Source organism: Amycolatopsis echigonensis (assembly GCF_014174495.1).
GTDB lineage: Bacteria > Actinomycetota > Actinomycetes > Mycobacteriales > Pseudonocardiaceae > Amycolatopsis > Amycolatopsis echigonensis.
In genome coordinates this window covers 57672-113880 of sequence record NZ_JACJHR010000024.1, presented here as the reverse complement: position 1 = coordinate 113880, position 56209 = coordinate 57672, and the positions used below count along the sequence as shown (strand labels likewise).

Annotated in this window: 49 protein-coding genes (1 of these 49 running past the window's edge); 34 read left to right on the top strand and 15 right to left on the bottom strand. The window is 69.4% G+C overall.

Going from position 1 to position 56209, the window contains the following annotated elements; all coding sequences use genetic code 11:
* The first annotated feature begins 274 nt into the window (after positions 1–274).
* The 8 genes from H5411_RS18690 (at position 275) to H5411_RS18655 (ending at position 10593) form a co-directional block, all read left to right on the top strand.
* On the top strand, positions 275–1072 hold the full coding sequence (locus H5411_RS18690; protein ID WP_101435730.1) for a TIGR02569 family protein: 798 nt from the start codon (positions 275–277) through the stop codon (positions 1070–1072).
* A gap of 115 nt (positions 1073–1187) precedes the next feature.
* Positions 1188–3224: a molybdopterin oxidoreductase family protein gene (locus tag H5411_RS18685; RefSeq protein WP_183124453.1), complete on the top strand. Its 2037-nt coding sequence runs from the start codon at positions 1188–1190 to the stop codon at positions 3222–3224.
* Positions 3221–4645 (top strand): FAD-dependent oxidoreductase, encoded by a 1425-nt coding sequence (locus H5411_RS18680; RefSeq protein WP_183124452.1) that lies wholly within the window; start codon positions 3221–3223, stop codon positions 4643–4645. The genes H5411_RS18685 and H5411_RS18680 overlap by 4 nt, the downstream gene beginning before the upstream one ends.
* Positions 4646–4671: 26 nt before the next feature.
* The gene (locus H5411_RS18675) at positions 4672–6009 is read left to right on the top strand and encodes a nitrate/nitrite transporter (protein ID WP_246369055.1); all 1338 of its coding nucleotides are present in this window, start codon (positions 4672–4674) and stop codon (positions 6007–6009) included.
* Between the two features lies 1 nt (position 6010).
* The gene (gene nirB / locus H5411_RS18670) at positions 6011–8515 is read left to right on the top strand and encodes a nitrite reductase large subunit NirB (RefSeq protein WP_183124450.1); all 2505 of its coding nucleotides are present in this window, start codon (positions 6011–6013) and stop codon (positions 8513–8515) included.
* Positions 8512–8844, top strand: a complete 333-nt coding sequence (nirD, locus tag H5411_RS18665; RefSeq protein ID WP_376772177.1) for a nitrite reductase small subunit NirD — start codon at positions 8512–8514, stop codon at positions 8842–8844. Before nirB ends, nirD begins: the two co-directional genes overlap by 4 nt.
* The gene (locus tag H5411_RS18660) at positions 8841–9968 is read left to right on the top strand and encodes a uroporphyrinogen-III synthase (protein ID WP_183124449.1); all 1128 of its coding nucleotides are present in this window, start codon (positions 8841–8843) and stop codon (positions 9966–9968) included. The genes nirD and H5411_RS18660 overlap by 4 nt, the downstream gene beginning before the upstream one ends.
* A gap of 10 nt (positions 9969–9978) precedes the next feature.
* Complete coding sequence (locus H5411_RS18655; RefSeq protein WP_312878420.1) at positions 9979–10593, top strand: formylglycine-generating enzyme family protein; 615 nt, start codon at positions 9979–9981, stop codon at positions 10591–10593.
* Here H5411_RS18655 and H5411_RS18650 read toward each other — a convergent pair.
* Genes H5411_RS18650 through H5411_RS18640 form a run of 3 tightly spaced genes read right to left on the bottom strand, consistent with a single transcriptional unit; the run spans position 10590 to position 13087 of the window.
* Positions 10590–11540: a squalene cyclase gene (locus H5411_RS18650; RefSeq protein WP_101435722.1), complete on the bottom strand. Its 951-nt coding sequence runs from the start codon at positions 11538–11540 to the stop codon at positions 10590–10592. The genes H5411_RS18655 and H5411_RS18650 overlap by 4 nt on opposite strands.
* Positions 11541–11561: 21 nt before the next feature.
* Positions 11562–12680 carry a winged helix DNA-binding domain-containing protein gene (locus H5411_RS18645; protein WP_101435721.1) on the bottom strand — a complete coding sequence of 373 codons (1119 nt, stop codon included), beginning with the start codon at positions 12678–12680 and terminating at the stop codon, positions 11562–11564.
* A gap of 11 nt (positions 12681–12691) precedes the next feature.
* Positions 12692–13087, bottom strand: a complete 396-nt coding sequence (locus H5411_RS18640) for a DUF3224 domain-containing protein (protein WP_101435720.1) — start codon at positions 13085–13087, stop codon at positions 12692–12694.
* A gap of 62 nt (positions 13088–13149) precedes the next feature.
* Between H5411_RS18640 and H5411_RS18635 the strand changes: the two genes are divergently transcribed.
* Complete coding sequence (locus tag H5411_RS18635) at positions 13150–14127, top strand: helix-turn-helix transcriptional regulator (RefSeq protein WP_101435719.1); 978 nt, start codon at positions 13150–13152, stop codon at positions 14125–14127.
* Between the two features lie 89 nt (positions 14128–14216).
* Entirely contained in the window at positions 14217–15023 is an 807-nt protein-coding gene (locus H5411_RS18630) for a uroporphyrinogen-III synthase (RefSeq protein ID WP_101435718.1), read from the top strand.
* Here H5411_RS18630 and H5411_RS18625 read toward each other — a convergent pair.
* Complete coding sequence (locus H5411_RS18625; protein ID WP_101435717.1) at positions 15020–15841, bottom strand: siderophore-interacting protein; 822 nt, start codon at positions 15839–15841, stop codon at positions 15020–15022. The genes H5411_RS18630 and H5411_RS18625 overlap by 4 nt on opposite strands.
* Before the next feature lie 428 nt (positions 15842–16269).
* Positions 16270–16599 (bottom strand): MGMT family protein, encoded by a 330-nt coding sequence (locus H5411_RS18620; protein WP_101435716.1) that lies wholly within the window; start codon positions 16597–16599, stop codon positions 16270–16272.
* Between the two features lie 116 nt (positions 16600–16715).
* On the opposite strand from H5411_RS18620, the gene H5411_RS18615 reads away from it, so the two are divergent.
* Complete coding sequence (locus H5411_RS18615) at positions 16716–19889, top strand: ATP-dependent helicase (RefSeq protein WP_183124457.1); 3174 nt, start codon at positions 16716–16718, stop codon at positions 19887–19889.
* Complete coding sequence (locus H5411_RS18610) at positions 19886–23266, top strand: ATP-dependent helicase (RefSeq protein WP_101440777.1); 3381 nt, start codon at positions 19886–19888, stop codon at positions 23264–23266. The genes H5411_RS18615 and H5411_RS18610 overlap by 4 nt, the downstream gene beginning before the upstream one ends.
* A 3-nt stretch (positions 23267–23269) precedes the next feature.
* Here H5411_RS18610 and H5411_RS18605 read toward each other — a convergent pair whose 3' ends face one another.
* Entirely contained in the window at positions 23270–23653 is a 384-nt protein-coding gene (locus H5411_RS18605; protein WP_101435714.1) for a DoxX family protein, read from the bottom strand.
* Positions 23654–23759: 106 nt separating this feature from the next.
* Between H5411_RS18605 and H5411_RS18600 the strand changes: the two genes are divergently transcribed.
* Together H5411_RS18600 and H5411_RS18595 are read left to right on the top strand one after the other, a co-directional pair.
* Positions 23760–24842 carry a potassium channel family protein gene (locus H5411_RS18600; RefSeq protein WP_101435713.1) on the top strand — a complete coding sequence of 361 codons (1083 nt, stop codon included), beginning with the start codon at positions 23760–23762 and terminating at the stop codon, positions 24840–24842.
* Positions 24843–25367: 525 nt separating this feature from the next.
* Complete coding sequence (locus H5411_RS18595) at positions 25368–25787, top strand: hypothetical protein (RefSeq protein ID WP_101440776.1); 420 nt, start codon at positions 25368–25370, stop codon at positions 25785–25787.
* A 194-nt stretch (positions 25788–25981) separates the two neighbouring features.
* Here the strand turns inward: H5411_RS18595 and H5411_RS18590 are convergent, their stop codons facing one another.
* The gene (locus H5411_RS18590) at positions 25982–27157 is read right to left on the bottom strand and encodes a neutral zinc metallopeptidase (RefSeq protein ID WP_246369054.1); all 1176 of its coding nucleotides are present in this window, start codon (positions 27155–27157) and stop codon (positions 25982–25984) included.
* Between the two features lie 198 nt (positions 27158–27355).
* Between H5411_RS18590 and H5411_RS47640 the strand changes: the two genes are divergently transcribed.
* Genes H5411_RS47640 through H5411_RS18565 form a run of 5 tightly spaced genes read left to right on the top strand, consistent with a single transcriptional unit; the run spans position 27356 to position 32785 of the window.
* Positions 27356–28777 carry a hypothetical protein gene (locus H5411_RS47640; protein ID WP_246369053.1) on the top strand — a complete coding sequence of 474 codons (1422 nt, stop codon included), beginning with the start codon at positions 27356–27358 and terminating at the stop codon, positions 28775–28777.
* The gene (locus H5411_RS18580; RefSeq protein ID WP_167441892.1) at positions 28771–29406 is read left to right on the top strand and encodes a DUF4129 domain-containing protein; all 636 of its coding nucleotides are present in this window, start codon (positions 28771–28773) and stop codon (positions 29404–29406) included. Before H5411_RS47640 ends, H5411_RS18580 begins: the two co-directional genes overlap by 7 nt.
* The gene (locus tag H5411_RS18575) at positions 29403–30542 is read left to right on the top strand and encodes a DUF4350 domain-containing protein (protein WP_101435711.1); all 1140 of its coding nucleotides are present in this window, start codon (positions 29403–29405) and stop codon (positions 30540–30542) included. Before H5411_RS18580 ends, H5411_RS18575 begins: the two co-directional genes overlap by 4 nt.
* Before the next feature lie 11 nt (positions 30543–30553).
* Positions 30554–31504 carry an AAA family ATPase gene (locus H5411_RS18570; protein ID WP_101440773.1) on the top strand — a complete coding sequence of 317 codons (951 nt, stop codon included), beginning with the start codon at positions 30554–30556 and terminating at the stop codon, positions 31502–31504.
* Positions 31505–32785 (top strand): DUF58 domain-containing protein, encoded by a 1281-nt coding sequence (locus tag H5411_RS18565; protein ID WP_101435710.1) that lies wholly within the window; start codon positions 31505–31507, stop codon positions 32783–32785.
* Between the two features lie 58 nt (positions 32786–32843).
* On the opposite strand, the gene H5411_RS18560 is transcribed toward H5411_RS18565, so the two are convergent.
* Positions 32844–33848: a stage II sporulation protein M gene (locus H5411_RS18560; protein ID WP_101435709.1), complete on the bottom strand. Its 1005-nt coding sequence runs from the start codon at positions 33846–33848 to the stop codon at positions 32844–32846.
* A 52-nt stretch (positions 33849–33900) separates the two neighbouring features.
* Between H5411_RS18560 and H5411_RS18555 the strand changes: the two genes are divergently transcribed.
* From H5411_RS18555 to H5411_RS18500, 12 genes are all read left to right on the top strand, one after another.
* Positions 33901–34749, top strand: coding sequence for an RDD family protein (locus H5411_RS18555; RefSeq protein ID WP_183124447.1), 849 nt, complete (start codon positions 33901–33903; stop codon positions 34747–34749).
* Positions 34750–34753: 4 nt separating this feature from the next.
* Complete coding sequence (locus H5411_RS18550) at positions 34754–35908, top strand: DUF2207 domain-containing protein (RefSeq protein WP_183124446.1); 1155 nt, start codon at positions 34754–34756, stop codon at positions 35906–35908.
* Positions 35905–37425 carry a DUF2207 family protein gene (locus tag H5411_RS18545; protein WP_183124445.1) on the top strand — a complete coding sequence of 507 codons (1521 nt, stop codon included), beginning with the start codon at positions 35905–35907 and terminating at the stop codon, positions 37423–37425. The genes H5411_RS18550 and H5411_RS18545 overlap by 4 nt, the downstream gene beginning before the upstream one ends.
* 10 nt (positions 37426–37435) lie before the next feature.
* Complete coding sequence (locus H5411_RS18540; protein ID WP_101440772.1) at positions 37436–38728, top strand: M16 family metallopeptidase; 1293 nt, start codon at positions 37436–37438, stop codon at positions 38726–38728.
* Positions 38725–40116 (top strand): M16 family metallopeptidase, encoded by a 1392-nt coding sequence (locus H5411_RS18535; protein ID WP_101435705.1) that lies wholly within the window; start codon positions 38725–38727, stop codon positions 40114–40116. Before H5411_RS18540 ends, H5411_RS18535 begins: the two co-directional genes overlap by 4 nt.
* Positions 40116–41123 (top strand): NAD(+) diphosphatase, encoded by a 1008-nt coding sequence (nudC, locus tag H5411_RS18530; RefSeq protein WP_101435704.1) that lies wholly within the window; start codon positions 40116–40118, stop codon positions 41121–41123. The genes H5411_RS18535 and nudC overlap by 1 nt, the downstream gene beginning before the upstream one ends.
* Positions 41124–41478: 355 nt before the next feature.
* Positions 41479–42675, top strand: a complete 1197-nt coding sequence (locus H5411_RS18525; protein ID WP_101440771.1) for an ROK family transcriptional regulator — start codon at positions 41479–41481, stop codon at positions 42673–42675.
* A gap of 25 nt (positions 42676–42700) precedes the next feature.
* Positions 42701–44077: an extracellular solute-binding protein gene (locus H5411_RS18520; protein WP_183124444.1), complete on the top strand. Its 1377-nt coding sequence runs from the start codon at positions 42701–42703 to the stop codon at positions 44075–44077.
* Positions 44074–45063, top strand: a complete 990-nt coding sequence (locus H5411_RS18515) for a carbohydrate ABC transporter permease (protein ID WP_101435702.1) — start codon at positions 44074–44076, stop codon at positions 45061–45063. Before H5411_RS18520 ends, H5411_RS18515 begins: the two co-directional genes overlap by 4 nt.
* A 70-nt stretch (positions 45064–45133) precedes the next feature.
* A complete protein-coding gene (locus H5411_RS18510) occupies positions 45134–46024 on the top strand; it encodes a carbohydrate ABC transporter permease (RefSeq protein WP_101435701.1) in 891 nt (296 codons plus the stop codon).
* On the top strand, positions 46021–47286 hold the full coding sequence (locus H5411_RS18505) for a 6-phospho-beta-glucosidase (protein ID WP_183124443.1): 1266 nt from the start codon (positions 46021–46023) through the stop codon (positions 47284–47286). The genes H5411_RS18510 and H5411_RS18505 overlap by 4 nt, the downstream gene beginning before the upstream one ends.
* Positions 47283–48263, top strand: coding sequence for an N-acetylglucosamine kinase (locus H5411_RS18500; RefSeq protein WP_183124442.1), 981 nt, complete (start codon positions 47283–47285; stop codon positions 48261–48263). The genes H5411_RS18505 and H5411_RS18500 overlap by 4 nt, the downstream gene beginning before the upstream one ends.
* A 43-nt stretch (positions 48264–48306) precedes the next feature.
* On the opposite strand, the gene H5411_RS18495 is transcribed toward H5411_RS18500, so the two are convergent.
* The 4 genes from H5411_RS18495 to H5411_RS18480 form a co-directional block, all read right to left on the bottom strand.
* Positions 48307–48816 (bottom strand): SRPBCC domain-containing protein, encoded by a 510-nt coding sequence (locus H5411_RS18495; protein WP_101435698.1) that lies wholly within the window; start codon positions 48814–48816, stop codon positions 48307–48309.
* Positions 48813–49154: an ArsR/SmtB family transcription factor gene (locus H5411_RS18490; RefSeq protein WP_101435697.1), complete on the bottom strand. Its 342-nt coding sequence runs from the start codon at positions 49152–49154 to the stop codon at positions 48813–48815. Before H5411_RS18490 ends, H5411_RS18495 begins: the two co-directional genes overlap by 4 nt.
* A 691-nt stretch (positions 49155–49845) precedes the next feature.
* On the bottom strand, positions 49846–51213 hold the full coding sequence (locus tag H5411_RS18485) for a GntT/GntP/DsdX family permease (RefSeq protein WP_101435696.1): 1368 nt from the start codon (positions 51211–51213) through the stop codon (positions 49846–49848).
* Positions 51210–51704, bottom strand: a complete 495-nt coding sequence (locus H5411_RS18480; protein WP_167441890.1) for a gluconokinase — start codon at positions 51702–51704, stop codon at positions 51210–51212. The genes H5411_RS18485 and H5411_RS18480 overlap by 4 nt, the downstream gene beginning before the upstream one ends.
* 126 nt (positions 51705–51830) lie before the next feature.
* On the opposite strand from H5411_RS18480, the gene H5411_RS18475 reads away from it, so the two are divergent.
* Positions 51831–52514, top strand: coding sequence for a FadR/GntR family transcriptional regulator (locus H5411_RS18475; protein ID WP_101435694.1), 684 nt, complete (start codon positions 51831–51833; stop codon positions 52512–52514).
* A 25-nt stretch (positions 52515–52539) separates the two neighbouring features.
* Positions 52540–53439, top strand: a complete 900-nt coding sequence (locus H5411_RS18470) for a cobalamin biosynthesis protein CobD/CbiB (protein ID WP_101435693.1) — start codon at positions 52540–52542, stop codon at positions 53437–53439.
* A gap of 4 nt (positions 53440–53443) precedes the next feature.
* On the opposite strand, the gene H5411_RS18465 is transcribed toward H5411_RS18470, so the two are convergent.
* From H5411_RS18465 to H5411_RS18455, 3 genes are all read right to left on the bottom strand, one after another.
* Positions 53444–54052, bottom strand: a complete 609-nt coding sequence (locus H5411_RS18465; protein WP_101435692.1) for an FMN-binding negative transcriptional regulator — start codon at positions 54050–54052, stop codon at positions 53444–53446.
* A gap of 67 nt (positions 54053–54119) precedes the next feature.
* The gene (locus H5411_RS18460) at positions 54120–54950 is read right to left on the bottom strand and encodes an SURF1 family cytochrome oxidase biogenesis protein (protein WP_101435691.1); all 831 of its coding nucleotides are present in this window, start codon (positions 54948–54950) and stop codon (positions 54120–54122) included.
* A 48-nt stretch (positions 54951–54998) separates the two neighbouring features.
* A complete protein-coding gene (locus H5411_RS18455) occupies positions 54999–55460 on the bottom strand; it encodes a low molecular weight protein-tyrosine-phosphatase (RefSeq protein ID WP_101435690.1) in 462 nt (153 codons plus the stop codon).
* 40 nt (positions 55461–55500) lie between these two features.
* Here H5411_RS18455 and H5411_RS18450 point away from each other — a divergent pair, with 40 nt between their 5' ends.
* Positions 55501–56209, top strand: the 5' portion of a protein-coding gene (locus H5411_RS18450) for a Nif3-like dinuclear metal center hexameric protein (protein WP_183124441.1). The gene runs 110 nt beyond the window's last position; only the first 709 of its 819 coding nucleotides appear in the window; it begins with the start codon at positions 55501–55503; its stop codon lies beyond the right edge, outside the window.

Below are 56209 nucleotides of genomic sequence, written 5' to 3'. Positions count from 1 at the left end.
CCCCGCTCTCCCGACCCCCCCCCCCCCGCCCCCCGATACGAAGCCTCCCTGCGGTTCGGGGGTGCTTGTCAAGCCATCTTCCCCGCCTTGACAAGCACCCCCGAACCGTCAGCACAATCCAGCTTCGGGGTGCCCCACGCCCCGCCCCTGCGCAATGTCGCCGCCAGGCGACGAGCCGCCCGACCGACCCCACCAACCCCCGCACCCGAGAAACCACCCATGACCAGCGAGTCTCCGCAATAACCCACCCCTCACCGGGGTAACCTCCCCCTTTGTGCGGTCAACCCTCGAACGTCCCTCCGAACGCGTCTGCTCCGCGTTCGGCAGCGACGCCGGCGCCATCACCCTGCTCCCGGACTCCGAAACCTGGCACGCCGGGGACGTGGTCTTCAAACGCGTCACCGACCGCTCCCAAGCCCTCTGGACCGCCCGAGCCCTCGATTTCGCCGACGACCCCGGCCTCCGCATCGCCAAGCCGGTGCGGTCGAGGGACGGCCGCTGGATCGTCGGCGACTGGTCAGCGTGGCGGTACCTCCCCGGCACCACCGAACACCGCTGCGAGGAATCGGTCCTGGCCGCGGTCCGCCTGCACCGAGCCACCGCGGATCTGCCCCGTCCGGACTTCCTCTCGTCCCGCGACGACCGGGACGCCATCGCCGACCGCATCGCCTGGGAAGAACTGGACCGCCCCCTTCCCGAGGAAAAAGGCGGCCGCTGGTTCGAAATCCTCGCCCCGTCCCGCCGCCCGATCAAACTTCCGCACCAGGTGGCCCACGGCGAACTCCTCGCCGGTCTGCTCTTCGACGGCGACGCGGCCCCTGGCGTAGTCGATTTCGTCGCCTACTACCGCCCCGGCGAATGGGGCGCGGCGATCGCCGCGGTCGACTCGCTGATCTGGGGCGGGGCGACCGGAGCGCTCCTGGAACGCTGGGCACACCTTCCCGAGTGGCCCCAGCTCCTCCTGCGTGCCATTCTCTTCCGTCTAGCCTCGCACGCGCTCGACCCTCGTTCCACCAACGCCGCACTGGACGGCCTGCGCGCGGCCGCCCGCGAGGTCAGCGCGATCCTCTGACTCACTGCGCGACCCCGCCCTGACGGCGGGCAATGTCAACTCCCTGAAACATTCCGGCACGTCGAGGTAACACAGCGTCCTTACCGTCGGGTCATCGCCGATCCGAGGAGCGCCTGTGCCGCACGTCGACACACATTGCCCGTACTGCGCTCTGCAGTGCGGGATGCGCCTTGACGAGACCCGGGTCACTCCAAGAAATTTCCCGGTCAACGCGGGCGGCCTGTGCCAGAAAGGCTGGACCGCCGGCGCCCTGCTGAAGTCCGGCGCACGACTGACCTCGCCGCTGCTCCGCCGAGACGGAGAACTGCAGCCGGTTTCCTGGGGCGAGGCACTGGATTTCGTCGCGGACCAACTGCTCGCCTCGCGTCGTGAGCACGGCGCGGACTCGGTCGCCGTGTTCGGCGGCGGAGGACTCACCAACGAAAAGGCTTACCTGCTCGGGAAATTCGCCCGGGTAGCGCTCGGGACGTCGCAAATCGACTACAACGGCCGCTTCTGCATGTCCTCCGCCGCCGCGGCCGGGATGCGCGCGTTCGGCGTCGACCGCGGACTTCCGTTCCCGGTCACTGATCTCGCGGGAGCGGACGTCGTCCTGCTCGCTGGCGCGAACCCGGCCGAGACGATGCCGCCGTTCATGCAGCACCTGGACAGCGCGGAACTGATCGTGATCGACCCGCGCCGCACACCGACGGCCGAGCGGGCCGCGCTGCACCTCGCACCCGCGCCGGGTACGGATCTCGCGCTGGCGTTGGGGATCCTGCACGCGGTCGTCGCCGAAGGCCACCTGGACAAGTCCTATGTGGATCTTCGGACGGCCGGCTTCGACGAGATGTGGCGCATCGCCGCGACCTGGTGGCCGGAACGGGTCGAGCGGGTCACCGGGGTCTCGGCCGCGGACCAGCGTCAGGCCGCGGAAATGCTGGCCCGGGCTGGCAACGCGTATGTACTGACTGGGCGCGGGACGGAACAGCACGCGTCCGGCACCGCGACCGTCGGCGGGTGGATCAACCTCGCTCTCGCGCTGGGATTGCCCGGTCGCGCCGGGTCTGGCTTCGGCTGTCTGACCGGACAGGGCAACGGCCAGGGCGGACGCGAGCACGGGCAGAAAGCGGATCAGCTGCCGGGGTATCGCAAGATCGACGATCCGGCGGCGCGTGCGCATGTCGCCGAGGTCTGGGGTGTGCCAGCGGAAAGCTTGCCGGGTCCGGGCCGGTCCGCGGTCGAGCTGCTCGACGAGCTGGGAGAGTCGATCAAGGCGTTGCTGGTGTTCGGGAGCAACCCGGTGGTATCGGCTCCGCGCTCGTCCCGAGTGCAGGAACGCTTGGCCGGACTGGATCTTCTCGTGGTGGCGGACTTCGTCTTGTCGGAGACCGCGGAACTGGCTGACGTGGTTTTCCCGGTGCCGCAATGGGCCGAAGAAGAAGGCACGTTGACCAACCTCGAAGGTCGAGTGCTCTTGCGACAGCGGTCGATTGAGCCGCCGGACGGAGTGCGCAGCGATCTTTCGCTGTTGCGTGATCTCGCGGTCCGTATTGGCCAGCCCGTCGAGCGGTTTCCGGATGACGCGGCGGAGGTCTTCGAGGAGCTGCGCGCCGCGTCGAAGGGCGGAGCTGCGGACTACTCCGGCGTGACTTACCAACGGTTGCGCTCCGGGGAAGCGTTGCACTGGCCGGTTCCGGACGAAGCACACCCGGGCACGCCGCGGATGTTTCTCGACGGCTTCGCGCATCCGGACGGACGGGCGCGATTCGCGGACGTTGACCACAGTGGACCAGCGGAGTTGCCGGATGAGGCGTTCCCGTTGCAGGCCACGACCGGTCGCGTCCTGCAGCACTACCAATCCGGTGTGCAGACTCGCCGGATCGCGGAACTGACGGCAGTCGTTCCGGAGGTGTTCGTCGAGGTGCATCCGGATACCGCGGCGCGCTCCGGGCTGGCCGACGGCGACCGCGCGGTGGTGCGGTCGCGACGCGGGGAAACAGTCGCGCAGGTGCGCTGTGTGTCGTCCATGCGCGCGGACCTCGTCTTCATGCCGTTCCACTTTCCCGGTGCGGCGCGGGCGAATTTGGTGACCAACGCGGTGCTCGACCCGGTGAGCCGGATGCCGGAGTTCAAGGTGTGCGCGGTGTCGTTGGCGAGGGCGGAAGCATGAGCGCGCGGAACGTCGTCATCATCGGATACGGGATGGCCGGGGCCCGGCTGGCGGACGAGATCCGCAGGCGTGATCCGGAAGGCGACCGAGTACGGCTGACTGTGCTCGGCGAGGAGCCGCATCCGGCGTACAACCGGGTGCTGCTGTCCACTGTGGTCGCTGGCGGGATGAACCCGGACACGGTGCGGCTGCACGATTCCGAGTGGGCGGCGCAGACGCGGGTCGACCTGCGGCTCGGAACGCGGGTGACGCAGATCGACCCGGCACGGCGGCTGGTCCGCACTGAAACCGAGGATTTCCCTTACGACGCGGTCGTCCTCGCGACCGGGGCCGCACCCTGGATGCCGCCGGTCGAAGGCCTCGAACTCGGGCCGGAGGTCGTGGCGTTCCGAACGCTGGACGACTGTGCGCGCATCGTGGACGCCGCACGTCCGGGCGCGCCGGTCGCCGTACTCGGTGGCGGGCTGCTCGGCTTGGAGGCCGCGCGAGGGCTGGCGGGTCGCGGCGCGAACGTGACGGTGGTGCATCCGCAGCCGCATGTTTTGGAACGGCAACTGGATTCCGGCGCCGGGCGGGTGCTGGCGCGCCGGCTGGCCGAGCTGGGTGTGACATTCCGGTTCGAGGTGACGGCCGCTCGGCACCTTCCCGGAGACGGCCTCAAACTCGACGACGGCAGCTTTGTTCCCGCGGACCTGGTGGTCGTCGCGGCCGGGGTGCGACCGGAGACGTCGCTCGCCGAAGCCGCTGGACTCGCGGTGGACCGCGGGATTCTGGTGGACGATCTGCTGAGGACTTCCGACGGCCGGATCCACGCGCTGGGCGACTGCGCCCGGCACCCGGGTGCGCCGGCCGGATTGGTGCAGCCCGCGTGGGAACAGGCGGTGGTGCTCGCGGATCTGCTCACCGGCGCGGACGCCACGGCTCGCTATCGCGGCACCCGCACGGTCACCCGGCTCAAGGCGCGCGACATCGACCTCGCCGCGCTCGGCGAAACGCAGGTGACCAGCGAGGACGCCGCGGCCGAGGTCGTGACCTTCGACGATCCGTCCGGCGGACGGTACGGCAAGCTCGTCGTCCGCGGCGACCGCGTGACCGGTGCGATCCTGCTCGGCCTCCCGGACGCGGCCGCGACCGTGACGCAGCTGCACGACCGAGGCACGCCAGTACCCGAAGACCGGCTCGCCGTGCTGCTCGGCCGCGCGATGCCCGCGGGCGCGCCGACGGCGGCCAGCCCAGCGGATCTTCCTGCGTCCACGGTGATCTGCCGCTGCAACGCGGTGACCAAAGGCCGCCTGATCGAAGCCTGGCGGGGTGGCGCCACCGACGCTGCCGCACTCGCCCGTACCACCCGCGCCACCACGGGATGCGGCAGCTGCCGCGACACGGTCGGCGCGGTCGCGGACTGGCTGGCCGCGCAATGACCGCCCCCGGTAACGAGGAGGACGCCATGACCCGCCGTTGGATCGAGCACTGGGATCCCGAGGACGACGAGTTCTGGGAAACGACCGGCAAGCGAGTCGCCCGGCGCAATCTGTGGTTTTCCGTGTTTTCCGAGCACATCGGCTTCTCGGTCTGGACCCTGTGGTCGGTCGTAGTGCTGTTCATGGGCCCGGCCTACGGATTCAGCGCGGCGGACAAGTTCCTGCTCGTCTCCACGCCGACGGTGGTCGGCGCGATCATGCGGATCCCGTACACCTTCGCGGTCGCGCGCTTCGGCGGTCGCAATTGGACAGTCATCAGCGCACTGCTGCTGCTCATTCCGACGGTGCTGACGGCGATCGTGCTGCACCCGGGCACCTCGCTCGGAACCTTCGTGCTGATGGCCGCGCTCGGCGGTGTCGGGGGTGGCAACTTCGCGTCGTCGATGGCGAACATCAACACCTTTTATCCCGAACGGCACAAGGGCTGGGCGCTCGGGTTGAACGCCGGAGGCGGAAACCTCGGCGTCGCGGTGATTCAGCTCGTCGGGCTTCTCGTCATCGGGACGGCGGGTGCGACCGCGCCGCGATTGGTGCTGTACATCTACCTTCCGCTGATCGTCATCGCCGCGACGTGCGCAGCGTTGTTCATGGACAACTTGGTCAGCGTCCGCGGTGACACGAAGGCAATGCGCGAGGTAGTCCGTTATGGACACACCTGGGTGATGTCGCTGCTGTACGTCGGCACGTTCGGTTCCTTCATCGGTTACAGCTTCGCCTTCGGTTTGGTGCTGCAGAACCAGTTCGGCCGGACGCCGTTGCAGGCGGCCGCGGTGACGTTCCTCGGTCCGCTGCTGGGTTCGCTCTCGCGGCCGATCGGCGGGTGGCTCTCGGACCGTATCGGTGGTGGCCGGGTCACCTTCGCGACGTTCGGCGCGATGGCGCTGGCGACCGTGGTGCTGGTGCTGGCTTCTTCGACTGATTCGCTGGCGACATTCACCGCGGCGTTCATTGTCCTGTTCGTGCTCACCGGAATCGGCAACGGATCGACGTACAAGATGATCCCGGCGATCTTCCAGGTGAAGGCGCGTGCCGCGATTCAGGCCGGTGCCAACGAGGCGGCGGAACTGCGCAACGCTCGGCGGCTGTCCGGAGCCTTGATCGGGCTGGCCGGCGCGATCGGCGCGCTGGGCGGGTTGTTCATCAACCTCGCGTTCCGGCAGTCGTTCGCCACCGCGCACAGCGGTGTTCCGGCGTTCGTCGGATTCCTGGTCTTCTACGCGGTGTGCGTGGGTGTGACGTGGTTCGGCTATCTGCGCAAGCCGGCGGTGCGCGCGCAGGTGGCGTTGGCAGGAGCGGAGGTCTGAAATGCCTACAGTGGTGGTTGCCGGGCACGGCATGGTCGCGCACCGGTTCGTGGAGGCACTTCGTGCGGCAGACGCGGCGGGCCAGTGGCGGGTCGTCGTCATCGGCGAGGAGAACCGTCCCGCTTACGACCGGGTCGCGCTGACTTCCTATGTGGACAGTTGGGATCCGGCCGCGTTGGCGTTGCCCGGTTCCGATTACGCGGACGACGACGCGGTCGAGCTCCGGCTTGGCGAAGTGGTCGTGTCGGTGGACCGCGACGCCAAGACGGTGACGACGGATTCCGGGCACGTGCAGCCGTACGACTCGCTGGTGCTGGCGACCGGTTCCCGCCCGTTCGTCCCGCCGGTGCCGGGTCGGGATCTGCCCGGCGTGTTCGTGTACCGGACGATCGAGGACCTCGACGCGATCCGCGCGGCAGCCGAACGGCAGGGCCGCGGCCGTCGGGCAGCGATGGTGATCGGCGGCGGTCTCCTCGGTCTGGAGGCAGCGAAGGCATTGCGGGACATGGGCTTGTCGCCGCACGTGGTGGAGATGGCACCGCGGTTGATGCCCTTGCAGGTCGACGATGGTGGCGGCGGTCTTCTCCGGCGGCTCATCACGAACCTGGACGTGACTGTCCACACCGGAACTTCGACGAACGCGATCGAGGCCGACGGATCGCGGCTGCTGGCGCGGCTGGGCAACGGCACGGAGCTGGACGTCGACCTGGTGGTCTTCTCCGCCGGTGTGCGCCCCCGGGACGACTTGGCTCGTGAGTCCGGTTTGGACGTCGGCGAGCGCGGCGGCGTCCTGGTCGACTCGACGTGTCGGACCAGCGACCCGGCGGTCTACGCGATCGGCGAGTGCGCGGCGGTCGAGGGCCGGGTGTACGGCATCGTCGCGCCGGGATACGCGATGGCGGAGGTGGTCGCGGCGCAGCTCACCGGTGCCACGGCGAGCTTCCCCGAGCCGGACACCGCGACCAAGCTGAAGCTGATGGGCGTGGACGTCGCCAGTTTCGGCGACGCGCACGCGGCCACCGAAGGTGCGTTGGAAGTCGCGGTGAACGACGCCGTGGCCGGTACGTACAAGAAACTCGTGGTCACCGACGACGGCCGGACGCTGCTCGGCGGGGTCCTGGTCGGCGACGCGGCGGAGTACAACACGCTGCGGGCGTTGGTCGGCCGTCCGCTTCCCGCCGACCCGGGTGCGTTGCTCGCGCCCGCCGGTGGCGGTGCGGCGGTCGGCGTGGACGCGTTGCCGGACGAGGCGCAGGTCTGTTCGTGCAACGGGGTCTCCAAGGGCACGCTGACCCGGGCGATCACCGAGGACGGCTGCGACTCCGTCGGGAAGCTGAAGGCGTGCACGCGCGCGGGAACGTCGTGCGGTTCGTGTGTGCCGATGCTGGCGAAGCTGCTGAACGCGTGCGGGGTCGAGCAGTCGAAGGCGTTGTGCGAACACTTCACGCAGTCTCGCGCGGAGCTGTTCGAGATCATCCAGGCGACGCGGATGACGACGTTCAGCGAGATTGTCAGCCGGTACGGCTCCGGGACCGGGTGCGCGGTGTGCAAGCCCGCGGTGGCCTCGATCCTGGCGACGCTGGGCAACGGGCACATCCTCGAGGGCGAGCAGGCGGCGCTGCAGGACACGAATGACCGCTTCCTCGCGAACATGCAGCGCAACGGCAGCTATTCGGTGGTGCCGCGAATTCCCGGCGGGGAGATCACGCCGGAGAAACTGATGGTGATCGCGCAGGTCGCGCAGGACTTCGGGCTGTACACCAAGATCACCGGCGGACAGCGGATCGACCTGTTCGGGGCCACTGTGGACCAGCTGCCGGACATCTGGCGGCGACTGGTCGACGCGGGCTTCGAGTCCGGGCACGCGTACGGCAAGTCGTTGCGGACGGTCAAATCCTGTGTCGGCTCGACCTGGTGCCGGTATGGCGTGCAGGACAGCGTGGGGCTGGCGATCGATCTGGAGCTGCGGTACCGCGGTCTGCGCTCGCCGCACAAGATCAAGGCCGGAGTGTCCGGGTGTGCGCGTGAATGCGCCGAAGCGCGCGGCAAGGACTTCGGCGTGATCGCCACCGAACACGGATGGAACCTCTACGTCGGCGGAAACGGCGGAGCCACGCCGCGGCACGCGGAGCTGCTCGTGTCCGATGTGGACACCGAAACGCTGGTGCGCACGATCGACCGGTTCCTGATGTTCTACGTGCGCACGGCGGATCGGCTGCAGCGCACGGCACCGTGGATCGAGGAGCTGGACGGCGGACTCGACCACCTGCGCGCGGTGATCGTGGACGACAGCCTCGGCATCTGCGAGGACCTGGACGCGGCGATGGCCAAGCACATCGAGGGTTACACCGACGAATGGCGAGGGGTGCTGGAGGACCCGGACAAGCTGGCGCGGTTCAGTTCGTTCGTGAACGCGCCGGGCACGCCGGACCCGTCGATCTCGTTCCGCGAGGAGCGCGAACAGAAGATCCCGGTGCTGCTGGGAGTTCCGGAGGTGCGGCGATGACCATGACTTCATCCTGGACCGCGGTGTGCGCGGCCGCGGACATCCCGGAGTTCTCCGGAGCCGCGGCGCTGATCGACGGCCAGCAGGTGGCGGTGTTCCACGCGGGCGACGGCTGGTACGCACTGTCCAATTGGGACCCGTGCAGCGGGGCGGCGGTGCTGTCGCGCGGGATCGTCGGCGACGCCGGGGGAGAGCCGGTGGTCGCGTCGCCGGTCTACAAAGAACGGTTCTCGCTCCGCACCGGCGCGTGTCTCGACGCGGAAGGCGTTTCGGTGCCGGTGTACCCGGTTCGGGTACGGGACGGGGTGATCGAGGTGGGCTCGCCGTGACTGACGTCCGGCCTCTGGCCGGGTTCACGGTAGGCATTACGGCAGCGCGCCGAGCTGAAGAGCTGGGCGCGCTGCTCGTACGCCAGGGTGCTGCCGTCCGTTACGGGCCGGCGATCCGGATCGTGCCGCTGGCGGACGACACCGAGCTGCACGCGGCGACGATGCGGTTGCTGGAGTCGCCAGTGGACATTGTGGTGGCGACGACCGGGATCGGCTTCCGCGGCTGGATCGAGGCCGCGGAGGGCTGGGGCCTCGGTGAAAAGGTCCTCGACCATCTGTCGAATGCGTCGTTGCTGACCCGGGGCCCCAAAGCGGCCGGAGCAGTGCGGACCGCGGGGCTGGCGGAGGACTATTCGCCCGCCTCGGAGAGCAGCGCGGAGCTGCTGCAGCACCTGACGAAGTCCGGAGTGGACGGAAAGCGGATCGCGGTGCAGTTGCACGGTGAACCGCTGCCGTACTTCGCGGAGACTCTTCGGCAGGCGGGCGCCGAGGTCATCGAGATCCCGGTGTACCGCTGGGTCGCTCCAGCCGATCCGGGACCGCTCGACCGGCTGTTGGACGCGGTCTTGGAAGGGACGATCGACGCGTTGCCGTTCACGAGCGCGCCGGCTGCCGCGTCCACCGTCGCGATGGCCCGGCGGACCGGTCGTCTCGCGGCGTTGATCGAGGTGTTGAGCAACCGGGTGGTCGTGGCGTGCGTGGGTCCGATCGCGGCCGCGCCGCTCGCTTCGCTGGGCATTCCGACTGTCCAACCGAGACGGTCGCGGATCGGCGCGCTGGCGAGAACGGTGGCGGACGCACTGGTCACCGCCTCGCCGACGCTGTATGTCGCTGGACATGTGCTGCAGATCCGCGGTACCGGCGCGCTGGTGGACGGCGAATGGCGCGAGATCGCTCCGGCCCCGATGGCGCTCCTGCGGGCTCTCGCGCGGCAGCCCGGCCGGGTGGTCGCGCGCCGGGAGCTGTCGGCCGAGCTTCCGTCCGGCGGCGAGGCGCACGCGGTGGAGACGGCGATCGGCCGGTTGCGGACGTCCCTCGGCGGCAACGGAGTGGTGCAGACGGTGGTCAAACGCGGTTATCGGCTCGCCGTGAATCCCGGCGACACCCCAGCGCCGATCGGCTAACCTCGGCACGGTGCGGATGGTCCCCATTCCGCCGGGAACGGTGACGCTCACCGACCGGCGGACAGAACGTAGCTGGACAGTCGACGTGCCCGCGTTCGAGCTCGGCGCGTTCCCGGTCACCCAGGAGCAGTACGACGGCGGCGGAGAGCTGCCTGCCGTCGAGGTGTCCTGGTTGGACGCGGTGCGGTTCTGCAACACGCTGTCCGAACGGGACGGACTGCCACCCGCATACCTGGTGGGAGGCAACGAGGTGGACTGGGATCGGTCAGCGCCCGGCTACCGGCTGCCTACTGAAGCCGAATGGGAGCACGCCTGCCGTGCGGGCACTGCGGGCCCGAGGTATGGCGACCTGGACGAGATCGCTTGGTACGAAGGGAATTCCGGCGGCCGGCTGCATCCTCCCGGCGAGAAGCAGCCGAACGCTTGGGGTGCTTACGATTTGCTCGGCAACGCTTGGGACTGGTGCTGGGATCTCTACGACCCGGCGGTGTACGGCGAGTACCGAGTGCTCAAGGGCGGCGGATGGGCCGACGAACACTGGAGCGTCCGGGTGTCGGTGCGCCGTCGGAGTCACCCGACGTTCCGCGTTGACGACGTCGGCTTTCGCGTAGCACGGTCTGTTTAGGACTGTGCGGAGTCCCACCAGGACAGAATCCGGGTGCCGTACAGCGTCAGCCACTTCGAGGGCTCCCCGGCCGGGACGTCGACCTCGAACCACATGTCCCCGGGCAACCGGCCAGCCTGCAACCAGGTTCCGTCCGGCTGCCGGGCGGCCCGAACCCGCTCCACGGCGTCGGCGAGACGCGGGTCCGGCGGAATGTCGTCCACGATCGCGGCCTCGCGGAAGTACTCGAGCGCGTTGATCGCGCTGTAGTGCCACCGCACCGGATAAGCGAAATGGTCGACCCAGGACGCCACTTGCTCGCCGGTCGAAAGCCGGTACAGGAGACGGCGTTCCAGCAGGTATTCCTCGCCGGCGCGGCGGGCGGCGTGCGTCTCGTCGGTGCCGCCGGTCGCGACGTCGTAGGCGAGCAAGCCCTTCACCGCGTTGATCGTCGAGTGGAAGGACGAGCGCTTCGACCCGTCGACCCATTCGCAGTTCCAGCCGCCGTCGGCCATCTGGTGTTCGGGGAACCAATGGGCGAGCTGGGAGACGTCCACGCCGAGCCAGCCGCCGTTCGCGAGTGTCCAGGCGTTGATGCAGACGTCGACCTCGCCGTCCCAGTACGGCAGATCATGGTATTCCCACCGGGAATTCTCGGCGATCAATTCGGCGGTGCGATTGGCGCGCAATACCGCCGGATCCATCCCCCATTCACGCAGCATATTGAGTGACCAGGTGGTGGCTGTCCACGGCTGTCCGGTGTCCGGGCCGGGTTCGAATCGAGCTGGGAAGAAAGCACCGCCGGCCCACTGTCCGTCCGGGTCCTGCCGCGCGAGGAGTTGCGCGCCGAAGCCCTCGGTCGCGATCTTGTGCCGGGTGGCCGTCCAGACCTCGGGCGGCGCGCCCGCCAAGTCCCGTTCGACCTGCCAGCGCAGCGCCGGGTCTGAGTCGAGCAGCCATTTCAGCACGTCAGAACTTTAGCCCGCCGGTCAAGCCCACGTCACGGAAAAGTCCGGGTAACCCCGGGCGGACGCGGCCCGGGCCGCCTCGTCCTCGGCGGCGGCGCGGTCCGCGCGGCGAAGCGGGTCAAATTCGGTGAGCGCGAAGGTCAGCCGTTTTCCGGACGCTTTCATGCGCCAAGTGCCCAGAATCTCGCCGTCGACCAGAATCGCGCCCGGGCTGCCGAGAATCTTCCACACCTCTTTCGCCCGCGCTTTGTCCGGAACGAGTACGGCTTTGTCGCGGCCCTGCGTGTACGGATCGAGCGGCGGCAGCAGACGCACTCCAGCGGGCGACGGCGGGTTCTCCAACGCGGCCAGCCGGTCGTTCGGCACGAACGTCCGCCGACCGTCCACCTTGACCTCGGTGACCGCATCGGGCCAAGTCTCGCGGATGCAAGTCTTCGCGGTGCCGACGAAACCGGCCGCGTCACCGGGCGTCGCGGGTCCGTTGAAGCGCAAATACTGCTCAAGCACCCGCGAAACCGCCGCCGGAACCGGACGCGTGGACAGCCGTCCGCGCTCCTCCAACGGCGCGAGCGTCGCCGGACTCTGCCCGGCTTCGAGCCGCGCACCGCCGTGGAGGGCCGCGATCCGCATGAGCTGTTCGTGCACATGGGTGGCGTTGCACGGACGGCACCATCGGCTGTACGCGGGCGGCAGCAGTTTCGTGATCTCCGTGCTCACCGCGCCCTTGGTCATCGGCTTGGTGACCACTTTGCGGATCGCCCGGGCGGTCGTGAAAATAATGTCCACCGGCGACTCGTCGACGGCCTGGATGTCCTTTTTCTGCCACAACATCCGGGCCAGTGCGTCCGGCTCGTCAATCGGCACCAACGCGGCTGCCAGCTCCGGCAGATCCGTGCGCCGGTGGAAATGCGGCGCGCCCCGGTGCGACCACACGAGGGCGAGCCGCTGATCGTCCACAAGGGACTCCGGAGTGACCGGATCCGGCATCCGGGCCGCCAGCGAGAGCAGGGCGGTGTCGCGCATGCTGTCCTGCAGTCCGAGGTCCAGCAGCGGCAGGTCGTACGGATCGGCGACGGAGCGGTGCAGCCCCTGCTCGGCGATCCGGTACGCCAGCGCCTGTTTGCGCGACACCTCCAGCATCCCGGCCTCCTTCAGAGCGTGTAGTCGAAGGTGTACGACACGGTCTGTTCGCCCAGCACGCCGTGCACCGTGCCGGTGCCGCGGATGCCGGTCAGCTCGCCGGTCCCGGAGCCGGGCACGACCTCGAATTCCGAGCGGATGCTCTTCGGGTCGAAACCCCACTCCTGGCGGACGATGAACGTGCCGCGACGGCCGTCGACGGCGCCCTCGAACCGGTCGTAGCCCGGTGACGTGGTCGCGCCGCCGTCGTAGCCCTCGCCCGGGTAGTACAGCAGGTAGTCGCCGGTGGCCGCACCCTGGATCACGCCCGAGTACTCCATCGCGGCGTGCACGTAGGCGACGCGGGGGCCGCCCTCCTCGCCGCTCGCCACGTGCTCTTCCCACTTCGTCATGCCAAACGTGTTCATGCCGCTCACTTAATCAGCCATACCTGCCATCTTGTGTCAGGTATTTCCGCCATACTCTTCGCATGCGTGCCGGCCGTCTGCTCACCGTGCTTCTCCTGCTGCAGAACCGCGGCCGGATGACCGCCGAGGAACTGGCCGCTGAGCTGGAGGTTTCGGTCCGGACGGTGTACCGGGACATCGAGGCGCTGTCGGCCTCGGGCGTGCCGGTGTACGCCGACCGCGGCCGCAGCGGCGGTTACCAGCTGGTCGACGGCTACCGGACCCGGCTGACCGGGCTCAACGAGGACGAAGCCCAGTCGCTGGCGCTGGCCGGGCTCCCGGTGGCGGCCGCCGAGCTGGGGCTCGGCACGGTGCTGGCGGCGGCGCAGCTGAAGCTGTACGCCGCGCTGCCGCAAGAGCTGCGCAGCCGCGCCGGCCGCGTCGCCGAACGCTTCTATCTCGACGTACCCGGTTGGCATCGCGGCATCGAAAGCCTGCCCACCCTGTCCGCGGTAGCCGACGCGGTGTGGGCTGGGCGGCGGATCCGGATCCGGTACGAACGGTGGGGGCAGCGCGAGGTCGAACGGGTGCTGGAGCCGCTCGGGCTGATCCTCAAAGCGGGCAACTGGTACCTCGCGGCCCGGTGCGAGGGGACCGATCGCACCTACCGGATTTCGCGCATCCACGAGCTGACCGACCTCGGCGAGGAGTTCGAGCGACCGGCGGAATTCGACCTCGCTCGTTACTGGCAGGAGTGGTCCGAGCAGTTCGAACGCCGGATGTACCCCCGAAAGGCGACAGTCCGCCTGTCGCCGCGTGCACAGGCTCTCGTACCGTTCTATGCGGGCAGCGTCGGCGCCCGGGCGCTTCGCGAGGCGGTCGCCGCCGGAGCGGAACCGGACGGCGACGGATGGTTGACGATCGAGCTGCCGGTCGAACCGGGAGAACCGGCGATTGGCGAACTGTTGCGGTTCGGGCCTCATCTGGAGGTGCTCGCGCCGCAGGACCTGCGGACGGAGCTGGCGGCGGCGATCCGGGAGATGGGGCAGGCGTATGAGTGAGCGGGACGGCGTGCGGACGAGTTGACCGATGCCGGGGCAGGGTTTCTGCTCGCCGGCGGGCGAATTTTCGCAGGAGATGAGGCAGGCGAATGGGTGAGCTGGACGGCGTGCGGATCGGCGTCACGGCCGAGCGGCGCGCGGACGACCTGATCGGCGCACTGCTCCGGCACGGCGCGGAAGTGCGGCACGCGCCGACGATCACGATCGTCCCGCTGGCCGACGATCCGGAACTGCGCCGCGGCACGGAAGCCGTGCTCGCCGCGCCGATCGACCTCACCGCGGTCACCACCGGAGCCGGGTTCCGCGGCTGGCTCGACGCCGCCGAAGGCTGGGGCCTTCGCGACGCACTGCTGGACGCCCTGGCCGGGTCGCGCATTTTCGCGCGCGGTCCGAAAGCGGTCGGCGCGGTGCGGGGCGTCGGCCTGCGCGAGGAGTACTCCGCGCCCGGCGAAACCAACGACGAGCTGTTCGGCGCGCTCACCGAAGCCGGTGTCGAGAGCGCGCGCGTGGCGGTGCAACTGCACGGCTCACCGCTGCCGGAGTTCACCGATCCGCTCGCTGTGTCCGGGGCGTCGGTGCTCGCCGTGCAGCCCTACCGCTGGCATACGCCGCCGGATCCGGAACCGGTGTTCTCGTTGATCCGTGAAGTTTTGGCCGGCGAACTGGTCGCGTTGGTGTTCACCAGCGCCCCGGCCGCGACGAACTTCCTGGCGCTCGCCGACGAATCCGGTCGTGGCGCAGAGCTGCGCGAGACCTTGCGCAGCGGCACGGTCGTCTGCGCGTGCGTTGGTCCGGTGACCGCGGCACCGTTGGAGACAGCGGGAATCAGCACGCTGCAGCCGGAGCGTCAGCGGCTAGGCGCGCTAGTGAAGCTGGTGGTCGCGAAGCTCAGTTAGGACGCTTCGGCCTGCTGTCGTCCCGCGGCTTCTTCGCTGAGTCCTTGCCGCCAGTACCCGGTGAAGCAGATGGCTGTCTTGTCGAAGCCGCGCTCGCGGACAAGGTGGCGCCGAACGAGCTTCACGACGCCTGCTTCGCCGGAAACCCATGCGTACGGCGTGCCGCTGGGCAGCTCAGCCGCGCGTACGGCGTCCACGAGCGCTTCGCCGTGCGTACGCGCACCGCGGACCACCCAGTGCACCTCGACCGCACCGTTGGTCTCGAAGGTCTGTCGCTCCGCGTGGTCCGGAATCTCGACGTACACCGACGCGCGCGCCGACTGCGGCAGCCTCTCGAGGATGCCGCCGATCGCCGGCAACGCCGTTTCGTCGCCGACCAGCAGCTGCCATGTCGTCCCGTCCGGCACGTCGTACAGGCCGTGGGGCCCGAGGAACGCCACCCGGTCGCCGACCTCCGCCTGCCCGGCCCACGTCGACGCCGGGCCGCCGCTCTCCTCGTGCAACACGAAGTCGACGTCCACCTCGCCGCTCTCCGGACGCGCGGCGCGCACCGTGTACGTCCGCATCGGCGGCCGGACGTCGTCGGGCATCGCGAGGTACCGGCGATACCAGGACAGGACGTCGTCATCCCCCGTCTCGGTAGGCGGAAGCTGCGGCTCCTCGTCGCCGGGGAGCGGGAAGAACACCTTCACGTACGCGTCCGGCGCCACCGGGCCCGCCGCCGCGAGCCCCGGGCAGGCGAAGGTGACCCGGGCCATGTGCGGGGTGATCCGCCGGACCGCGGTGACCCTGCCGTGGTGGTAAGTCAGGACGCTCATGAGGTGAGGCTAACCTAAAATGGTCGCGCCGGGCTACGCCTGGAGAGGATGGCGGACGCCACGCTTTTCCCAGCAGGACCGGCTTTCGGCGGCGGCGAGCTGGCCTTGCCCGGAGCGGTGCCGCTCGAATTCCGAGCCTGATCGTCGCGGCGTCTCGCGTGAATGGGGCGAGGGCTCGGCTGCCAGCCTGCGGCCTGAGCGGCTCTTTTTGCGGCGAGTCGAAGCCGATTCGCGCCGAGTGCCACCTGGGGTGCGCTGGGACACCGGATGCCACGAGGTGCGCTAGACGCACCGAGTGCTCTGTTGGGTGGATTGGGCGCACCGAATGTGGCATTGGGGCGGATGCCTCGCAGGGGCTCTCGTAAGCGTCAGCGCGCCCGTAAGCCGCCGGGTGAGGGCGGTTGTCCGGGAACGGCCGTCCGGGAGCGCTAGAACAAGCCGGGCGGCTCGTCCTCGCTCGGCTCGTCCCCGTCCGGACGCCAGCGGTACTTCCGCAGGTCCACCTTCTGGCCGTCCGCCAGCACGCCCTCGGCGCGCAACCGCTCGAGCTGTTCGTGCAGCAAATGCGGCGCGGGAGTCCCGTTCGCGCGGAGGATGCGGTGCCAGGGCAGGTCGTGGCCGTCCTCGGCGAGGGCGCGGCCGACCATGCGCGGAGAGGGAGCACCGGAGAGCGCTGCGACGTCGCCGTACGTCGCGACTGTCCCCGCGGGTACGTCGGCGATGACTGCGCGTATCCGCTCGTGCAGTTCGTCGTTCATGACCCAGCCGAGGATAGTCCCGCCGAGGGGTGTGCCGGTGCGCCACCCGGGTGAGCGGGCATGGTTCCATCGCTGATGTGCACGTGCGGAGAGCGGGAAACGGGCAGGCGCGGCTGGTGCGCCCGCCGGTCCCCGCCGCACCCTCGTTCACCTGGGACGAGGACGCTCGCCGGCTGCTGTCGGCTCCCTCCGGATTCCGCCGGGTGCTCGGCGGGCCGGGCACCGGCAAGACGGCGCTGCTCGCCACCGCCGCCGCGCGCCGGATCGCGGAGGGGGCGGATCCGGAGAGCGTGCTGCTGCTCACGACGTCCCGTCGGGCGGCGGACGCGCTGCGGGCCGACCTCACGCGGCGGCTCATGTCGGACCCGGATCAGGGGTCTCCGCTGCCGCGCACGGTGAGTGAACCGCTGGTGCGCACAGTGCATTCGTACGCGTTTTCCTTGCTGCGCCTCGAAGCTCGCGCCGAGGAGCTGCCGCCGCCGCGGTTGCTGGCCGGAGCCGAGCAGGACGTCGTCGTGCGCGAGCTGCTGGAGGGCGACCTGGAGGAGGGCGCGACCGGGTGGCCGGAGCAGTTGCGTCCGGCGCTGACCGTGCCCGGGTTCGCCGAGGAGCTGCGCGACCTGCTGATGCGGGCCGCCGAGCGCGGGCTCGGGCCGGAGGACCTGACCGAACTCGGACGTCGCCAGGACCGCGAGGAATGGGTCGCCGCGGGGCAGTTCTGGGCGCAGTACGAGGAGGTCACCCAGCTGCAGGGGGCGGGCGGCAACGCGCTCGGCCTGCCCGCCGCGCCCGCGCTCGACGCCGCGGAGCTGGTGACGTCGGCGTTGCTCGCGCTGGAGGACGACGAGGAACTGCGCGAACGCGAGCGAGGCCGGGTCCGGCATTTGTTCGTGGACGACGCGCACCACCTGGATCCGTTGCAGGTCCAGTTGATCCGCACGATCGGGCACACCGCGGAGGAATTCGTGGTGGCCGGCGATCCGGATCAGTCGGTGTTTTCCTTCCGCGGTGCGGACCCGAAGCTGTTCGCCGATTCCGACAACGACGGCGACCGGACGGTCATGCTGACCACGTCGCACCGGCTCGCTCCGACGGTCCGGGCGGCGGTCGCGAAGCTCGGCGCGACCTTGCCTGGTGCGTCCCCGCATCGGAAGTTGGTTACGCCGCAGGGAAAACGCGGCGGCAAAGTGCGGGTGCGGCTGATGCCGACTCCAGCGGCGGAGGCCAGCTGGATCGCCGACCAGCTTCGCCGGGCGCATCTCGTGGACGGGGTGCCCTGGTCGGAGATGGCGGTGCTGGTGCGGTCTCCGGCGCGGACTTTCCTTGTGCTGCAACGCGCCTTGCGTGCGGCCGGGGTGCCGATCGGCTCGGCTACCGAGGAATTGCCGTTGGCGAAACACTCCGCGGTACGGCCGTTGCTGGCGGTGTTGCGGATCGCGGCGGAGCCGGAACTGCTGGACGTCGATATCGCGGAAATGTTGCTGTCGTCGTCGCTCGGCGGGGCTGATCCGTTGGCGTTGCGTCGGTTGCGGCGCGGTCTCCGTCGGCTGGAGCTGGCTGGCGGCGGGCAGCGGTCGAGCGACGAACTGCTGGTGGAAGCGTTGCGCGGCGGGGACATTCTCGTCGGTCTGGCTGACAACGAGGCGCTGCCGGTTCGTCGGGTCGGGAAGCTGCTGAGTGTTACGCACCAAGCGGTGAGCCGCGGTGAAGGCGTCGAGCAGGTGCTATGGGAGCTGTGGCAGGCGAGTGGGCTGCAGGAACGGTTGCTGCGGTTGGTGGATCGCGGCGGCTCGCTCGGCGCGCAGGCTGACCGTGACCTGGACGCTGTGGTGGCGTTGTTCGATGCGGCAGGACGGTACGTCGACCGGTTGCCCAAGGCGAGTGTCGCGGCGTTCGCGGATTACCTGTCGTCGCAGAACATCGCGGGCGATACGCTCGCTCCGTCGGCTATCCCGGGCGAAGGGGTTTCGCTGCTCACCGCGCACGCGTCGGCGGGTCGCGAGTGGACAGTGGTCGCGGTCGCGGGGGTGCAGGAGGGTGCGTGGCCGGACCTGCGGCTGCGTGGCTCGTTGCTGGGCGTCGAGCGACTGGTCGATCTGCTGTCCGGAGTGGACGAACACGACAAGGTGTCCGCCATCGCACCGATTCTCGCCGAGGAGCGGCGGCTGTTCTATCTAGCGGCGAGCCGGGCGCGCCGGACGCTGCTGGTGACCGCGGTGGCCGGAGAAGACGAGCAGCCGTCCCGTTTCCTCGACGACCTGGAGGAGAACGGCGCCGACGACGGCATGCTCGATTCCCGGATGAAACCGCCGGGCCGGTCGCTCGTGCTGGCCGAACTGGTCGGCGAGTTGCGCGAGGTCGTGTGCGACGACAAGGCGGATCCAGAACGCCGGAAGCGGGCGGCGAAACAACTCGCCCGGCTGGCTGCCGCTGGGGTTCCAGGGGCGCATCCGGGCACCTGGTACGGATTGATGGATGCGTCCACCGAGGACCCCGTGCACGGGCCTGGCGACCTGATGCGGATCTCTCCGTCCACTGTGGAAATTCTGGTGAAGTGCCCGCTGCGCTGGCTGATCGAACGACACGGCGGCAGCGATCCGGCACAGCTGGCGGCGGTTACCGGAACTCTCGTGCACGGTTTGGCGCAGGCGATCGCGGGCGGCAGCACTGAGGAGCAGATTCAGGCCGCGCTGGACGAGGCGTGGGTGCGCGTGGACGCTGGCGCGCCGTGGTTTTCCCGGCGCGAGCGGTCGCGGGTGGAGCAAATGCTGCGCAACTTCGTGTCGTGGCTGGAAATGTCGCGGCGCGAGCTGATTGAGGCCGGGGTCGAGCAGGACATCGAGGTCGAGTTGCCGATGGGCGACGAAGAGGTGCGCGTGCTGCTGCGCGGACGCGTCGACCGGGTCGAGATGGACAAGGACGGCCGCCCGGTGATCGTGGACATCAAGACCGGCAAGGTCCCGGTGTCCGGTGCGGACGCGGAGAAGCATCCGCAGCTCGCGGCGTACCAGCTGGCGGTGCTGCTGGGCGCGGTCGAGGGCAAGAACACGCCCGGCGGCGCGAAGCTCGTGTATGTCGCGAAGGGGAACAACAAAACCGGTGCCACGCAACGGGACCAGCCGCCGATGGACGAGGACAGCGGGCGCGAGTGGCTGGAACTCGTGCGGTCGGCCGCTGCCGCCGCGGTCGGTCCGGACTACCAGGCGCACGAGAACGCCGACTGCGACCGGTGCCCGGCGCGCGGTTGCTGCCCGTTGCGCCCGGAGGGCCGTCAGGTGACCGGACCGTGAGCCCGGTGGTGCTCGCCAACCCCGTCGGGCCCGCGGAAATCGCCGACGCACTGGGGTTGCACCGTCCGACGCCCGAGCAGGCAACCGTGATCGCGTCGCCGGTCGAGCCGTCGCTGGTCGTCGCGGGCGCGGGCGCGGGGAAGACCGAAACCATGGCCGCGCGCGTGGTCTGGTTGGTGGCCAACGGAATCGTGAGCCCGGAGCGAGTGCTCGGCTTGACCTTCACCCGGAAGGCCGCGCGTCAGCTCGGAGAGCGAGTGCGGGCGCGGTTGCGGCGCCTCGCCGGTTCGGGGCTGCTGGAGCGGATCGATCCGTCGGGCGCGTTGCGGGCCACTGTGGTCGCGGGCGAGCCGACGGTCCTGACTTATCACGCGTATGCCGGACGGTTGCTGTCGGAACACGGTTTGCGGCTTCCGGTGCAGCCTGGCGTCCGGTTGCTGTCGGAGACTTCGTCGTGGCAGCTCGCGCATCGCGTGGTGTCCACCTGGGACAATGACCTGGACACCGACCGGGTGCCGCCGACGGTCACCGCGCAGCTGCTCGCACTGGCCGGTGAACTTGGCGAGCATCTGATTTCGACGGAGAAGCTCGCGCAGTACTCCGAGTGGCTGTGCGAGATCATCGAGAACGCTCCCCGCGCCAAAGGCCAGCGTGCGACGCTTCCGGTGAAATTGCAGGAAGTGCTGGCGGCGCAACGGTTCCGGCTCGCTTTGCTGCCGTTGGTCGAGGATTACCATCGGCGCAAACGGGCGGAAGGCGCGCTCGACTTCGCGGACCAGATGTCGCTGGCCGCGCAGCTCGCCGACGGATATCCGGCGGTGGTCGCGGGCGAGCGTGAGCGGTACGGGGCCGTGCTGCTGGACGAATACCAGGACACCGGGCACGCGCAGCGAGTGTTGCTGCGGTCGTTGTTCGGCGGTGTTGAGCATCCGCCGATACCGGTGACCGCGGTCGGCGACCCGGCGCAGGCGATTTACGGCTGGCGCGGCGCGAGTGCGGCGAACCTGCCCCGGTTCACCACGGACTTTCCGCGCCGCGGTGAGGAAAGGCTCGAAACCGCGCACGAATTCGGGCTGCTCACCAGTTTCCGCAATCCGCCGGAAATCCTGGAGCTGGCCAACGCGATCTCCGAACCGTTGCGGCAGCGCGGACTTGGCGTCGAACGGCTTCGGGCGCGCGATGGTGCCGGTCCGGCGGACATCGCGGTCGCGCTGCTGCCGGACGTGCGCGCGGAACGCGAGTGGGTCGCCGACGCGATGGCGCGGCGTTGGCATGCGGTGAAAGAGGAATCCGGCAAGCCGCCGACCGCGGCGGTGCTGGTGCGTCGACGCGCTGACATGGCGCCGATCGCGGCGGAAATGCGCATGCGCGGACTGCCGGTGGAGGTCGTGGGCCTGGGCGGATTGCTGGACGAGCCGGAGGTCGCCGACCTCGTGTCCACGCTGCGGGTGCTCGCCGATCCGCTGGCCGGCAGCGCGGCAGCGCGGCTGCTGACCGGCGCGCGCTGGCGGATCGCGGCGGCGGACGTCGCGGCGTTGTGGCGGCGGGCCAACGAACTCACCTCGCCCGAGCCGCGTGCGAAGGAGGGCGACGAACCGGAACTGGTTGTCGAACGCGCGGAACAGGCCGGGCTGATGGACGCCGTCGACGACCCCGGTGCCCCCGAGCGTTATTCCGCCGAGGGGTACCGGCGAATTCGCCGGCTGGGCGCGGAATTGACCGCGTTGCGTCGTCGGCTGGACCAGTCGCTGCCGGAATTGGTGGCGGACGTCGAACGCACGATGCTGCTCGACGTCGAATCGCTCGCCCGTCCCGGGTCAGCGGGTCGCGCGCATTTGGATGCGTTCGCCGAAGTCGTCACCGATTACGCGGAGACCGCGCCGACTGCGACCCTGCTGTCCTTTGTGGACTACCTCAACACCGCGGCACATGCGGAAGACGGCCTCACGCCTGGCGAGGTCCAAGTGGTTCCGGACCGCGTGCAGGTGCTCACTGTGCACTCCGCCAAGGGGCTGGAGTGGGAAGTGGTCGCTGTCCCGCACCTGGTCGCCGAGGTGTTTCCCGGCAAGCGTCGTTCGTCGTCGTGGTTGCGTACCTCTACTGCGCTGCCCGCGCATTTGCGCGGTGATGCGGCGGATCTGCCGAAGCTGCAGATCGCGGAAGGCTACGACCGCAAGGAGGTGCAGGAAGCGCTGGAACTGCACGAGGAAGGGTTCGTCGCGCGCGAAGCCGACGAGGAACGTCGGCTGTGTTACGTCGCGCTGACCCGTTCCGAGCGTGCGTTGCTTGTTTCCGGGCATTGGTGGAACGAAAGCAGTACGCGGGCTAAAGGGCCGTCGATCTTCCTGTCGGAAATCGCCGAGGTGATGAACGAGGCCGATCCGCCGCTCGGCGTGGTGGACGCCTGGGCGGACGAACCGGCCGAGGACGACGAGAACCCGCTGGTCGCGGACTCCCGGACGGCGCAGTGGCCGGTGGACCCGCTGGGCGACCGGCGTTCCGGCGTGGCTGCCGGCGTAGAGCTGGTGCTGGCGGAAATGGCCGCCCTGGAAGAAGAACCCGAGCCGGAGCCGGAAGCTGAGCCGCTGCCCGCGGCCGACGACGACGAAATCCCGCTGCCGCCGGAGCCGGAGGACGAAGAAGGCTACCTGCCCGACGACGACTATTTCGAAGACGACGAGGACGTCATCGATCCGGAAGACCCGGACGGCTGGGCCGCCGACACCGACGTCCTCCTCGCCGAACGCGCCCGTGCACAATCCACTGTGGACCGGGTTGTACTGCCCGCACAGCTGAGCGTGAGCCAGTTGGTGGACCTGGCGTCCGACGCGGACGCTCTCGCTCAACGGCTGCGCCGCCCGCTTCCGTTGCCGCCCAACACGTTCGCCCGCCGTGGCACCGCGTTCCACACCTGGCTGGAACAACGGTTCTCCGGCGACCGGCTGCTGGAGATCGACGACCTTCCCGGTGCGGCCGACGTCGGCGAGGCCCCGGACACGGATTTCGAAGCCCTGCAAGAAGCTTTCGAGAGCAGCGAATGGTCCGACCGGGTCCCGGTGGCCGTAGAGGTGCCGTTCTCCGCGGACGTCGAAGGCATCACTCTGCGCGGGCGGATGGATGCGGTGTACGCGGATCCCGACGGCGGCTGGACCGTCGTGGACTGGAAGACGGGCTCCGTTCCGTCCGAAGAACGCTTGCCGGCCTTGGCCATTCAGCTCGGCGCGTACCGGCTCGCGTGGGCGGCGTTGAAGAAGGTGCCGGTGGACCGGGTGCGCGCGGCCTTCCACTATGTCCGACATGGACACACGTTGCGTCCGGCCGATCTGCTGGACGCGGAAGGCCTGCGGGCGTTGCTGCGCAACGTTCCGCAGGAGTAAGAGCTAGGCCCGATCGCGCACGGTCAACGCCCAGCTCACCAATGGCCACTGCAGTGGCAGCCGCAGCCACGCCACCGCGCGATCCCGAGCAGGACGGCCGCGTCGCTGGTAGTCCAGTGCCATTTTCACGTTGCCCGGAAACACTCCAACGAACAGCAGCGCCGCCGCCAACCCGCCCAGCCGGCGCGTGCGCGGCAGCGCGATCCCGGCAGCGACGGTGAGCTCGGCGGCGCCCGACGCGTACGTCCAGGTGCGCCGGTCACCGGGCAATTCCTTCGGGACCAGCGCGTCGAACGGCTTCGGCCGGGCGAAGTGCAGGACGCCCGCCCCGGCCAGCAGAGCAGCGAGAAGATGCGCCGGACGTTGCGACGCGCGAGGCTCGGACATGCGGCAAGCCTGCCACAGCATGATCCTTGCGACGGGTGTGCGGGTGCTCCGTTTGGGTTATCCTCCCGGCTGTGAGTGACGCCGAACGCCCGCGGGGAGCCGGTGCATGAAGGCCCTGAAACGGCTGCCCCTGAACGTCCGGTTGAACGACCGGCCCGACCACGAGCTCGTCGGCGTGATCCGGATGCCGGAGCTGACGGTCAGCCCGATGCGGTCGATCGTCAAGCGGATCATCGGCGCGCTGCTGGCGCTGCTGGCCACCGTGCTGATCGTCTACCTCGACCGCGACGGCTACCGCGACGCGAACGGCGACGGCCTCTCGCTCCTCGACTCGCTCTACTACGCGACGGTTTCCCTCTCGACCACCGGCTACGGCGACATCGCCCCGGCGACCGCGTCCGCGCGGCTGGTGAACGTCATCGTGATCACGCCGCTGCGGGTGCTCTTCCTCATCGTCCTCGTCGGGACCACCCTGGAAGTGCTCACCGAGCGCTCCCGGCAGGCGTTCAAAATCCAGAAGTGGAGGACGAAGGTGCGTGACCACACCGTCGTCGTCGGTTTCGGCACGAAGGGCCGCTCGGCGGTCAACGCGCTGCTCGGCGACGAGGAGGTGCAGGCCAACCGCGTTGTGGTCGTCGACACCGACCAGCAGGCGCTGGACGCGGCGAGCGCGCTCGGGCTCGTCACCGTGCACGGATCGGCGACCAGGTCGGACGTCCTGCGCGTCGCGGGCGTGCAGCACGCGCGAGCCATAGTGGTCGCGCCGAACCGCGACGACACCGCCGTGCTGGTCACCCTCACCGCGCGCGAGCTGGCCCCGAAAGCGCACATCGTGGCGTCGGTGCGCGAGGCGGAAAACGTGCACCTGCTGAAGCAATCCGGGGCCAACCAGGTCGTGGTGTCGAGTGAGACCGCCGGGCGGCTGCTCGGAATGGCGACGTCCAGCCCGCTCGTGGTGGACATGGTCGAGGACCTGCTGACGCCGGAATCCGGGCTGGCGATCGCCGAGCGCAGCATCGAGCCGAGCGAGGAAGGCGGATCGCCGAGGCACCTGCCGGACACGGTGCTCGGCGTGGTGCGCGACGGGGTGCTTTACCGGGTGGACGCCCCGCAAGCGGACGCGCTGGAACCGGGGGACCGGTTGCTGTACGTCAAGAAGGTCACGCAGGTCGACCAGATCGAACGCTGAGGTCGGGCTGGTTCGCTGGGGTCTTCCTGTAGCGGGAGCAGAGTCCGCGGCGCGTGGGTGTCGCGTCTGCTGTTGGCCTGGCGAGCGGTGCTGTTGCGGGAGCGGATAGACCTGCGGCTCGTCTCGGCCGGTGTTCCGTGCCGGTGCTGGTGAGCAATGCGGCTGCAAGTCCGCTGCACACCGCGCTGCTGCCTCCCCCAATGCCACATTGGGTGTGCTGAGCGCACCGAATGTGGCGTTGGTGCGGTTGTTCGTGAGGCGCTGGGCGGAGGAGCCGAGGGTTGGCTGTTAGCGGCGGGTGCGTGGGATGCGCCCAATGCGGCGTTGGGGCGGAACCCAGCGTGATGTTCGGTGCGAGTGGAGCCGGGGACGGCGAGCGGTTGCGGTGGGTGTCCGGGGTGTCGCCTCGGTCGGGGTCCCCCGTGCGCGGGCACCTCACTGGGTTTTGCCCCCGGCATCTGGAAGCATGGCGTCGTGCAGGTCTCCGAACCCCCGCATAAGAGTCCCGTCAAGCGGTGGCTGCAGGTGGGCATCCCCGTCGCGGTCGGGGTGCTCGTCGTGCTCTTGGCGTGGCTCGCCGGACCGGGGCTGCTCGGCATCCAGGCGAAGGCACCCGGCTCGCCGGTGGACGCCCAGATCACCAAGGCCGTCGACTGCTCCGTTCCCGGGGCGGCCGAATCGGTCTCGTTCCAGCTCGGCGGCAAGCCGCGCCAGGGCTCGCTCGACAGTTGCGGCCACGGCAAGGACGAGCGCCTCCAGGTGCTGGTCCCGGACGACGCTCCGGCGGACGGCGTCGTCTCGGTCACCATGCCGGACACCTCGGCGGGTTCGCAGGACCTGCGCGCGCCGATCGCGCTGGCGCTGCTGGTGTTCGCCTGCTTCTGCGGCGGGATGTACGCCTACCTGGTGATCCGCGGCTCGGGCAAGCTCGCGCTGCTCAGCTGAGCCGGAGCCCGACAGCCGAGCAGACCACTACAGCCGCAGCGCTGTTGCCGCGCCGAACGCGATTGCCGCAGCCGTACCACTACAGCCGCAGTGTCACAGCCGCGCCGAACGTGGCTTCCTCAAAGAGTCACTACAGGTGTAGTGATCCACACCGCGCCGGACGAGCCGTGGATCACTACGAACGCAGTGGCGGATCAGCTGACGTCGGACGCGGGTGCGGCGAAGGTGTTGCAGTCCGCGATCCGGTTGTCCTTCGCCCCGGCGCGCCACCACTGCGCGTAGTGCGCGTTGGTGCCGTGGTCGTGGCTGTGGGAAGTGTTGTCGCCGCGCGTTTCCTGGTCGTTCCAGGCCTTGTTGTACATGTCGCGGGTGATCGTGCCGCCGCGGTCGACGTGCGCACCCAGGAACATTCCGGAGAAGCACTGCGCCTGGAGTTCTTTGCGGCGCGACATGTCGAGACCCTCGGGGCTGTTCTGCCCGGCCGCGTAGATCTTCTGCCACGCGGCGTCCATGATGCCCGCGACTTCCTGCACGTGGTGGCCGTACTCGTGGGCGAACAACGCCAGGTAGACGCCGGGATTGTTGCCATACTGATCCGTCTGCAGGCCCTTGAACGGGACGTACAGGTTGTTCTCGCAGTAGTACGCCGCGGTCGCGATGCCGACCTGGATGGTGCCGCATTCGGTGTCGAAGCTCGGGCCGGTCGGGAAGTGCAGCGCGGGCGGCGTGAACGGCAGGTTGTAGGACTCGAGGAACGGGCCCCACGCCGCGTCGAGGCATTTGCTCGCGGCGGTGAAGAACGCTTCCGCGCCGTCCTGCGTGCTCGTCCACGGCGGCAGATTGCAGACGAGGTTCTGGAGGCCGGCGTTGGGGTCCTGCAGGATCGGGTGGTCGGCCAGCTTGAGGATCTTGTGCGGGCCGGCGCTGGCGGAGGTGCTCGGGCTTTCCGACGGGCTGGCCGGCGTGCTCGAGGGGGTGGACGAACCGCTGGTGGGCGGCAGTTCATAGGCGGACGACGGCGACGGCGGCGCGGCTTGGTAGCCCGCGTTGCTGGGCCCCGACCCGCGGTTCAGCGAAACGATCGCGACGACGCCCAGCGCCAGCACCGCGACCGCGCCGAGGCACAGCCCGACGATCAGCCCGGTCGGCTTGCGCGGCGGCACCGGATAGGACGGCGGCGGCTGCTGCCACGGCGGTCCCTCCGGCGGCGGGCCCTGATACGGCGGCTGCTGTCCCTGGTACTGCCCTTGACCCTGCTGTGCCTGGTAGGAACCTTGCGCCTGGCCCGGCGGCACCGGTCCTTGGCCCGGCACCGGCGGCGGTTGAACGGTCCCGCGAGGCGGCACCTGGCCGTAGGGCGGTTGCGTCATCAGGGCAGTCCCGGTGGGTCTCGGCGCGGGCCGGGCGTTCCCCGGCTTGCCATTCAGCATATCGGGGGACGCGCGGCCCGCCGCACCACTTCTCCGGACGGCCTCCTCGTCCGGACGTCCCCCCAGGTCTGGCCGGGTGCGGACGGCTCTGGAAGAGTGACGGCAGCAACCGCAGGGCCGTGCAAACGAGGGGCTCCGATGACACATTCACCCGGTGCGCCCGGGCCGGGGGACGACACGCCCACGCCGAGCCGGGGCTTCGCCAGTCCTGATCCCGGCGCGTCCTCCGCCACTCCGCCGAAGACCGGCGAAACGGACACCCCGTCCTCGCCGTCCGGCACGGGCGCCGGAATTTCGTCGCCCGCCAGCGAAAACGCCGGTTCGACCGGGACGAATCCGCCTGCCGGGGCGAACCAGGCAGGCGCGAATCCGTCGCCTGCCAGCGAAAACCCCGGCGCGCCGCAGCAGCCAGGCGGGGGAAGCCCGGCTGGCGCGCCGCAGCAGCCAAGCGGCGGAACCACTCCGCCGCAGCCGGGCGCGACCCCTCCCTTCGGGGAAACCCTGCACCCCGGCGCGTTCCCGCCGCCCGGAGCGACACCCCCGCCGCCAGGTCAGTGGCAATCCCCTGGACAACCCCCAGGCCAGCAACCGCTTCCGCAGTACCCCGGCGGCGGCTACGGCAACGCGGGCCCGGGCTGGAACCCGAACGGACTGGGCAAACCGGGCGTGATCGCGTTGCGCCCGTTGAACGTCGGCGACATCCTCGACGGCGCGATCACCGCGATCCGCCGGTATCCGCTGCTGATTCTCGGGGTGTCCGCGATCGTCGCGGTGGTCTCGGCGGGGCTGAACCTCGTCGCGACGCTGTGGCTGGTGCCCGATTTCAACCGGGTCGCCCAGCTCGGCCCGGCCGCGACGCAGCAACAGCAGCTCGACGCGCTGTACAGCCTGCTCGGCTCCACGCTCACCGCACTGCTGCCGACGCTCGTGATCTCCATGCTGGCGCAGACTTTCCTCACCGGCTTTCTCACCGTGGTGATGGGCAAGGCGGTGCTCGGCCGTCCGGTCGACTTCGGTTCGGCGATGCGCGAAGCCGCGCCGCGCCTGCTGCCGCTGCTGGCGGTCACCGTGCTTTACACGCTGGCCACGATCGTCGCCGCGGCGTTCTGCCTGCTGCCCGCCGTGCTGCCGTACGTCTTCTGGTCGCTCGCCGGTCCCGCGCTGGTGCTGGAACGCGGCACCATCGGACAGGCGTTCTCGCGGTCGCGCCAGCTCGTGTCCGGGATGTTCTGGCGGGTGTTCGGGGTTCTGCTGCTGGCGGGCGTGATCAGCTGGGTGATCTCGGCGATCATCAACGTTCCGTTCAGCCTCGGCTCGGGCGCGTTCAGCGGTCTCTTCAACCCGCAGGCGACCGTGCCGAAGGTGACGACCGGCGGACTGGTGCTGGAGTCGGTGGGCAAGGTGATCGCGGAGACGATCGTCATGCCGTTCACCGCCCTGGTCACCGTGGTGCTCTACATCGACCAGCGGATGCGCCGCGAGGGCATGGACATCGAACTGGCCAGGGCGGCGGGGCTGAACCCGCCTCAGCCGCCGCGACCGCCGCAGCAGGCGTGGTGATCGGTTTTCTCGCCGACGTCCCGGTCGACATCGACCGGGACCCCGCCCGGCTGCGGGCGATCCAGGAACTGACCGACCCGGGTTACGCCGCCGCGCAGCCGGGCTTGCTCGAGCGCGTCTGGCAGTGGCTCGGGCAGCGGATTTCCGATCTGTTCAACGCGTTGTCCGGAGTGCCCGGCGGTCCGCTCGGCCTGCTCCTGGTGCTGGCGCTGGTGATCGTGCTGATCGTGGTCGTGCGGCTGCGAGTGGGCAAGGTCGGCCGGTCCGCGAAAACGTCCGGCGAGGTGTTCAGCGGACGGCGGCAGACCGCGGACGAATACCGGAAGGCCGCCGAGGAAGCCGCTGCTCGCGGGGATTTCGCCGACGCGGTGCGCAATCGGTTCCGTGCGCTCGTGCGGGGGATGGAAGAGCGGGCGCTGCTCGACGCCCGCTCGGGCCGGACCGCGGACGAAGCGGTCGCCGAGGCCGGGAGGTTCCTGCCGGATCTGGCGGTTGAGCTCACGGCGGCCGCGCGGCAGTTCGACGACGTGCACTACGGCGGACGGCCGGGTACCGAAGCCGGTTACCGCACACTGTCCGAATTGGACGAACGCGTCCGCCGCGCGCGACCGGTCCTGGCGGACGCATGAGCACAGCTGTTTCGCCGGATCTGCGCCGAATCTGGCGTAGCGCCCGGGTTCCGTTGGCGCTCCTCCTGCTGATTGTGATCGTCGCGCTGGCCATCGTGCTCAGCCGCGGCAAGCAGACCAGCGGCGAGTTCGACCCCGGTTCCTACGAACCGCGAGGCAGCCACGCTCTCGCGCATTTGCTGGAGCAGCAAGGCGTTCAGGTCCGCGCCGCGCACTCGCTTGCCGAGGCTCGCGATGCCGCTGACAGCGGAACGCTGCTGATCACCAACCCGCAGTTGGTGCCAGCGAACGGGTTGGCCGATCTGCGCCGACGCGTCGCGCACCTCGTGCTCGTCGCGCCCGGGTCGTCGGCGCTGGGCATGACCGCGCCGACAGTTTCCTCGGCGGGTGCGGGAGAAGTCCGTACGCTGCAACCGGATTGCACGGTCGGTGCGGCGGTCAGCGCGGGCTCGGTCACGCTTGGCGGACGTCATTACCAGACGGACGACAAGACGGCGCGCACCTGCTACCGCGACAACGGCGACCCGACTTTCGTGCAGCTGGCCGACCGGACCGGCACGGTGACCGTGCTCGGCTCGGCGGAGGCCTTCACCAACGACCAGATCGCCAAGGAAGGCAACGCGGCGTTCGGCATGCGGCTGCTCGGCGATCATCGGCAGCTGGTCTGGTATGTACCGTCCACAGAGGACCCCGCGCTGGACGGCGAGAAGAAACCGTTCGTGGACCTGATCCCGCCCGGCTGGCGATACGGTGCGCTGATCGCGGGAATCGCGATCGTCCTTTTCGCACTGTGGCGTGCGCGGCGGCTCGGGCCGGTGGTGCGCGAACCGCTGCCGGTGGTCGTGCGGTCGGCGGAGACGGCAGAGGGCCGGGCCCGGCTGTACCGGCGGGGCGGCGCGACCGGGCACGCGGCGGAAACCTTGCGCGAGGCGGCCAGGACGCGGCTGCGGAAGAGACTGGGATTGCCGCGCGACGCCGGTCCGCCCGCGGTGGTGGAGACGGTGAGCGCGCGGACCGGCCGGGCGCCGAACGAGGTCGGGGCGGTGCTGTACGGCCCGTCGCCGTCCGACGAGGCGGCGCTGGTGCGGCTGGCGAACGAACTGGACGCGGTGGAACGAGAGGTGGAGCGTTCGTGAGTACCGAACAGATGCAGGACGCGCGGGCGGCCCTGATCGCGTTGCGCACCGAGGTCGGGAAGGCTGTGGTCGGCAACGACGCGGCCGTCACCGGGCTCATCCTCGCGCTGCTCTGCCGAGGGCATGTGCTGCTGGAAGGCGTGCCCGGCGTCGCGAAGACGTTGCTGGTGCGCGCGTTGGCCGCGTCGCTGGACCTGAAGACGACGCGCGTGCAGTTCACGCCGGACCTCATGCCGGGCGACGTCACCGGGTCCATTGTGTACGACGCGCACAGCGGCGAGTTCTCCTTCCGCGAGGGCCCGGTGTTCACGAATCTGCTGCTGGCCGACGAGATCAACCGGACGCCGCCGAAGACGCAGTCGTCGCTGCTGGAGGCGATGGAGGAGCGCCAGGTGTCGATCGACGGCGTCTCGCGTCCGCTGCCGGATCCGTTCGTGGTCATCGCGACGCAGAACCCGGTCGAGTACGAGGGCACCTACCCGTTGCCCGAGGCGCAGCTGGACCGGTTCCTGTTGAAGCTGACCATGCCGGCTCCGTCGCGCGAGGACGAGATCGGCATTCTGTGGCGGCACGTACAGGGTTTCGACCCGCGGAACCTCGCCGCGGCGGGCGTGCGTCCGGTAGCCGGGGCGGCGGAACTCGCTGCCGCGCGGGAGGCGGTCGCGAAGGTGACTGTCGGTCCTGAAGTGATCGGCTACGTCGTCGACCTTTGTCGCGCGACGCGGGAGCTTCCGGCGGTGCGCATCGGCGTTTCCCCGCGCGGTGCAACGGCTTTGCTCGCCGTGACGCGCGCGTGGGCTTGGCTGTCCGGCCGGGATTACGCGACGCCGGACGACGTCAAGGCGCTCGCCCGTCCCGCTCTCCGGCACCGTCTCGATGTGCGGCCCGAAGCCGAACTCGAAGGCGTGACCTCGGACGGCGTCCTCGACCGGGTGCTGGCCTCCGTGCCGGTGCCGCGCTAAATGGCCGTCACCGGGCGGCTCGGGCTGCTGGCGCTCCTGGGGGCGCTGGTGGTCGGGCTGCTGTTCCCGTCCGGCACCGGCGTCGCGGTGGTGATCGCGGTGCTGCTGGTGCTGGTCGTCGTGGATCTCGCGCTGGCCGGGAGCGTGCGCGCGCTGCGGTTTTCGCGCAGCGGCACCACTTCCGTCCGGCTGGGCGAGCCTGCCGAGGTCACGCTGACCGTGACGAACCCCGGTCGGCGCACCGTTCGCGGCTCCTTGCGGGACGCCTGGCCGCCGAGCGCTGGTGCCGACGACCGGCACTCGCTGGTGGTTCCGTCCGGCGAACGACGTGCGTTGACGACCGCGCTGCTGCCGACCCGTCGCGGCGACCGTATTGCGGCGAGGGTGACCGTGCGCGCGGCCGGCCCGCTGGGGTTGGCCGCGCGGCAGGGTTCGCACGAGGTGCCATGGACGGTTCGGGTGCTGCCGCCGTTCCACAGCCGCAAGCATCTGCCTTCGCGGCTGGCTCGGCTGCAGCAGCTGGACGGCCGCAACGCGGTGCTGATCCGGGGCCAGGGAACGGAATTCGACTCCCTGCGCGAATATGTGATCGGCGACGACGTCCGGTCGATCGACTGGCGCGCGACGGCCCGCGCGTCCGACGTGATGGTGCGGACGTGGCGTCCGGAACGCGACCGGCAGGTGGTTTTGGTGCTGGACACCGGCCGCGTCTCAGCCGGTCGAGTCGGCGACGCGCCGCGGCTGGACGCGGCGATGGACGCGGCGCTTTTGCTGGCCGCGCTGGCTGCCCGGGCGGGGGACCGGGTCGATCTGGTCGCGTACGACCGGCGCGTGCGGGCTTCCGTCCCGAACGCTTCGACCCCGTCTCTGGTGAACGCCTTGGCCACGATCGAACCGTCGCTGGTCGAGACGGACGCGCGGGGAATGGTCGCGGAAGTGCTGCGACGGACGCGTCGGCGGGCTTTGGTGGTGCTGTTGACCGGCTTGGAACCGGCACCGTTGCAGGAAGGGCTGTTCCCGGTGCTGGGCTCGTTGACGGCTCGGCACGAGGTCCTGGTGGCCTCGGTGGCGGACCCGAGGGTCGCGGAGATGGCGGCTTCGCGAGGCTCCGCGGAGGCGGTTTACGACGCTGCCGCGGCGGAGCGGGCGTTGGCGGATCGGGAATCGTCAGTGGCGTGGTTGACGCGGCACGGGGTCGGTGTCGTGGACGCGGTTCCGGAGGAGCTGCCGCCCGCGCTGGCAGACCGGTACCTGGCGTTGAAGGCGGCGGGCCGGTTGTAGGTCCGTGAAGGGCTCCTTGAGGGAATGAGATTCCTTCAAGGAGCCCTTCACGGACTTCTCAGCCAGCTTCGGGAAGGAAGTCGCCAGCGGCACGGCGGTCCACGTCGCCCGTTTCGCCGTCTCGGGCAGCACGTCGTCCGAGCGTGAAGACGTACGTCAGGAACAGCAGCTCCACCACCGCTCCGATGCCGATCCGCAGCCACGTCGGCCAGCCGGACGGTGTCACGAACGCCTCGATCACTCCCGACACCAGCAGCACGCACGCCAGCCCCAGCGCTATGACCACCACTGAACGGCCCTGCTCGGCCAGTGCCGCGCTTCGCGACCGGCGGCCCGGGTCCACGACTGTCCAGCCGAGCTTCAGTCCGGTCCCGGCCGCGATGAACACTGCCGTCAGTTCCAGCAGGCCGTGTGGCAGGAGCAGGCCCAGCAGCACGTCGCCGCGGCCTGCGGAGGACATCAGGCCGATCGCGACCCCGGCGTTCAGCGAGTTCATCCACAGCGCGGCGATCACCGGCAAGCCGAGCGCGACGCCCAGGAACAGGCACGTCGCCGCGACCCAGGCGTTGTTCGTCCACACTTTCGCCGCGAACGACGCCGCCGGGCCGTTCGAGTAGTACGTCTCGTATTGGCCGCCGGGCGCGGTCATCGCCTTCACCTCGTCCGGCGAGACCAGCGACGCGCGCACCTGCGGGTCGCCGGCGATCCACGCGCCCAGCACCGCCATCACCGCCACCGACAGCAGCGCCGCCGGGATCCACCAGCGGCGGCTCAGGTACACCGCGGCCGGGAAGCGCCGGGTGAAGAACAGCCCGACCTCGCGCCACGCCGGGCTGTGCGAGCCAGCCACCGCCGAACGGCCGCGCGCGACCAGCGCCGACAGCCTCGCCAGCAGGGCCGGGTCGGGCGCGGTCGAGCGGATCATCGACAGATGCGTCGCCGTGCGCTGATACAGCGTGACCAGCTCGTCCGCCTCCTGGCCGGTCAGCCTGCGGCGTCCGGCGAGCTCGCCGAGCCGGTTCCATTCCGCGCTGTGCGCCGCGACGAACACGTCGACGTCCACCGGCCACCTCCTCCGCCGCCAAGGATAGTGCCAGGCGCTCTACGCTGGCCTCGTGCAGGAAGAGTCCGATCTCGTCACCGGTGAGGCCGTCGTCCTCGACCTGCGGGTGGCGAAGCTCGCCAGCCGCGCGGTCGCGATGCTGCTCGACGGCCTCGTCCAGGCCGCGTTGCTGCTGCTCGTGCTGGTCGCGCTGATGCTGACCGCGGGGTCGTTCGACTCGGCGCTCACCGTCGCGCTGATGCTGACCGCGTTCGTGCTGGTGGTGATCGGCTACCCGGTGCTGTTCGAAACGCTCAGCCGCGGCCGTTCGCTCGGCAAACTCGCGCTCGGCCTGCGCGTGGTGCGCCTCGACGGCGGCCCGATCAGCTTCCGGCACGCGCTGACCCGTGCGCTCGCCGGGTTCTTCGTCGACTTCTGGGCGCTCGGCTTCCTCGGCGCGGTGGCCGTCATCGTGTCGCTGACGTCGTCGAACGGCCGCCGCGTCGGCGACTATCTCGCGGGCACCCTGGTGATTCGCGAACGCGTGCCGCAGTCCGCGCAGGCGATCCTCGTGGTGCCGCCTGGCCTGGAAGCGTGGGCCGCGCATTTCGACCTCAGCGGCCTCACCGACGACCTCGCCATGGCTGCCCGGCAGTACCTCGGCCGCTACCATGATCTGCGTCCGGAAGCCGCCGCATCGCTCGGCTTCGGGCTGGCACAGCAGGTTTCGGCGGCGATCGGGGTCCCGCTGCCGTACGGAATGCCACCGTGGGTCTTCCTCACCGCGGTGCTGGCCGAACGCCGCAATCGCGACCATGCCCGGATCGCGCCGATGCAGTACGGCCCGCCTGCCTCCGCGCCGCCGCCGGTTCCGCCTCCGGCACCGCCGAAGTCCGACAACCCCTTCACCCCGCCGAGCTGAGAACATGCTCGCCGACGACGTCACCGTCACCACTGCGCAGGACGGCCAGCTCACGGTCATCGAGCGCATCGTCACCGACGCCCCAGCCGTCCACCGCATCGCCGAGCGGGTACCGGTCACTGACGACGAGGACCGGCTTTACTCGATCACTGACCTGCATCTTTCCGGTGCCGCCACCGCCGACGGAACCACGGTCACCGTCACCGGGCCAGCCACTTTGACGTACACAGTGGACGGTGCGGTCGCCGCGGGCGGGCAGGTGCGGTTTCAGGTCACCGGCGGCTGGGACCGTGCACTCGACCGGGTCGCCGCCGACTTCAGCACCCCCGGAGTGTCCACAGCGGACTGTTACGCCGGTCAGCCCGGTTCGTCCCGGCAGTGCACTTTCTCCGAACTGCGAAGCGGGGGAGCGCATGCCGAACAGAACATGCTGCGCCAAGGGGAGCGAATCGACCTGGCCGTCCAAACCGGACCGCTTCCGGAGAACGCCCGGTTCGTCCCGGCTGGACCGTTGGCTGCCTTCGCGCCTGGATTCCCGACCGTCCTGAGTGGTCTCGCTTTGGTGCTGTACCTGCTCGTCGGGGCCAGCGTGCTGCGTCGCCGCACCAGACCGCCCGCTCCTGGCGTGCCGCCTGCGTACGTCGCGTATGTCGCGCGGGGCGAACTCGACCTCACCGGCACTGTCCTCGACCTCGTCGCCCGCGGCCATCTGCACATCGCCGACGGCCAGGTGACTCACAGCGAAGCCGACCCGCTCACGCCGTTCGAGGAGGCTGTCAAAGCCGCCTTCCCGGCGGGTCCGCTCGCTGCCGCGCGGCCGGATCAGGCTGAGCTGAAAGCGCTTCTCGACGCTGAAGCGCATCGCCAAGGCTGGCTGTCCACACGGGAACCCCACGTCCGCCGAGCCGGGCTCGCCCTCGTTCTCGCAGGCATAGTGCTCACTGTTGTCCTAGCCGTCACGGTCGGCGAGGCATTGATCGGCGTCGCGGTCCTGATCGCCGGGCTCGTCACCTTCGCGGCCGCTCCACTAGTTCCGCCGCAAACCCGAAGCGGCGGCGCACTGGGCACTCCGGCTGAACGCGTCGAATCCCCACTGGCGACAGAGATCGACGCGATCCAAACGCTGGCCGAACGTCGCTCGGCGGTGTCCGCGCAATGAAACTCGCCGCCCTGCTGATGATTCCGTTTCTCTGTGCGACACCCGCGGCGGCGCAAGACCAGCCGTCCCTGCCCGGCTTGCCGCAGAGCGTCGAAGTAGCGCTCAAGGTCCAGCGTGACGGCAGTCTGTCCGTCACCGAGGCAGTGTCGGTGCCGCGCGACACCTCGATGACCCGCACCATCCCATTGCGCGCCAATGCCCGCGTGCTCGGCATCCGCAACATCAGCGTCGAAGGCGCGGGCAACGCCGAGTCCGGCAACGACCAGGTGACCTTCTACCTGCGCGGCGGAACGTCCGTGCTGCGGTACACAGTGGACGGTGCGGTCGGCACGAGCCTCGGCGTCGAGCACGTGACCTGGGACGTCGCCAGTGGCTGGGACACCCGTCTCGAGCTGGTCCGCGCGACCTTCGCCGCCCCCGCCGTTCCCGACGCGCTCAGCTGCCTCGCCGGTCCGCCCGATTCGACGACCCACTGCGGTGCCGCGCAGATCGACCACTCCGGCCTGACGCGCGTCTCGGTGCCGAACCTCCAGCCCGGCTCGCGCGTGCAGCTGACCGCCGAACTCCCCGGCGGCACTGTCGCCGCGACCGAGAAGCTCATCCCCACCGGCCCCTTCGCCGCGACCGCGCCGGTGTGGTGGGCATGGCTGGCCTTCGCCGTGCTGTCGATCGCCGGCGCCATCGCCGTGTTCGTACGCCGCCGACGTGACCGACAGCCTGGCCGCGCCACTCCCGTACAGCTCCTCGACAACGGCCGCTTCTCTTCGCCGGACGGCGTGCTCCCTGGACACGTAGGACTGCTTCTCACCGGACGCGTCAGCTCCGTCGACCTAGCCGCGACTGTGCTCGACCTATGCGTCCGTAACTACCTATGGGTCAGCGAAGACGGCCCGCGCAACTGGGTGCTCGTACGCCGCAACCCGCCCGACGAACACCTAACCGCCTTCGAGCGCGCGGTGTACACAGCGGCTGTGCCCGGCGAAGCCGCGACGCTCGCCGAAGTACGCGAAGCAGGCGTACGCGAGCTGATCGCCGACACTGTCCGTCGCGGCTGGCGCTCCCCGAAGCGACTGTCGAAGGTCGGCCCGCGGCTATGTGGGTACGGCGTCTTCCTCACCATCCTGCTGGCGTTCACCGTCGGTTACGCGCAACTCGGGTTGGTGCTTCTCGCCACCGGCATCGTGGTGACTGCAGCCGCTCGCCTCCTGCCGGAGCGGACGGAGGCAGGCCTAGACCTCCGAGACCGCCTTCTCGGCCTCAACGCACAGCTGCTCACGATGGAGACACCGGACGACGAACTGCTCGTCTCTCGCGTGCTCCCGTACGCGTATGCGCTGGGGGAAGCAGACGCTTGGCAAGTTAACGCTTGTTCGCTATCGGCGTACTGGTACGGCGCCTCCGCCGAGGAAGCGGCGACGTTGGCGCGGACCAGGGAATTCGTGGCCGCACTGACCGTCGCGTTCGAGGGTGCGAGGCACCTCCGACCGGACGAGCCGAAGACGCCCGCGCCTGCGTAGGGTGGAGGGCATGGCCGATCCCGAGCTCTTCCGTTTCACGATCGACAACGGTCTGCGCGTGGTGCTCGCTCCTGACCCGACCGCGCCGGTGGTCGGGGTCAGCGTGCACTACGACGTGGGCTTCCGCTCCGAGCCGGAGGGGTTGACCGGTTTCGCGCACCTCTTCGAGCACCTGATGTTCCAGGGCAGCGAAAGCCTGGAGAAACTGGCGCACTTCCGGCACGTGCAGTCCAGCGGCGGCACCTTCAACGGTTCCACGCACCCGGACTACACCGACTACTACGAGGTGCTGCCCGCGGCGGCGCTGGAGCGCGCGCTGTTCCTCGAGGCCGACCGGATGCGCGCGCCGAAGCTGACCGCGGAGAACCTGGCGAACCAGATCGAGGTCGTCAAGGAGGAAATCCGGCTGAACGTCCGCAACCGGCCGTACGGCGGGTTCCCGTGGATCCTGCTGCCGCCGGTGCTGTACTCCACCTTCGCCAACGCGCACGACGGCTACGGCGCGTTCGAAGACCTCGAGGGCGCGACGCTGGACGACTGCGCCGCCTTCTTCGACACCTTCTACTCGCCGGCCAACGCGGTGCTGACCGTCGCCGGCGACTTCGAGGTGGAGAACGCGAAGGCGCTCATCCAGAAGCATTTCGGCGACGTCCCGCACCGGCCGGCTCCGGTCCGCCCGTCGTTCTTCGAGCCGCTGCCCACCACACAGCTGACCGGCGAGCACACCGACGCGCACGCGCCGCTGCCCGCGCTGGCCGTCGGCTACCGGATGCCGGACCCGGTCAACGACCTCGACGGCTACCTCGCGTACCTGGTGCTGGCCGGCGTACTCACCGACGGTGACGGCTCGCGGCTGCAGCAGCGGCTGGTGCACGTCGAACCGCTGGTGGTCGACATCGGGGCGGGCGCCGGGCTGTTCGGCCCGTTCGAGGCGCGTGATCCGGACACGTTCACCATCACCGCGATCCATCCGCCGGAGGTGCCGCGCGAGCGCGTGCTGGCCGCGCTGGACGAGGAGCTGGAGAAGCTCGCGTCCACACCGCCGGACGACCAGGAACTGAGGAAGGTCACCGCGCGCTGGGCGGCGAGCCTGCACGCGGAGCACGACCGGCTCGTGTCGCGCACGCTGGCGCTCGGCGCGTTCGAACTGCTCTACGGCGACGCGTCGCTGGTCTACCAGCTCGCCGACCGGCTGTCCGCGGTCTCCGGCGAGGCTGTGTCGGCGGCGGCGAAGGCGATGCGCCCGGACGCGCGCGCCGTGCTCGTCGTGAATCCCGCAAGCACCGAAGGGACGGAACAGTGACCTCGGCTGAACAGGTCAAAGCCGCACACCGCAGCGCCGAGGAGATCGGCCGCACCGCGGCCGGACCGCGTCCGCTGCCCCCGCTGGGCCACCAGCGCGCCGCCGCCGATCTGTCCCATGTGGACACCACGCTCTCCAACGGGCTGCGCGTGCTCGCGGTGCGCAAGGCGAGCGTTCCGATGGTCGAGCTGCGGCTGTGGATCCCGTTCGCGGGAGACGACCGGATGCACGCGGCGACCGCGGAGGTGCTCGCGGAAACCGTGCTCACCGGCACCGCGCGGCGCGACCGGGTGGAAATCGACGCCGAGGTCGCGCTGATCGGCGGCGATCTCAACACGGGCGTGGACCCGGAACGGCTGTACTTCGGCGGCACCGCGCTGTCCGAAGGCCTGCCGACGCTGCTGGACGTGCTCGGCGACGTGCTCACCGGCGCCACGTACGGCGACGCGGAGGTCGCGCGCGAGCGGGAACGGCTGATCGAGCGCATCGCGGTCTCACGGACGCAGCCGCGCACCATCGCGCGCGAAGCACTGCAGAAGCACCGGTACGGCGACCACCCGGCGACGCGCGAGGTCCCGCAGGCCGAGGACGTCGCCGAGGTGACCGCCGAGCAGGTGCGCGCGCTGCACAACGCTTCGGTGCTGCCGCGCGGCGCCGTGCTCGTGCTGGTCGGAGACCTTGACCCGCAAGAGGTTCCGGCCGAGCTGGAGCGTGCGCTCGGCGGCTGGAAGTCGGACCGCTCGGCTGTCGTGCTGCCGCCGCTGCCCGAGCTGACCGGCGGCAACGTTCTGCTCGTGCCGCGCGCCGGCGCGGTGCAGTCGCAGATCCGGCTGTCCGCGCAGACCGTGCCGCGCGTCGATCCGCGGTATCCCGCGCTGCAGCTGGCGAACCTGGCCTTCGGCGGGTACTTCTCCTCGCGGCTGGTGGAAAACATCCGCGAGGACAAGGGATACACCTACGGCGCGCACTCGGGCTTCGAGTTCACCGGCGACACGGCAGTCGTCAACGTGGACGCGGACACGGCCAACGAGGTCACCGCGGCGGCGTACCTGGAAACCCGGTACGAGCTGTTCCGGCTCGGCACGGTGCCGCCGACGGCCGAAGAGGTCGAATCGGTGCGGCAGTACGCGATGGGCTCGCTCGTCACCGGCACGTCCTCCCAGAGCGGGCTCGCCGGGCAGCTGATGGCTCTGGCGTCGAACGGCCTCGGCATCGAGTGGCTGCAGAGCCACCCGGAGCGGCTCGCGGCGGTCACCGCGGACCAGGTCGCCGAAGCGGCGGCGGAGTTCTTCGCGCCGGGTCGGTTCACCGGCGTAGTGGTCGGCGACGCGGACCTGCTCGCGCCGAAGCTGGCCGCGCTCGGCGTTTCGGCAAGCGAGAAGGACTGATGAGCGTTCCGTTCGAACTAGGGGCCCTGCCGACCCTGTCGCGTTCCACAGCGGACCGTCAGGAAACCTTGCGCACCAACCCGGAGCGGCTCGCCGCGAAATGGTCGGAAGCCCGCGTGGTGCTGCTCGACGACAAGGGCCGGACTCCGGTCGTCGAGGGCAGCTCCGCGCTGGCCACCCGCAAGGCGATGGACTTCGGCACCGAACCGCCCGCCGACGCGGTGTTCCTCGGCGAATGGGAGGACGTCGACTACTGGTCGCTGCCCGGCAGCATCGAGGGCGACGTCGACAGCGTGCGGCTGGCGGGCAGCTGGGGCGTGATCGAAGAGGTCCCGCGCGCCAACGGCGAACTGTGGGTCGAGCTGCGCGGATACGGCGAGCGGCTGGACGACACGTCGGCGGGGCTGTTCACCACCGCGCAGGCGCTGCGGCACTGGCGGCGGCAGTCGCGCTTCTGCTCCCGCGACGGCTCGCCGACGCAGCTGATCCAGTTCGGCTGGGCCAGCCGCTGCGAAGCCAAGGGACACGAGGAATACCCGCGCACCGACCCGGCGGTGATCTGCCTGGTGCACGACCTCGACGGCGTCAACGGTTCGCACGTGTTGCTCGCGCGGCAGCCGATCTGGCCGCCGGACCGGTATTCGGTGCTCGCCGGATTCGTGGAGGCGGGGGAGTCCCTGGAGGGCTGTGTCGTCCGCGAAATCCGGGAGGAGGCCGGGATCGAGGTCCGCGACGTGCGGTACCTGGGCAGCCAGCCGTGGCCGTTCCCGCGGTCGATCATGCTGGGCTTCACCGCGCGCGCGGACCGCAACGCGCCGCTGGTCCCGGCCGAGGGCGAGATCGAGGAAGCGCTGTGGGTGTCCCGCGAGGACGTCCGGGCCGCGTTCCGCAACGCCGGGACCGGGGTGCCGACGCCGATCGCCGGCGGCGCGTCGAATCTGCTGCTGCCGGGGAACTCGTCGATCGCCCGCGTCATGCTCAAGGCCTGGGCGGACGCTGAGGAGTGACGGACAGGTGCGGGCCTGGATCGCGGGCCCGCACCTGGTTCCGGAAAGTTTTGCTCAACCACCCAGCTGCCGTCGGCCTTCGCCGCGCAGCTTGAACGCGTAGCTGGCTCCGTCTCGAGCCACCGCGTCCCCGGACCACCCGGCACTGCTGGTCTGGACCGCGTACGGTCCGCGCCCGTCCGGTCACCCTGTGCCGGTCGCCGACATCCCGCGGTACCAAGCCGTTACCCCGCTGTTTCCCGAGCCCATTGACGCCGTGTGGCCGCGCTCACTACAGTCCCGGAAAACCGTCTGTAAAGTTTCCTAATAAAGGAGCAGCCAGGTGCGTGCCGGCAGTCCGCGAACGTTGCGCGAGATGAACGACCGCGCGGCGATCGAGGCGTTGCTGCGGAACGGGCCGCTCACGCGGGCTGAGCTCGAGGCCGCCATCGGGTTGTCCAAACCCGCCACCGCACAGCTGCTCACCCGGCTGGAGCAGGAAAACCTCGTCGGCAAAGCCGGGGAGCGCGCCGGCGGCGGACGCGGACCGCGCGCTCAGCTGTGGGCGGTCAACGGCGGCCTCGCGCACGTCGCGGCCGTCGACCTCACCCCGCAGGTCGCCGACTTCGTGGTCGCGGACGTCGCCGGGGCCGTGCTCGCCGAGTACCGCGTGCAGCTTCCGGTGGCCGAGGACGCGGACGTCGTCGGTTCGTTCGGCCAGGCGCTGCGCCGGGTCGCCAAGGCCGCGGGCCTGCAGCTCGACGATCTGGCCAATGTGGTCATCGGCGCGCAGGGCGCGTTCGACCCGCGTACCGGATTGCTGTCCTCGGCCCCGCACATCCCGGGCTGGCTCGGGTTCAACGTGCCGAAACGGCTGAGCGACGAACTCGGCGTGACGGTCAAGATCGAAAATGACGTAAACCTTGTCGCCGTTGAGGAAATGACCGTCGGCAACGCGCAGGACGTCGACGACTTCGTGCTGGTCTGGCTGTCCGAAGGCGTCGGTGGCGCGGTCGTGATCGGACGGCGGCTGCTGCGCGGCGCGACCGGTGGCGGCGGCGAGATCGACTGGATGCGCGTCCCGGACGCGGCCACTGTGGACACTGGCGACCGCTGGCCGCAGGCGGGCGCCCGGTTCGGCAACCTGGTCGACTCGGCCGCGATCACCCGGCTCGCGAAGGCGCACGGCATCTCCGCGGACAGCGGATGGGACGCCGTCACCCAGGCGCGTCGCGGTGCGCACCAAGGATTTCTGGACGATCTCGCGCGGCGCGTCGCCAGCGGGGTCGCCAGCCTCGTCGCGGTCGCCGACCCGCAGCTCATTCTGCTGTGCGGCGAGACCAGCCGCGCCGGCGGCGACGAGTTCGCGGCCGTCGTCGCGGAAAAACTGCACGAACTGGTCCTGCCGCGCACGCCCGTCGGCGTCGCTTCGGTGCAGGGCAACGCGGTGCGCGCCGGTGCGTTGCAGTCCGCGCTCGCCACCGCCCGTGAGGACGTCTTCGGCGTCGTCACCCCCACGCTCCTCGGGCCGCGCCGGTCCGCCGGAGAGCTAGCCCCGTCCCCGACCGAGTAGACCCACCCGAAGGACAGGAGGGTTCATGTCCGCTCCCACCCGCATCCGGAGACTCGCGCGAAAGCGCGGATCTCTGCTGCTCAGCGCCGTCGCGGCGAGCACGCTGCTGGCGACCGCCGCGTGCGGTGCCGCCGCGCCCGCCGGCGGCGGTGACGCCGCGGCGCCGCCGAACAAGGACGACAAGCTCACCATCACCGTCTACAGCAAGTTCACCGACCGCGAGTACGGCGTCGTCACGAAGGCGCTGGACAAGCTCAAGGCGAAGTTCCCCAACATCACCATCAAGCACGAGGGGAACCAGGACGACGACAAGCTCACCCAGTCGATCCGCGGCGGGAACCCGCCGGACGTGGCGATCTCGTTCTACACCGACAACCTCGGCGCGTGGTGCTCGACCGGCAGCTTCCAGGACCTGAAGCCCTATATCGAGCGCGACAAGATCGATCTCGAGCAGATCCCGCAGGCGGTCCGCGATTACACGTCGTACCAGGGCAAGCGGTGCGCGATGCCGATGCTCGCCGACGTGTACGGGTTCTTCTACAACAAGACGCAGTTCGCGGCCAAGGGCATCGCCGGCCCGCCGAAGAACACCACGGAACTGTTCGAGGACGTCAAGAAGCTCACCGAGTTCAACCCGGACGGTTCGATCAAGACCGCGGGCTTCCTGCCGTCGATGCCGTTCTACGCCAACCAGGCGCAGTACTGGGCGCCGAACTTCGGGGCCAAGTTCATGGGTCCGGACGGCAAATCGTCGCTCGCTTCCAGCCCCGGCTGGAAGGAGATGTTCGAATTCCAGAAGAAGCTCATCGACTTCTACGGCGGCCACGAGAAGGTCGAGAAGTTCAAGGCCGGTCTCGGTGACGAATACTCGAAGGACAATGGCTTCCAGACCGGCAAGCTATCGATGATCTACGACGGCGAGTTCCGCACCGCGTTCATCAAGGACCAGGTGCCCTCGCTCGACTACGGCACCGCACCCGCTCCGGTGCTCGACAGCCTGGCCAGCCAGTACGGCGGCGGGTTCGGCACCGGCACGATCATCGCGATCCCGAAGGGCGCGAAGAACCCCGGCGCGGCGTGGGAGCTGATCAAGCAGGCTTCGCTCGACACCGACACCCTCGTCGAGATGGCCAACGGCCTCAACAACGTGCCCAGCACGAAGGACTCGCTCAACTCGCCGAACCTGAAGATGCCGCCGCAGTTCAAGACCTTCACCGACATCTACAACAGCGGCAAGCTGGTCGCCAACCCGACCACGCCGATCGGCGACGCGTTCCTCAAGGCGGTCAACGACTTCGCCGAGAAGTGGCAGGCCGGGTCGGTGCCGGACCTGGAGGCGGGCCTCAAGAAGGTCGACGCGCAGATCAACGACGAACTGGCGCAGAAGGGCGCCGGCGGATGACCACGCTGACCGCGGCGGAATCCGGAACCTCCTCCGCGCCGAACCAGGCGCGGAGGGGGTCTCCCCGGGCCAAGCGCAGGCGCACGGTGTTCTGGTTCATGGCGCCGGCCACCCTCGGATTCCTCATCTTCTTCGCCTATCCGCTCGGCGCGACCCTGTTCTACTCGTTCACCCGCTACGACCTGATCAACCCTCCACAGTGGATCGGGTTCGACAACTACGTGCGCATGTTCACCAGCGAGCCGCTGGTGAAAACCGCCGCGTACAACACGTTGTGGCTGGTGATCATCCTGACCGTCTGCCGGGTGCTGTTCTCGCTCGGCGTGGCGTCGGTGATCTCGCGGCTGAAGTCGGGCGTCGGCCTTGTCCGCACGCTCTGCTATCTGCCCGCGCTCGCCCCGCCGGCGGCCGCGACGCTTGCGTTCGTCTTCGTGTTCAATCCGGAATTCGGGCCGGTGAACCGATTCCTGCGGCTCGTGGGCATTGACGGCGGCTTGTGGTTCAACAGCCCCGAAATGTCGAAGCCCGCGCTGACGCTGCTCGCGCTGTGGGGTTCGGGCGAGCTGATGATCATCATCCTGGCCGCGTTGCTGGACGTTCCGGCGGAGCAGTACGAGGCCGCGGAACTCGACGGGGCAGGCCCGGTGCGCCGGTTCTGGCACGTGACGCTTCCGTCGATCTCGCCGGTGCTGTTGTTCGGCGTGGTCAACTCGATGATTTACGCGCTGCAGTTCTTCACTCAAGCGATCGTCGCCGCTTCCGCTTCCGCCGGGACAGCTGACGTCGCGGGGAACTCGAAACTGATCGGCGCGCCGGAGAACTCGACGCTGACGTATCCGATCTGGTTGTACGTACAGGGTTTCCGGTACTTCAACATGGGTTACGCGGCGGCGATGGCCGTCCTGCTGTTCCTGGTCTCCGCGGGGTTCACCTGGATTCTGGTGCGGCAGATGCGCAAGACGCAACATCAGGAGGAGGGGGCATGAACATACCCTTGCGGCAGCCTGTTCATGGCCCCGACCGGGTGCGGGTGTCCCGCATGAGCGGAGTGGGAGCATGACGACGCTTTCGGCACCGCCGCGTCCGGCTCCTCCGGTGCATCCGCGGGAGAAGTTCAAGCGGCGCTGGGACAAGAAACTGTCCTTTGTGGCCACTCACGCGATCGGCATCGCGCTCGGCGTGCTCTTCATGCTGCCGCTGCTGTTCGTCTTCCTCACCTCGGTGATGAAGAGCGACCAGGCGATGACGTCGAGTCTGTGGCCCACGGAATGGCATTTCGAGAACTTCGTCGAGGTGTTCAAGAAGGCCCCGTTGCTGGAGTACTTCGGCAACAGCCTGCTGTACTCGGCGCTGGCGACGGTCGGGGCGCTCGTCTCGGCGATCCCGGCGGCGTACGGGCTGGCGAAACTGCGGTGGCGCGGGCAAAACCTGTGCTTCATGCTCGTCGTCGTCGCGATGATGCTGCCGCCGCAGGTCACCGTCGTTCCACTGTACGACCTGTGGGTACGGCTCGGGTTCACCGGCACCTTGGTGCCGCTCATCGTGCCCTACTTCTTCTTCGACGCCTTCTCGATCTTCCTGCTGCGGCAGTTCTTTCTGACCATTCCTAAGGACTATCTGGAAGCGGCGAAGATCGACGGCTGCAACGAGTTCCGGGTGCTCACGCGGGTGCTGATCCCGATGGCGAAGCCGGGCATCGCGGCCACCGCGATGTTCTGCTTCCTGTTCACCTGGAACGACTATTTCGGTCCGCTGCTCTACACCGGCGAGAACAAAGACAACTGGCCGCTTTCACTGGCGATCGCGTCCTTCCGAGGCATGCACCACGTCGAATGGAACCTCACGATGGCCGCCACCGCGCTGATCATGCTGCCGGTGATCGTGCTGTTCGTGTTCGCGCAGAAGTCGTTCGTCAAGGGCATCACGTTCACGGGAGTCAAGGGATGAAACTGGCAGTGGTCGGCGGTGGGTCCACCTACACGCCGGAGCTGATCGACGGCATCGCCGGACGGCGGGCCTCGCTCGACGTCGACGAGATCGTGCTGATCGACCCGGACGCCTACCGGGTCGAAGCGGTCGGCGATTTCAGCCAGCGGCTGCTGGACCACGCGGGGCATCCGGCCCGCGTGCGCACGACGGCGAATCTGGAGGAGGGTGTCGACGGCGCGTCGGCGGTCCTCATTCAGCTGCGTGTCGGCGGGCAGAAGGCCCGTGCGTCGGACGAGACATTCCCGCACCTGTGCGGATGTGTCGGCCAGGAAACGACCGGCGCGGGCGGCTTGGCGAAGGCGCTGCGCACGGTGCCGGTGGTCCTCGACATCGCCGAACGCGTCCGCAAGATCGCGGGCGATGACACCTGGATCGTCAACTTCACCAACCCGGTCGGCATCGTCACGCGCGCACTGCTGCAGGAAGGCCACCACGCGGTCGGCCTGTGCAACGTCGCGATCAACCTGCAGCGCAAGTTCGCGAAGCTGCTCGGTGCTTCCACCGGCGAAGTCAAGCTGATCCACACTGGACTGAATCACCTGAGCTGGGAGCGCGGGGTCTTGGTCGACGGCGTCGACCGGCTGCCGGAACTCCTTGCCCAGCACGCGGAATACCTCGGCGAAGAGGTCAGCGTGCCGGTCGAGTGGATGCGGCGGATGCGGGCCGTGCCGTCCTACTACCTCAAGTACTACTACTCGCACGACGCACAGGTCGCGAAGCAGCAGACCGAGCGTCCGCGTGCCGAGGTGGTCAGCGATGTCGAGGAAGAACTGCTGAAGGTCTATCTCGACCCGGAGCAGGTCACGAAGCCGGAATCGCTGGAGAAACGCGGCGGTGCGTACTATTCGGAGGCGGCGGTGCAGCTCGTGCACGCGCTGACTTCCGGCGGTGCCGGCGAGGAACACGTGGTGAACGTGCGCAACAACGGCACGTTCGATTTCCTCCCGGACGACGCGGTCATCGAGGTCTCGTCCACTGTGGATTCCACAGGCGCGACCCCGATTCCGCAGCCTCCGGTCGACCCGCGGTTCGCCGGGCTGATCGCCGGGGTCACGGCGTATGAATACCTGGCCCTGGATGCGGCGATCAAGGGCGGCCGGGACCGGGTCGCGGACGCGTTGCTCGCGCACCCGCTCGTCGGCCAGTACGCGAAGGCGGACCAGCTCGCCGACGAACTCGTCGCCCGCAACCGGGATTTCCTGCGCTGGGCACGGGCATGAGCGACACCGTCGTCGCGATCGACGGGGGAAACAGCAAGACCGAGGTGCTGGTGGTTTCGCGGGACGGCGTCGTGCTCGGCGCGTCCCGCGGCCCCGGCGTTTCTCCCCAGCGCGTCGGAGTCGACGGATGTGTTGCCGCACTGGAAGAATTCGTCCGGGAAGCCTTGCGTGCTGGAGGACTGCCGACCGATCCGCCGTTCGCCGTGCACACCTCGGCCTACCTGGCCGGCCTCGACTTCCCCCGGGAGGAAGAGGCATTGCGCCAGGCTTTGTCGGCGCGCGGCTGGAGTTCCACTTTGGACGTCGGCAACGACGTGCTTGCTTTGCTGCGGGCCGGAAGCTCCGACGGCACCGGCGTCGCGGTGGTGTGCGGCGCGGGCATCAACGGCGCTGGCTTCGCCCCGGACGGCCGGTCGTACCGTTTTCCCGCGCTGGGCAAGGTGTCCGGCGACTGGGGCGGCGGGTATCGGCTGGGCGAGGAAGCCCTGTGGTGGGCGGTCCGTGCCGAGGACGGTCGTGGTCCGAAGACTGCGTTGGAATCGGCGGTAGCGGAGTACTTCGATGCTGCGACGCTGCTGGATGTGGTGCAGGGACTGCATTTCGAGGAGATCGACGCCGCCTCGATCCACGGCCTCTGCCCGCTGTTGTTCGAGGTAGCCGCCGCCGGTGACGAGGTCGCGCAGGACGTCGTGACCCGGTTCACCGAGGAAGTGAGCTTGCTGGTGGCCGCGATCATGCGCCGTCTTGACCTCACGACGGCCGCTCCCGAGGTCATCCTCGGCGGCGGCGTGCTGACCGGGGTCGGCGCGTCCGTGATCGCGGACATCGAACGGCGGTGCCTGAAAGTGGCGCCACGGGCGAGGGTGCGCGTGGTGGAGGTGAACCCGGTTGTCGGAGCCGCACTGTTCGGTTTGGACAAACTCGGTGCCTCCGCCGCGGCGAAAGCTGCCTTGAAGGCCGCGACGCAACGCGTGTGACGATGGGGTGGCTGGCCAAGCGAGCAGCCACCCCATCCTCGCGTCAGGCCGCGATGCCCTTGCCGGTCTCCAGGAGCGACTTGAGGTCGGACAAGATCCAGGCCCAGCCGCCGCCCGCGTTCTCGCCCGGACCGGCGTTGACGTCTTCCTGCGCGCCGGACACGAGCGCCGCGTGGTTGGGCGCACCGGTGACGTCGTGCGTGACGGTAAGCCGGGTGCCCGCGGTCTGCGTTTGCTCGATGTCGTAGGTGACCGTGGTGTACGGCTCGGCGACGAGACTCGGGTCCATCTGCAGTTTCCACGTGATCACCAGCTTGCGCGGCGGATCCACTTCGAGCACTTCGCCGTCGACGAGATCGTTGGTGATGCCCAAATCGACGAACTCCTGGGTCGGCTTGGTGCGGTGCTTGCCGCCGCGCTTGAGGTCGAACTCGGCCAGGCCGGTGTAGCCGTACTTCGCCGTCCACTCCGGCTTGGTGATGGCGTCCCACACCGCCTGCGGGGTGGCCTTGATGTAGACGCGGTTGACCTGCACGGTCGTGGTGTCGCTCATTGTTCGGGCTCCTTCAGGGATTCTTCGGCTTCGAGCTGAGCCTTGAGGTCCAGCAGCGCCGAGGTGTGGTGTGCGGTGTACTTGTCGATCCAGCGGTCGTGGATCCGGCGGATGGGGACCGGGTTCAGGAAATGCCGTTTCTCCCGGCCCTCCTTGCGCGAGACGACCAGGTCGGCCTCCTCGAGCAGCTTGAGGTGTTTCATCACCCCGAACCGGGTCATGTCCACTTCGGACTCCAGCTCGGTGAGCGTGCGGCCGTCCCGTGCGTAGAGCAGGTCGAGCAGGAACCGGCGGGTCGGATCCGCCAGAGCCTTGAAAACCAGGTCCTCGTCGGGCACGCACCGAGATTAGGTGACCAAAAGGTCACATGTCAACTGGTCAGGCGGAGAGGGTGGGACGACTGGCTGGGGCAACCTCGTCGACGGCCGTACGGGTGACGTTTCGTCCGGATGCGGCACATCGCGGCTTGTGGGCGGTACCTTCTGGTTTGCTGGCCCGCTGGGGAGTCGCGACAGCGAAGATGGGGGAAATATGTATCGAACGAGGATTCTTTTCACCGTCGCGCTGGCTGTTGCCGCGGTGATCTTGCCGTCGGCGGCGTATGCCAGTGCGGCGGACCTGCATGATTGTCCCGACGATTAGCGGATATCGGTGGAATGGCAAGGCCCGCTCGGTCCGCGCTACAACTTCGACAACGTGGTCAGTTCGCTCCGATCGTGCACATGAGCCAGTAACCAGGCGTCGGAAGAGAAATGAAGAATGCGGTGAAGATGTCGATGGTGCACCGCGAACGCGACACAGTTCCGGCGGATTCGGTCAACTGTGACAGCAAAGGCGGGAACGGGTCAGCGGGGTGAGCGGCCACTGCGCGTTCCTCGCGACCGGTGAGTTGTACGGCAGCCACACCGGCACCAGGGTGGCAATCGGTTCCACCGGCGATTTCGCCCGCTAGCGAGGCGGGCCAAACGGCCGCGGCGGGACTTCCCGAAGAGGAAGCCCCGCCGCGGCCGTGAACAGTTTCAACCAGCGCTAAAGCAGTGCGCCCAACGGCAGGATCAACGCGATCGCCACCACCGAGATGACCGTTTCCATCACCGACCAGCTCTTCAGCGTCTGGCCGACCGACATCCCGAAGTACTCCTTGACCAGCCAGAACCCGGCGTCGTTCAGATGCGAGAAGAAAAGCGATCCAGCACCGATGGCCAGCACCAGCAGTGCGTTGTGCGTCGGGTCGAGGGTCGCGGCCAGCGGGGCGACGATGCCCGCCGCGGAGACCGTCGCGACCGTCGCCGAGCCGGTCGCCAGGCGGATCGCCACCGCGACCAGCCAGCCGAGCAGCAGCGGGGACAGGTGCGCGCCCTTGGCGAGGCTGGTGATCACGTCGCCGACCCCGGCGTCCACCAGCGTCTGCTTGAACCCGCCGCCCGCGGCCACGATCAGCACGATCCCGGCGATCGGGCCGAGGGAATCGCCGATGATCGACGACAGCCGTTGCCGGTTCAGCCGCGCCGGACGGCCCAGCACGACCATGCCGACGAGGACCGCCAGCAGCAGCGCGACGAGCGGGTCGCCGATGAAGTCCAGGACGCGGCGGGCCGGGTTCGCCTTGCCCGCCAAGATGTCCGCGAGTGCCTTCGCCAGCATCAGGACGACCGGCAGCAGCACGGTGGACAGAGTCGCGCCGAAGCTCGGACGGTGCTTTTCGTCGGTGCCCTCGGATTCCGGGACCAGCCGGGCGGGCGGTGCGGCGTCGGGCACCATCTTCGCGGCGAGGCGGCCGAACAGCGGACCGGCGATGATCACCGTGGGCAGCCCGACCAGCAGGCCCAGCCCCAGGGTGAGGCCGACGTTGGCGTTCAGCGAACCGGCGGCGGCCAGCGGACCGGGGTGCGGCGGGATCAGGCCGTGCAGCACCGACAACCCGGCCAAGGCCGGAATTCCCAGCAGCAGCACGGGTTTCCCGCTGCGCTTGGCGACCAGCAGCACCACCGGGATCAGCATGACCAGGCCGATCTCGAAGAACATCGGCAACCCGATCAGCGCGGCGACCAGCGCCATCGCCCACGGCAGCCCGGGCCCGCGGACCCGGCCGAGCACGGTGTCCACGATCCGGTCCGCGCCGCCGGAATCGGCGAGCAGTTTGCCCAGCATCGCGCCGAACGCGATCAATACGCCGACGGACGCGACGGTGCTGCCGACGCCGTTCGTGAAGCTCTTCAGCAGCTTGTCCACCGGCATTCCGGCGACCAGGCCGAGCACGCCGGAACCCAGCGTGAGCGCGAGCAGCGGATGCAGTTTGACCTTGCTGATCAGGACCACGATCACGGCGATGGCGAGCACCGTGGCGACGATCAGGCGGGTGTCGTGGCCGGTCCAGCCGGCGGCGAGGATAGTCATGCGCGCTCCCGGAACGCTTTGAGCGCCGCCTCGACGAGGTCGGCGGGCGAGAGGCTGATGTCGAAGGTCGCTCCCGGCTCGTCCGCTTCCAGCGGTTCGAGGTCGGCGAGCTGGGAATCGAGCAGCGAAACCGGCATGAAGTGGCCGGTACGGGTCTTCATCCGCTCGGCGAGCAGGTCACGCGAGCCGTGCAGGTGCAGGAACCACACATCCCCGCCGCCACGCAGCACGTCGCGGTAGCGCCGCTTCAGAGCGGACGAACTCACGACAGCGCCGTTCTCGTGATGCTCCCGGATCCAGGACGCGATCGCCGCCAGCCACGGCGCCCGGTCCTCGTCGGTCAGCGGGTGCCCGGCGGTCATCTTTTCGATGTTCGCGCGAGGGTGGAAGGTGTCTGCTTCGGCGTACACGGTCCCGAGTTCCTGCGCGAGCGCTGTGCCCACCGTTGTCTTGCCCGAGCCTGATACGCCCATCACCACGATGACCGTCATCCGCACCTCCCACGTCTTTGTGCCCTGGAGAGTCAAACTCAAAAGTACTACTTAATCAAGAAGAAGTAGTACTTAATCGAATCAGAGCGCTAGGTTGACTGCGTGGGGACTGATCGGCACGAGGACATGCTCGACGAGCTCGGCGCGGCGATCGCGAGCGGCGAGCTGGCGCCGGGTGCGGTGCTGCGCTCGGAGGAGCTGCAGGAGCGGTACGGGGCGTCGCGGACTGTGGCCCGCGAGGTCGTGCGGGTCCTCGAGACGATGGGGCTGACCAGCAGCCGCCGCCGCGTCGGGGTCACCGTCCGCGAGCCGGCCGAGTGGAACCACTATGACCCGCGGCTGATCCGCTGGCAGCTCGACGGCGCGGACCGGGCGGCCGCGCTCCGCACGCTGACCGAACTGCGCTCGGCTGTCGAACCGTGCGCCGCCCGGTTCGCCGCGATCCGGGCGACCCCGGAGGAACGCGGGCGCCTCCGCGCACTGGCCGTGCACCTCCAGCGCACGGCGCGCGCTCGTGACCTCGAAACCTTCCTCGGCCACGACGTCGCGTTCCACGATCTGCTGCTGTCCGCGTCGCGGAATCCGATGTTCGCGCAGCTGTCCTCCGTGGTCGCGGAAGTGCTCGCCGGCCGCACCGAACACGGCCTGATGCCCGAAGAACCGCAGCCCGAGGCGGTCGCGCTGCACGTCGAGGTCGCCGAGGCGATCGACCTCGGCGACGCGGCTCGCGCCGAACGCGCGATGCGCGACATCGTGGAGCAGGCACGCGAGGAAATCGCCGTCGCGGTGTCGAGTAATCTCGGCGGCTGAATCGTCCACGTTCGGGGGGCTACAGGTGAGCGCGGCGCGCGCGATCGGCTTGATTCTCGGTTTGGCCGCTGACGGTGCTCTCGGCGATCCGCGGCGACGGCCGCCGGTCACCGCCTTCCACCGGGTAGTCGCCGCCACCGGTTCTCGGCGCGCGACCGGACTCGGAATCGCTGGTGCGGCAGTCGCGGCCGGAGTGCTGGCCGAGCGCGCCGGCCGCCGCAGTCCGGTGTGCCAGGCGACGGCGACAGCGGTGGCGACTTGGGCGGTCGTCGGCGCGTCCGGGCTGGCCACGCAGGGCACGGAACTGGCTCGCGATCTCGAGGAAGGCCGTCTGGAACCCGCGCGCGACACATTGTCCGAACTGGACCCGCGCGTCACCGACGGACTGAGCACGATCGGGCTTTCCCGTGCGTCCGTGGAAACTCTGGCCGAGAACACGTCCGAAGTGGTCGTTACCCCACTGCTGTGGGGTGCGGTCGCGGGCGTGCCCGGACTGCTCGCGGCACGGACGGTCGGGCTGCTGCGCCGTCTGCTTCCCGGGCACTGGGTGATCGACCGGCTCGATGAACTCGTCCACCTTCTGCCGACCCGGGTCGCCGCCGCGTTGACCGTCCTGGGCGCTCCGGTCGTCGGCGGTTCGGCGGGCGGCGCGTGGCGGGCTTGGCGGCGGGACACGATCGCACACCCGAGCCCGAACGCCGGTCGGGTCGAGGCGGCTTTCGCTGGGGCGCTGGAAATCCGCGTCGGCGGACGGACCGAGTACCCGCAAGGGGTCGTGGAATTGCCGGTGCTCGGCGTCGGCCGGAACCCGGACGCCGGACACGTGACGCGCGCAGTGGAACTGTCCCGAGTGGTCGGTTGGCTCGCCGCCGGAACGTCAGTATTCGTAGCGTTGCTGAGCGGAGTGCGCCGCCGAAACCCTTGAGCCGTCAGGGTTTCAGGTGGGAGATGGCCTCCGCGTCGCCTGGACCGTCCCGTTCGGACAACAGCGCGCCGATCCGCTGCCGGTCCTCGGACTTCTTGTTCCCGCCGTACTTGAACTTCGCCCGCACCTCGGTCACCGTCAGCTCGACACCGCGAATCCCGGGCAGCAGCCGCCGGTCCGGAGCGTCCACAGCGGACACGGGGGTGCGCTTGCCGTCCGGCTCGAAGTGCGCCAGCTGGTGGTTGAGCAGCGCGGCTTTCTCCTCGGGATCGTCGACGATCCGGACGTCGCAGGCCAGCTGCACGCTCGCGTAGTACGAGGTGGGCACGCCGAGTGCGGGGTCGTCGGCGGTGTTCCAGTCGGAGCGGATGTAGGCGTAATCGCCGGTCACCGTCAGCAGGGCGCGCGGGTGTTCCTCCAGGAGCGGCCACACCGGGTTCGGCCGGGCGAGATGCAGCCGCACGGTCGCGTCGCCGTCGAAGACGAAATGCGTCGGCACCACCACAGGAAGATCACGGCCGCGGCCGCCGGCGACCAGTTCGCCGAAATCGTGTCCGGCGAGCCATTCCCGCCATTCGTTCTCGTCCGCGGTGTCCCAGGGGTGGATCAGCATGCCGCCAGTATCAACGCCGCAAGTGGCCCCGACAAAGGTCCATTTTCCAGCAAAACGACCAGGCCACTCAGGCGGTTGGCGAGTACTCGTCCTCGTCTTCGGCGAGCATCTCCGCGACGGACTTGCGCCGGCCGCGCTGCGGGCGCTCGGTCGTCAGCGCGCCGCCCGGGCGCAGTTCGCGGACCGTGAAGTACAGCCAGCCCAGCAACGCCATCGTGCCGAACGCCAGCCACTGGAGCGCGTACGAGAAGTACGGGCCCGACTCCAGCTGCGGCAGCGGCAGCGGGCTGAGCACGCCGGGCTGGTTCACGTCGAGCTGGAAGTACCCGGGCCGGATGGCGAGGCCCGACGACTTCGCCACCACGCGCGAGTCGACGGTGTAGCTCTGGAGCTTCCCGTTGGTCGACGCGTCGGCGAACGCTTCGCGGTTCTTCGGATCGGTCTCGTCGCTTCGCACGCGCGCCACAACCGTCACCTGTCCACCTGGCGCGGCCGCGTACGGGAGAACGCCGGAGTTGCTGCTGAGCCCCACGTAGCCGCGGTCGATCAGGTACACAGTGCCGTCAGTCGCGCGAAGCGGCGTCAGAACTTCGTACGCGCCTTCGCCCTGCACAGTGCGCAGCCGCGCGACAACCTCGGCCGAAGGCAGGTACGTGCCGGTGATCGACACGAGGTGCCACTCGGTGTTCTTGTCCGGCTTCGTGCCGGGCGGCAGCAGCTGTGCCACGGGGGCGGGCTTCGCGGTGAACGACGTGGTCAGCGCGTTGTTCTGGCTGACCTGCTCGTTGTCGCGGCGGAACTGCCACGGGGCCAGCAACGTGTAACAGCAGATGGCGAAGGTGAACACCACCACTGTCAACGCCAGCCATCCCGGCCGGAGCAGAAACCGCAACCGCACCCCTCTACGGTAGGCCGTCGCGTTCCGTGTGCGCACCCGGACCGGGCGTCACGCCTGTTCGCGGACCCAGTCCAGCAGTCCCGGCACGCTCCGCTCGATCATCTCGAGCACGTCCTCGAAGCCGTCGTCGCCGCCGTAGTACGGGTCCGGCACCTCGGCGCCTTCCGGGGCGGACGGGTCGAACGAACGCAGCAACCGCACCCGCGAAGGGTCTTCGACGCGCGACTGCAGGAAGCTCAGGTGGCTCTCGTCGGCGGCGAGCAGCAAGTCGGCTCCGAGGTCTTCGTCGCTGACTTCGGCCGCGATGTGCTCTGTGGAGTAGCCGTGCGCCTTCAACGTGGCGCGCGCCCGCCGGTCAGCCGCCTCGCCGACGTGCCACGGCCCGGTGCCCGCGCTCGACACGCGCACGGCGTCAGCGAGACCCGCGTCGGCGAGCTTCTTGCGGAAAACCAGCTCCGCCATGGGGGAGCGGCAGATGTTCCCGGAACAGACAAACACCAGCGTGGGCATGGTTCGCAGTCTTCCAGAGCGATCGTGCGAGGATCCCCAGGTGCCTGCCTTAGCCGAGATCATCGCTGTCCTCGAACGCAGTTACCCGCCCCGGCTGGCGGAAAGCTGGGACGCGGTCGGGCTCGTCTGCGGAGACCCGGCCGAGGACGTCCGCCGCGTGCTGTTCTGTGTCGACCCGGTCGAGGAGACGCTCGCCGAGGCCGAGGAAATCGGTGCGCAGCTGATCGTCGCGCACCATCCGCTGCTGCTGCGCGGCGTGCACGGCGTCCCCGCGGACACCGCCAAAGGCTCGCTCGTGCACCGCATGATCCGCGGCGGCATCGCGCTCTACTGTGCGCACACCAACGCCGATTCGGCCGACCCCGGCGTGTCCGACGCGCTCGCGCGGGCCATCGGCCTCGAGGTCGACCGGCCGCTCGACCCGCACGAACCGGGCAGCCGCACGGGGATCGGCCGGATCGGGCACCTGCCCGCTGAGGAGCCGTTCGCGCGGTTCGTCCAGCGGGTCGCCGACGCGTTGCCGGCCACCGTGCCCGGCGTGCTCGGCGCGGGAGAGGCGGACCGGCCGATCCGCACCGTCGCGGTGTCCGGCGGCGCGGGCGACTCGTACCTCGCGAAGGCGACGGCGGAGGGGGTCGACGCGTACGTGACCGCGGATCTGCGCCACCATCCGGCTGGCGAACACCTCGCCTCCGCCGGAACCGTGCCCGCGCTGGTCGGCCTCACGCACTGGGCCAGCGAGTGGCCGT

Excerpts from the sequence above, each read along its gene's own strand:
- H5411_RS18680 (WP_183124452.1), top strand. The coding sequence starts at position 3,221 with ATGAGCGCGCGGAACGTCGTCATCATCGGATACGGGATGGCCGGGGCC.
- H5411_RS18675 (WP_246369055.1), top strand. The coding sequence starts at position 4,672 with ATGACCCGCCGTTGGATCGAGCACTGGGATCCCGAGGACGACGAGTTC.
- nirB (WP_183124450.1), top strand. The coding sequence starts at position 6,011 with ATGCCTACAGTGGTGGTTGCCGGGCACGGCATGGTCGCGCACCGGTTC.
- nirD (WP_376772177.1), top strand. The coding sequence starts at position 8,512 with ATGACCATGACTTCATCCTGGACCGCGGTGTGCGCGGCCGCGGACATC.
- H5411_RS18645 (WP_101435721.1), bottom strand. The coding sequence starts at position 12,680 with ATGCTGGAGGTGTCGCGCAAACAGGCGCTGGCGTACCGGATCGCCGAG.
- H5411_RS18640 (WP_101435720.1), bottom strand. The coding sequence starts at position 13,087 with ATGAACACGTTTGGCATGACGAAGTGGGAAGAGCACGTGGCGAGCGGC.
- H5411_RS18635 (WP_101435719.1), top strand. The coding sequence starts at position 13,150 with ATGCGTGCCGGCCGTCTGCTCACCGTGCTTCTCCTGCTGCAGAACCGC.
- H5411_RS18630 (WP_101435718.1), top strand. The coding sequence starts at position 14,217 with ATGGGTGAGCTGGACGGCGTGCGGATCGGCGTCACGGCCGAGCGGCGC.
- H5411_RS18625 (WP_101435717.1), bottom strand. The coding sequence starts at position 15,841 with ATGAGCGTCCTGACTTACCACCACGGCAGGGTCACCGCGGTCCGGCGG.
- H5411_RS18620 (WP_101435716.1), bottom strand. The coding sequence starts at position 16,599 with ATGAACGACGAACTGCACGAGCGGATACGCGCAGTCATCGCCGACGTA.
- H5411_RS18605 (WP_101435714.1), bottom strand. The coding sequence starts at position 23,653 with ATGTCCGAGCCTCGCGCGTCGCAACGTCCGGCGCATCTTCTCGCTGCT.
- H5411_RS18600 (WP_101435713.1), top strand. The coding sequence starts at position 23,760 with ATGAAGGCCCTGAAACGGCTGCCCCTGAACGTCCGGTTGAACGACCGG.
- H5411_RS18590 (WP_246369054.1), bottom strand. The coding sequence starts at position 27,157 with ATGACGCAACCGCCCTACGGCCAGGTGCCGCCTCGCGGGACCGTTCAA.
- H5411_RS47640 (WP_246369053.1), top strand. The coding sequence starts at position 27,356 with ATGACACATTCACCCGGTGCGCCCGGGCCGGGGGACGACACGCCCACG.
- H5411_RS18575 (WP_101435711.1), top strand. The coding sequence starts at position 29,403 with ATGAGCACAGCTGTTTCGCCGGATCTGCGCCGAATCTGGCGTAGCGCC.
- H5411_RS18570 (WP_101440773.1), top strand. The coding sequence starts at position 30,554 with ATGCAGGACGCGCGGGCGGCCCTGATCGCGTTGCGCACCGAGGTCGGG.
- H5411_RS18565 (WP_101435710.1), top strand. The coding sequence starts at position 31,505 with ATGGCCGTCACCGGGCGGCTCGGGCTGCTGGCGCTCCTGGGGGCGCTG.
- H5411_RS18550 (WP_183124446.1), top strand. The coding sequence starts at position 34,754 with ATGCTCGCCGACGACGTCACCGTCACCACTGCGCAGGACGGCCAGCTC.
- H5411_RS18545 (WP_183124445.1), top strand. The coding sequence starts at position 35,905 with ATGAAACTCGCCGCCCTGCTGATGATTCCGTTTCTCTGTGCGACACCC.
- H5411_RS18540 (WP_101440772.1), top strand. The coding sequence starts at position 37,436 with ATGGCCGATCCCGAGCTCTTCCGTTTCACGATCGACAACGGTCTGCGC.
- nudC (WP_101435704.1), top strand. The coding sequence starts at position 40,116 with ATGAGCGTTCCGTTCGAACTAGGGGCCCTGCCGACCCTGTCGCGTTCC.
- H5411_RS18525 (WP_101440771.1), top strand. The coding sequence starts at position 41,479 with ATGAACGACCGCGCGGCGATCGAGGCGTTGCTGCGGAACGGGCCGCTC.
- H5411_RS18520 (WP_183124444.1), top strand. The coding sequence starts at position 42,701 with ATGTCCGCTCCCACCCGCATCCGGAGACTCGCGCGAAAGCGCGGATCT.
- H5411_RS18515 (WP_101435702.1), top strand. The coding sequence starts at position 44,074 with ATGACCACGCTGACCGCGGCGGAATCCGGAACCTCCTCCGCGCCGAAC.
- H5411_RS18510 (WP_101435701.1), top strand. The coding sequence starts at position 45,134 with ATGACGACGCTTTCGGCACCGCCGCGTCCGGCTCCTCCGGTGCATCCG.
- H5411_RS18505 (WP_183124443.1), top strand. The coding sequence starts at position 46,021 with ATGAAACTGGCAGTGGTCGGCGGTGGGTCCACCTACACGCCGGAGCTG.
- H5411_RS18500 (WP_183124442.1), top strand. The coding sequence starts at position 47,283 with ATGAGCGACACCGTCGTCGCGATCGACGGGGGAAACAGCAAGACCGAG.
- H5411_RS18495 (WP_101435698.1), bottom strand. The coding sequence starts at position 48,816 with ATGAGCGACACCACGACCGTGCAGGTCAACCGCGTCTACATCAAGGCC.
- H5411_RS18485 (WP_101435696.1), bottom strand. The coding sequence starts at position 51,213 with ATGACTATCCTCGCCGCCGGCTGGACCGGCCACGACACCCGCCTGATC.
- H5411_RS18480 (WP_167441890.1), bottom strand. The coding sequence starts at position 51,704 with ATGACGGTCATCGTGGTGATGGGCGTATCAGGCTCGGGCAAGACAACG.
- H5411_RS18475 (WP_101435694.1), top strand. The coding sequence starts at position 51,831 with ATGCTCGACGAGCTCGGCGCGGCGATCGCGAGCGGCGAGCTGGCGCCG.
- H5411_RS18465 (WP_101435692.1), bottom strand. The coding sequence starts at position 54,052 with ATGCTGATCCACCCCTGGGACACCGCGGACGAGAACGAATGGCGGGAA.
- H5411_RS18455 (WP_101435690.1), bottom strand. The coding sequence starts at position 55,460 with ATGCCCACGCTGGTGTTTGTCTGTTCCGGGAACATCTGCCGCTCCCCC.